The organism is Chryseobacterium phosphatilyticum (assembly GCF_002899825.2).
GTDB classification, from domain to species: Bacteria; Bacteroidota; Bacteroidia; order Flavobacteriales; family Weeksellaceae; genus Chryseobacterium; species Chryseobacterium phosphatilyticum.
The window spans coordinates 454,845-503,530 of sequence record NZ_PPED02000002.1 but is presented as its reverse complement, the minus strand read 5'-3'; the positions used below and the strand labels follow the sequence as shown (position 1 = coordinate 503,530).

Annotated in this window: 42 protein-coding genes and 1 tRNA gene; 26 read left to right on the top strand and 17 right to left on the bottom strand. The window is 35.7% G+C overall.

Annotated features, from left to right (window positions below):
• The 3 genes from C1631_RS09340 to fmt form a co-directional block, all read left to right on the top strand.
• A partial coding sequence (locus C1631_RS09340) for an OmpA family protein (RefSeq protein ID WP_133248963.1) occupies positions 1-530 on the top strand: 530 nt, incomplete at its 5' end.
• Between the two features lie 77 nt (positions 531-607).
• A complete protein-coding gene (locus C1631_RS09335; RefSeq protein WP_109711829.1) occupies positions 608-2,530 on the top strand; it encodes a RecQ family ATP-dependent DNA helicase in 1,923 nt (640 codons plus the stop codon).
• Positions 2,531-2,657: 127 nt separating this feature from the next.
• Positions 2,658-3,608: a methionyl-tRNA formyltransferase gene (gene fmt / locus C1631_RS09330; RefSeq protein WP_109711827.1), complete on the top strand. Its 951-nt coding sequence runs from the start codon at positions 2,658-2,660 to the stop codon at positions 3,606-3,608.
• Positions 3,609-3,681: 73 nt separating this feature from the next.
• Here the strand turns inward: fmt and C1631_RS09325 are convergent, their stop codons facing one another.
• The 3 genes from C1631_RS09325 to C1631_RS09315 all read right to left on the bottom strand — a co-directional run bounded on the left by C1631_RS09325 (position 3,682) and on the right by C1631_RS09315 (position 6,558).
• Positions 3,682-4,263, bottom strand: a complete 582-nt coding sequence (locus C1631_RS09325) for a Crp/Fnr family transcriptional regulator (RefSeq protein WP_103249453.1) — start codon at positions 4,261-4,263, stop codon at positions 3,682-3,684.
• A gap of 100 nt (positions 4,264-4,363) precedes the next feature.
• On the bottom strand, positions 4,364-5,485 hold the full coding sequence (ribB, locus tag C1631_RS09320; protein WP_109711825.1) for a 3,4-dihydroxy-2-butanone-4-phosphate synthase: 1,122 nt from the start codon (positions 5,483-5,485) through the stop codon (positions 4,364-4,366).
• 68 nt (positions 5,486-5,553) lie between these two features.
• On the bottom strand, positions 5,554-6,558 hold the full coding sequence (locus tag C1631_RS09315) for an LLM class flavin-dependent oxidoreductase (protein WP_109711823.1): 1,005 nt from the start codon (positions 6,556-6,558) through the stop codon (positions 5,554-5,556).
• Between the two features lie 398 nt (positions 6,559-6,956).
• Here C1631_RS09315 and C1631_RS09310 point away from each other — a divergent pair, with 398 nt between their 5' ends.
• Positions 6,957-7,802 carry a M12 family metallopeptidase gene (locus C1631_RS09310; RefSeq protein WP_109711821.1) on the top strand — a complete coding sequence of 282 codons (846 nt, stop codon included), beginning with the start codon at positions 6,957-6,959 and terminating at the stop codon, positions 7,800-7,802.
• Positions 7,803-7,857: 55 nt separating this feature from the next.
• Here the strand turns inward: C1631_RS09310 and C1631_RS09305 are convergent, their stop codons facing one another.
• Positions 7,858-9,984 carry a helix-turn-helix domain-containing protein gene (locus tag C1631_RS09305; protein ID WP_109711819.1) on the bottom strand — a complete coding sequence of 709 codons (2,127 nt, stop codon included), beginning with the start codon at positions 9,982-9,984 and terminating at the stop codon, positions 7,858-7,860.
• Positions 9,985-10,066: 82 nt separating this feature from the next.
• Between C1631_RS09305 and C1631_RS09300 the strand changes: the two genes are divergently transcribed.
• Positions 10,067-10,519 carry a hypothetical protein gene (locus C1631_RS09300; protein WP_103247674.1) on the top strand — a complete coding sequence of 151 codons (453 nt, stop codon included), beginning with the start codon at positions 10,067-10,069 and terminating at the stop codon, positions 10,517-10,519.
• Positions 10,520-10,697: 178 nt separating this feature from the next.
• Here the strand turns inward: C1631_RS09300 and C1631_RS09295 are convergent, their stop codons facing one another.
• The gene (locus C1631_RS09295; protein WP_103247673.1) at positions 10,698-11,234 is read right to left on the bottom strand and encodes a gamma carbonic anhydrase family protein; all 537 of its coding nucleotides are present in this window, start codon (positions 11,232-11,234) and stop codon (positions 10,698-10,700) included.
• 167 nt (positions 11,235-11,401) lie between these two features.
• On the opposite strand from C1631_RS09295, the gene C1631_RS09290 reads away from it, so the two are divergent.
• The 3 genes from C1631_RS09290 to hemH are packed head-to-tail and all read left to right on the top strand — an operon-like array spanning position 11,402 to position 13,865.
• Entirely contained in the window at positions 11,402-12,280 is an 879-nt protein-coding gene (locus C1631_RS09290; RefSeq protein WP_103247672.1) for a NifU family protein, read from the top strand.
• An 8-nt stretch (positions 12,281-12,288) separates the two neighbouring features.
• A complete protein-coding gene (locus C1631_RS09285) occupies positions 12,289-12,816 on the top strand; it encodes an NADPH-dependent FMN reductase (RefSeq protein WP_103247671.1) in 528 nt (175 codons plus the stop codon).
• 14 nt (positions 12,817-12,830) lie between these two features.
• Positions 12,831-13,865, top strand: coding sequence for a ferrochelatase (gene hemH, locus C1631_RS09280; RefSeq protein ID WP_103247670.1), 1,035 nt, complete (start codon positions 12,831-12,833; stop codon positions 13,863-13,865).
• 73 nt (positions 13,866-13,938) lie between these two features.
• Here hemH and C1631_RS09275 read toward each other — a convergent pair whose 3' ends face one another.
• Both C1631_RS09275 and C1631_RS09270 read right to left on the bottom strand, forming a co-directional pair.
• Positions 13,939-15,900, bottom strand: a complete 1,962-nt coding sequence (locus C1631_RS09275) for a M4 family metallopeptidase (RefSeq protein ID WP_103247669.1) — start codon at positions 15,898-15,900, stop codon at positions 13,939-13,941.
• A 390-nt stretch (positions 15,901-16,290) separates the two neighbouring features.
• Positions 16,291-17,508 carry a type IX secretion system plug protein gene (locus C1631_RS09270; RefSeq protein WP_103247668.1) on the bottom strand — a complete coding sequence of 406 codons (1,218 nt, stop codon included), beginning with the start codon at positions 17,506-17,508 and terminating at the stop codon, positions 16,291-16,293.
• 70 nt (positions 17,509-17,578) lie between these two features.
• Here C1631_RS09270 and C1631_RS09265 point away from each other — a divergent pair, with 70 nt between their 5' ends.
• Positions 17,579-18,217 carry an MBL fold metallo-hydrolase gene (locus C1631_RS09265; RefSeq protein WP_103247667.1) on the top strand — a complete coding sequence of 213 codons (639 nt, stop codon included), beginning with the start codon at positions 17,579-17,581 and terminating at the stop codon, positions 18,215-18,217.
• A 210-nt stretch (positions 18,218-18,427) separates the two neighbouring features.
• Here C1631_RS09265 and C1631_RS09260 read toward each other — a convergent pair whose 3' ends face one another.
• The 3 genes from C1631_RS09260 to C1631_RS09250 are packed head-to-tail and all read right to left on the bottom strand — an operon-like array spanning position 18,428 to position 23,587.
• Positions 18,428-20,851, bottom strand: coding sequence for a TonB-dependent receptor (locus C1631_RS09260; RefSeq protein WP_109711817.1), 2,424 nt, complete (start codon positions 20,849-20,851; stop codon positions 18,428-18,430).
• Positions 20,852-20,874: 23 nt separating this feature from the next.
• Entirely contained in the window at positions 20,875-22,356 is a 1,482-nt protein-coding gene (locus C1631_RS09255; protein WP_109711815.1) for a trehalase family glycosidase, read from the bottom strand.
• A gap of 1 nt (position 22,357) precedes the next feature.
• Positions 22,358-23,587 (bottom strand): MFS transporter, encoded by a 1,230-nt coding sequence (locus C1631_RS09250; protein ID WP_109711813.1) that lies wholly within the window; start codon positions 23,585-23,587, stop codon positions 22,358-22,360.
• Positions 23,588-23,710: 123 nt separating this feature from the next.
• Between C1631_RS09250 and C1631_RS09245 the strand changes: the two genes are divergently transcribed.
• Positions 23,711-24,616 carry an AraC family transcriptional regulator gene (locus C1631_RS09245; protein WP_109711811.1) on the top strand — a complete coding sequence of 302 codons (906 nt, stop codon included), beginning with the start codon at positions 23,711-23,713 and terminating at the stop codon, positions 24,614-24,616.
• Positions 24,617-24,720: 104 nt separating this feature from the next.
• Positions 24,721-25,011 (top strand): DUF3892 domain-containing protein, encoded by a 291-nt coding sequence (locus C1631_RS09240; RefSeq protein ID WP_103248161.1) that lies wholly within the window; start codon positions 24,721-24,723, stop codon positions 25,009-25,011.
• A gap of 117 nt (positions 25,012-25,128) precedes the next feature.
• On the opposite strand, the gene C1631_RS09235 is transcribed toward C1631_RS09240, so the two are convergent.
• The gene (locus C1631_RS09235; RefSeq protein ID WP_103248160.1) at positions 25,129-25,683 is read right to left on the bottom strand and encodes a thioredoxin family protein; all 555 of its coding nucleotides are present in this window, start codon (positions 25,681-25,683) and stop codon (positions 25,129-25,131) included.
• A 302-nt stretch (positions 25,684-25,985) separates the two neighbouring features.
• Between C1631_RS09235 and C1631_RS09230 the strand changes: the two genes are divergently transcribed.
• The 4 genes from C1631_RS09230 (at position 25,986) to C1631_RS09215 (ending at position 32,953) form a co-directional block, all read left to right on the top strand.
• The gene (locus tag C1631_RS09230; protein WP_103248159.1) at positions 25,986-26,582 is read left to right on the top strand and encodes a TetR/AcrR family transcriptional regulator; all 597 of its coding nucleotides are present in this window, start codon (positions 25,986-25,988) and stop codon (positions 26,580-26,582) included.
• A gap of 368 nt (positions 26,583-26,950) precedes the next feature.
• Entirely contained in the window at positions 26,951-28,111 is a 1,161-nt protein-coding gene (locus C1631_RS09225; RefSeq protein ID WP_103248158.1) for an efflux RND transporter periplasmic adaptor subunit, read from the top strand.
• Positions 28,112-28,151: 40 nt separating this feature from the next.
• A complete protein-coding gene (locus C1631_RS09220) occupies positions 28,152-31,334 on the top strand; it encodes an efflux RND transporter permease subunit (protein WP_103248157.1) in 3,183 nt (1,060 codons plus the stop codon).
• Positions 31,335-31,540: 206 nt separating this feature from the next.
• A complete protein-coding gene (locus C1631_RS09215) occupies positions 31,541-32,953 on the top strand; it encodes an efflux transporter outer membrane subunit (protein WP_103248156.1) in 1,413 nt (470 codons plus the stop codon).
• A 152-nt stretch (positions 32,954-33,105) separates the two neighbouring features.
• Here C1631_RS09215 and miaA read toward each other — a convergent pair whose 3' ends face one another.
• Positions 33,106-34,020 carry a tRNA (adenosine(37)-N6)-dimethylallyltransferase MiaA gene (gene miaA, locus C1631_RS09210; RefSeq protein ID WP_109711809.1) on the bottom strand — a complete coding sequence of 305 codons (915 nt, stop codon included), beginning with the start codon at positions 34,018-34,020 and terminating at the stop codon, positions 33,106-33,108.
• Positions 34,021-34,063: 43 nt separating this feature from the next.
• Here miaA and C1631_RS09205 point away from each other — a divergent pair, with 43 nt between their 5' ends.
• The 3 genes from C1631_RS09205 (at position 34,064) to nadA (ending at position 36,698) form a co-directional block, all read left to right on the top strand.
• Positions 34,064-34,921: a YicC family protein gene (locus tag C1631_RS09205; protein ID WP_103248995.1), complete on the top strand. Its 858-nt coding sequence runs from the start codon at positions 34,064-34,066 to the stop codon at positions 34,919-34,921.
• A gap of 89 nt (positions 34,922-35,010) precedes the next feature.
• Complete coding sequence (gene gmk / locus C1631_RS09200) at positions 35,011-35,574, top strand: guanylate kinase (RefSeq protein ID WP_109711807.1); 564 nt, start codon at positions 35,011-35,013, stop codon at positions 35,572-35,574.
• A gap of 104 nt (positions 35,575-35,678) precedes the next feature.
• A complete protein-coding gene (nadA, locus tag C1631_RS09195; protein ID WP_109711805.1) occupies positions 35,679-36,698 on the top strand; it encodes a quinolinate synthase NadA in 1,020 nt (339 codons plus the stop codon).
• Positions 36,699-36,729: 31 nt separating this feature from the next.
• Here the strand turns inward: nadA and C1631_RS09190 are convergent, their stop codons facing one another.
• The 4 genes from C1631_RS09190 to C1631_RS09185 form a co-directional block, all read right to left on the bottom strand.
• Positions 36,730-36,939 (bottom strand): hypothetical protein, encoded by a 210-nt coding sequence (locus C1631_RS09190; protein ID WP_109711803.1) that lies wholly within the window; start codon positions 36,937-36,939, stop codon positions 36,730-36,732.
• 56 nt (positions 36,940-36,995) lie between these two features.
• Positions 36,996-37,193, bottom strand: coding sequence for a hypothetical protein (locus C1631_RS23850; RefSeq protein ID WP_123966632.1), 198 nt, complete (start codon positions 37,191-37,193; stop codon positions 36,996-36,998).
• A 46-nt stretch (positions 37,194-37,239) separates the two neighbouring features.
• Entirely contained in the window at positions 37,240-37,410 is a 171-nt protein-coding gene (locus tag C1631_RS24005) for a bacteriocin-like protein (protein WP_165828265.1), read from the bottom strand.
• Between the two features lie 66 nt (positions 37,411-37,476).
• Positions 37,477-37,668 (bottom strand): hypothetical protein, encoded by a 192-nt coding sequence (locus C1631_RS09185; protein ID WP_103248992.1) that lies wholly within the window; start codon positions 37,666-37,668, stop codon positions 37,477-37,479.
• Positions 37,669-38,013: 345 nt separating this feature from the next.
• On the opposite strand from C1631_RS09185, the gene thrA reads away from it, so the two are divergent.
• The 8 genes from thrA (at position 38,014) to C1631_RS09140 (ending at position 47,344) form a co-directional block, all read left to right on the top strand.
• Positions 38,014-40,464 (top strand): bifunctional aspartate kinase/homoserine dehydrogenase I, encoded by a 2,451-nt coding sequence (thrA, locus tag C1631_RS09175; RefSeq protein ID WP_109711801.1) that lies wholly within the window; start codon positions 38,014-38,016, stop codon positions 40,462-40,464.
• 11 nt (positions 40,465-40,475) lie between these two features.
• Entirely contained in the window at positions 40,476-41,402 is a 927-nt protein-coding gene (locus C1631_RS09170) for a homoserine kinase (RefSeq protein WP_109711799.1), read from the top strand.
• Positions 41,403-41,426: 24 nt separating this feature from the next.
• A complete protein-coding gene (gene thrC / locus C1631_RS09165; protein WP_109711797.1) occupies positions 41,427-42,731 on the top strand; it encodes a threonine synthase in 1,305 nt (434 codons plus the stop codon).
• Between the two features lie 5 nt (positions 42,732-42,736).
• A complete protein-coding gene (gene folB, locus C1631_RS09160) occupies positions 42,737-43,105 on the top strand; it encodes a dihydroneopterin aldolase (RefSeq protein WP_103248734.1) in 369 nt (122 codons plus the stop codon).
• A 34-nt stretch (positions 43,106-43,139) separates the two neighbouring features.
• Positions 43,140-44,504, top strand: coding sequence for a DUF4403 family protein (locus C1631_RS09155; RefSeq protein WP_109712344.1), 1,365 nt, complete (start codon positions 43,140-43,142; stop codon positions 44,502-44,504).
• A gap of 22 nt (positions 44,505-44,526) precedes the next feature.
• A complete protein-coding gene (locus C1631_RS09150) occupies positions 44,527-45,036 on the top strand; it encodes an RDD family protein (protein WP_109711795.1) in 510 nt (169 codons plus the stop codon).
• Between the two features lie 58 nt (positions 45,037-45,094).
• Positions 45,095-45,165: transfer RNA gene (locus tag C1631_RS09145), tRNA-Cys, on the top strand.
• Positions 45,166-46,513: 1,348 nt separating this feature from the next.
• Entirely contained in the window at positions 46,514-47,344 is an 831-nt protein-coding gene (locus C1631_RS09140; protein WP_109711793.1) for a glycosyltransferase family 2 protein, read from the top strand.
• 568 nt (positions 47,345-47,912) lie between these two features.
• Here C1631_RS09140 and C1631_RS09135 read toward each other — a convergent pair.
• Entirely contained in the window at positions 47,913-48,356 is a 444-nt protein-coding gene (locus tag C1631_RS09135; RefSeq protein WP_109711791.1) for a hypothetical protein, read from the bottom strand.
• Positions 48,357-48,686 lie beyond the last annotated feature (330 nt).

Here is a 48,686-nt window from a genome sequence, read left to right as displayed (position 1 = left end):
GGGTATGTGACGATTGGGACAGACAACTTGATACTCCTGCAGGAGCAAGAGTAGATGGTGCCGGAGTTGCTCTTGACACTGACTTAGATGGTGTTATTGACCTTTACGATAAGTGTGTAACGGTTCCTGGCCCTGTTGAAAACAACGGATGTCCGGTAACTACAGGACCTGTAATAGAAACAGAAACTAAATTAGAAGGAATTGAATTTGATTTAAATTCTGACAGAATTTTACCATCAAACACTCCTATCTTAAATAACGCTGTAAACTATATCAATTCTTCAAATGGTGCATACAATGTAATCGGAGCTACTGATACAAGAGGTACTGATGCTTACAACCAAAAGCTATCGCAGAGAAGAGCAAACAACGTTAAGAATTATTTAATTAAAAACGGTGTTCAATCTGGTAAACTGAATGCAGTAGGTAAAGGTGAAAAAGACCTTAAATATCCTGAATGTGAGCCGGCAACTAAATGCCCTGAATGGAAAAACAGAGCAAACAGAAGAGTTTACTTCGAAGCTAAATAATCAACATATTAGTTATTATATAAAAGTCACGCGTTGCGTGACTTTTTTTGTCTTAGTACTTTTCTTATTTTTACAACATGATTTCTCCGCAGGATTTTCAAAAATTAAAATATGACACTCTTAAGTATTTTTGGGGCTACAACGGCTTCAGAGATTCTCAGGAAGAAATTATCAATTCCGTCATTAATGAAAAAGATACGCTCGTACTTCTTCCGACAGGTGCCGGAAAATCCTTATGCTATCAATTGCCCGCCTTATTAAAAGAAGGAACATGTCTTGTCATTTCCCCCCTGCTGGCCTTGATGAAAGATCAGGTGAATCAGCTTAAATTTCGGGGCATAGAGGCAGAATACTTATCTTCTGAGCTCGATGAATATGATGCTGAAGCTATTTATAATCGTTGTAAAGAAGGCCTTACCAAGCTATTATATGTATCTCCTGAGCGATTGACAAATACTCAGTTTTTACAAAATATTGAAGAAATTGAGATGTCTTTCATTGCGGTTGATGAAGCCCATTGTATTTCAGAATGGGGGCAGGATTTTCGTCCCAGCTATCAGAATATTAAGGCCTTCAGAAGTAACAACCCTGAAATCCCTTGTCTGGCTCTGACTGCTACGGCCACTACAAAGGTTTTGGAAGAGATCAAAAATAAACTGGAACTGAGAAATCCTGCTGTATTTCAGAAAAGCTTCAAAAGAGATAATATCAGAATCTTCACGGAAGAAGTTGCAGACAAGTTCCAACGTGTTCTCGATATCCTAAAATACAACAATGACTCGGGAATCGTATATGTAAGAACAAGAAAAGAAGCAGAATTACTGGACGAATTTTTGAAGAAAAATCAGCTGAAAAACGTGGATTATTTTCATGCCGGCTTAACAACGAAAGAAAAAAACATACGACAAACGACATGGAATAAAAGCGATAATCATGTACTGATTTCCACCAATGCTTTTGGAATGGGAATCGACAAGGACAATGTACGTTTTGTTCTCCACTACTCTCCTGCTGCATCATTAGAAAATTATTACCAGGAAATAGGAAGAGCGGGGAGAGATGGTAAAGACAGTTTTGCTTTTATGCTTTGGAACAAGCAGGAACTTTTGAATTTTGATGAAATTTTGAAAAATCAGACCCCTGGTAAAGCAGAATTTCTAAAAATTATCAGTTACCTCTACTCTATTTTTCAGGTTGCAGAATTTGAGCTGCCTGAGAAAACATTTCAGCTCAATATTTCCGGAATACAGAACTTTACCCGATTATCGAAAGCAAAAATTAATAATGTGCTTAATTTTCTGCATAACCAGGAAATCATTTATCACAACGACAATAAAAGTTTATCTTCCCTTGAGCTTTTCATCAAATCTGATGAGATAGACCAGCTCCCCCAGAAAGATGCTTATTTCATAGAGCTTCTTCTCCGTGCAATGTCAGGAATCACTACTCATAAGGTCATGTTTAGTGAACAACAGGTAAGCAACAAAATCGGAGTAGGCATTCCTCTGATCAAAGAACGCCTGAAAGAACTTCAACAGAAAAATTATCTTGAATACATAGACGGAGCATTGTCTAGTATCAAATTTTTAAAGCCTCGTGATGAAAGAGCTATTCAAAATGCATATTGGAAGCTCTTTGAACACATCCAGAAGAATAAGATCCAAAAGTGGGAGGAAATGAAATTTTATGTAGAAAATAATGACTACTGTAAAATGAAGCTCATCCTTGCCTATTTTGGTGAGAAAAACTCAAAAAACTGTGGCCATTGTTCAGTCTGTGAAAAAAACAAACAATCTATTTTCGGAAAAAATATTTCTCAACAGATCATTAATTTATTGACAAAAAAAGCGTCAACTATTGAAGAACTTTCCATTCAGTTAAGTTATCATTCCAAGGAAAATATTCTGGAAAACCTCATCTTTTTATTGGATTCAGGAAAAGTAAAAATGCTGAACTTCAGAACATATGCGATTAATTATGAACAATCTACACTAAGATAAGTTTATATTTCACGATAAATATCCGGCATCATACTTTGTTATCAATATGCCTTTTATCTTCTGAAAATCTATTTTTCACCTTTAGTTTTCCATTTTCAACTATTGATGAAAAGCCTATCTTTGTACTATGAAATCATTGAAAGTCGTTTTTTTAGGAACTCCTGAGTTTGCCAAAACATCTTTGGAAGCTATTCATCAATCTCATCATCATGTTGTTGGCGTTGTAACAGTTGCCGATAAAGCAAGTGGACGTGGACAAAAGATCAATCAATCACCGGTAAAAGTATACGCAGCAGAAAACAATATTCCTGTTTTTCAACCCGAAAAATTAAGAAATCCTGAGTTTTTGGAAGAACTTAAAAATCTGGATGCTGATGTGTTTGTTGTCGTCGCTTTCAGAATGATGCCTAAGGTTCTTTTTGAAATGCCAAACATGGGAACTTTCAATCTTCATGCCTCTTTACTGCCTGATTACAGAGGAGCTGCACCGATTAACTACGCAGTGATCAATGGTGAGGAAAAAACAGGAGCAACGACATTCTTTATTAATGAAAAAATCGATGAAGGAAATATTCTTTTACAGGAAGAATTGACGATTTTACATGATGAAAATGCAGGAAGCCTTCATGACAGACTCATGGAAATGGGAGCAAAATTGGTTGTTAAAACATTAAACGGACTCGCTGAAAATGCAATTGAAGAGAGACCTCAACCACAAGTTGAACATCCAAAAAACGCTTATAAAATCTTTAAAGAGGATACCCGGATCAACTGGAAAGCTTCTTCAAAAACAATCCATCAGTTTATTCTTGGAATGTCTCCTTATCCTGCTGCTTTCACTACTTTAAAAATAGGTGAAGAGGAAAAGGGACTTAAAATATTCGGAGGAGTGTTTGAAATTATAAATCACGGGAAACCAACCGGGACATTGAGTATTTCTAAAAACGAATTTAAAATCTATACTGAAGACGGAGTTTATTTTCCGCAGGAGTTACAGCTCGAAGGAAAAAAAAGAATGACTGTAAAAGACTTCCTGAATGGATTTCGTAATTTTGATGGAATCACATTAAAGGATTAAATCATACATTCAATCTCAACTAAAAAGTCACGAAATTGTTCTTAACAATTTCGTGACTTTTTAGTTGAGCACATTAATCTTTACTTACAATTTTTCTACGAACCCTGCTGAGAGACTCAGGTGTTACTCCTAGATAGGCTGCAATTTGAATATTGGTCAAACGATGTGCTGTATTGGGGTATTTCTGTAAAAATTCAAGGTAGCGTTCTTCTGAGGATTTGCTTAAATTATCAATAATCCTGCGTTGCAATGCAATGATAGACATCTGAAATTTGAGTCTCATCAACCTCTCAATTTCGGGCATTTCTAAATAAAGCTTCTCTTTATCAGTCTTTGAGATGATGAGAATCTCACTATCTTCAAGAGCCTGGATATTGAGCTTTGAAGGAATATTGTTAATAAAACTGTCAATATCCGAAATCCACCAATTTTCAATACCAAAATATAATATTTGTTCATCAGCATTACGATCAGTATGAAAAACTTTGAAGCAGCCATTCATTACAAATCCCTCATAATTACAGATACTTCCTTCTCTTAATAGAAATTCTTTCTTCTTTACTTGTCGTAAGGTAAATTCACTGCAATATTTGTCCAGCTTTTCATCTGAAATATTAATGTACTGCCGGATATGTTTTTTCAAAGACTCAGTCATAACTTAAAAATAAAAAAAGGTTTAGAAAAATCCTAAACCTTTTGCTTTTTTATCGTTAATAATCTTCTGCAATATTGCTTCTCCGTTGATCATTAATATCTTATAATTGTACCATCTCCGTTACTTCTACATCGTACCCTCCAACCTGAGGCTTGATATTTGGATTTTGAGTGATTACTTTAAATTTATTAATTCCCAGATTCTTTAAAATCTGCGTTCCAATACCATAATCTCTATAGTTGTATGCTAAGGTTGGGTGCTGCTCTTGTCCATCCTGATAATTCAGGAATTGCTGAAGCTTTCTCAAAGTATTTTCAGAATTGGAAACGTTATTAATGAAGATGATCGCTCCTTTCCCTTCTTCATTTACCATATTGGTAACTTTTTCCAATAAAGGTTTTTCACCGTTGTTTAATCTCGTTAATACATCAAAATAAGAATCTGAAGACTGTACTCTTACCAAAACCGGTTCATCTACTGTCCAAGCTCCTTTTGTCAGCACAAAGTGAATCTGATCATTAGAAGTCTCTCTGAAGGCATAAAAATCAAACTCGCCGTAATGCGTTTTTACTTTTTTCTCTTCAATCCTCTCAACAAGATTTCCTTTCTTAAGCTGATAATGAATTAAATCTTCAATAGAAACAATTTTCAAATCGTGCTTTTTAGCAAGCGTGTGAAGTTCGGGTAAACGAGACATGGTACCATCTTCATTCATGATCTCACAGATCACTCCCCCCTCTTTCAGACCGGCAAGGTGAGTAAGATCAATAGCAGCTTCTGTGTGTCCTGCTCTTTTCAACACTCCTCCTTTTCTTGCACGAAGCGGGAAAATATGTCCTGGTCTCATGAAATCTGTAGGCTTGGATTTTTCATCCATCAAAGCTAAAATAGTTTTCGCTCTGTCTCCAGCAGAAATCCCTGTGGAAGTTCCGTTCCCCAAAAGGTCAACAGACACAGTAAAAGCTGTCTCTTTAGGATCACTACTTCTGCTTACCATTACTTCCAATCCAAGTTCATCACATCTTTTTTCAGGAAGTGGCATACAAATAAGCCCTCTTCCGTAAAGTGCCATAAAGTTGATAATTTCCGGTGTTGTCAGTTCAGCAGCACAAAGAAAATCTCCTTCGTTTTCTCTGTCTTCATCATCTACTACTATGATTATTTTACCATTTCTAAGGTCTTCAATAGCCTCCGGAATAGTATTTAATTTAATATCAGACATTTTTACTTTTTATTTGTGCAAAGATACTCATAAAAATAAGCATCTGCCAATTAATTATGGATGGTTTATTACGCTTTGGATAAAGAGTTGACAGCTTCTCTTATAATTTCATAAGATCTTAATCTTTTCTGATGATCATAAATATGGGAATTGATCATTACCTCATCCACATTGAATCTTTCCTGAAACTCTTTAAGTTTTCCCTGAATTTCTGACTGATCTCCGATAAAAGTATATCTCAGCTTCTGCAGAACCATAGACTTTTCCATTGGTGACCATATTTCATCCATCTCATCTACCGGTGGAGCAAAGGGTTTTCTATCATTTCTTACAATATTGATAAAGGCTTGAAATAATGTAGTGGAAATCCTATGTGCCTCTTCTGAAGTTTCAGCAGCTACACCGTTAACACAGGCAATAATGTAAGGTTGTTCCAGATATTTTGAAGGTTCAAAATGTTCTCTGTAAATCTTAAAAGCCATTTCCATTTGCTCGGGAGCAAAATGTCCAGCAAAAGCATACGGTAAACCTAATTGTGCAGCTAGCCACGCACTATCTGTACTGGAACCTAAAATATACAACGGAATATTCAGTCCTTCTCCGGGAATGGCACGTACCATCGCATCCGAATTCTCTTTAGAAAAGTATCTTTGCAGCTCAAGAATCTGTCTGGGAAACTGCTCATTGATAATGGCCGGATTTCTTCCTAAAGCCTGAGCTGTAAGTCCATCCGTTCCCGGAGCTCTGCCAACGCCGAGATCAATTCTTCCCGGAAACAGAGACTCCAGCGTACCGAATTGTTCAGCAATAATCAAGGAACTGTGGTTAGGAAGCATAATACCTCCTGAACCTACTCTTATCGTTTTGGTTCCATTCGCAATAAAGCCGATTAAAACTGAGGTTGCCGAGCTGGCAATACTTTCCATATTATGGTGTTCGGCCAGCCAGAATCTTGTATAGTTTAAGTTCTCAGCATGATTTGCTAAAGATAAACTGTCCTGAAAGGTATCATGAATGCTTTTGTCTTGCTTTACCGGTGCAAGATCTAAAACAGAAATTTTAAAATTTTTCATATCAAGATATTCATTTTTCTAAAGGAGAGAGGAAATCTCCTTTGATTTCATAATTCTAAATTGTAGTTTATTAAAACACAAACAAATTTAAAACATATAAATTGCATTAGTTACTTTTTGTAATTGATAGGATTGATTGATAAGTTCAGGAAAAAACTATTGAAAAATAGAATCAGTTGATGAAGAAAAGCATATGGTTTTTTCGATCTCAATAACAGGGATATTAATGAGTGAATGTGAGCAAGAGAGAAAATACCCATCATGCTTTACATTTTCAATATCTTCTCATAATTCATATTTCTCCACAAATAATTCATTAATAAGAGAAATAAATTACTATATTAGTAATTGAAAATGAAACTTGATTAAATTTTCACACCACTTAAAAAAATATTAATATGAACAGAACAATCAATGACTTATTCTACCAGAAAGGCAGAGTCCAAAGAACAGTCTTACTAAGTTTTATTATGGCTGCTGCTCTTACATCCTGCAGCAAAAATAATGAAGAAATTACAGCAGATGCTCAGGCCAGCGCTGTAAATCAAGAGAACATTCAGCAAGGACAACTCAACGGACAATCTATTACCTATATCAAAAAAGACGGAAAGAATTTTTTCCAGGGTGATATCGTTCTTACTGATGAACAACTAAAGGATCAACCACAACAAAAGGGAGGAGCAAGCTTTTCACGATGGCCCGGAGGTAAAATTTATTATACTGTTGCCAGCAATATGGGCTCTATTAATGCCAACAAAATCACTACTGCGGTTAATGAGTATAATAATAAAACCAATACCCAATGGATTCCTCGGACCAATCAGCCCAATTATGTAGAATTCATTTTCGGAAGTTCATCCGGATCAGACGGATGGGCTCACATTGGCTATCGTGGTGGAAAACAAACAGTTTCTCTGGATCAGTATATTTCTGTAGGGTCAGTTATTCACGAGATGGGGCATACTGTAGGACTTTATCATGAACACACCCGTAAAGACAGAGATCAATATGTGACCATTTTATGGAATAATATTCAGGATGGACAGGCTTACAATTTCAACATTTATAATTCCGGGACAGACATAGGGCCTTTCAATATTAATTCAGTGATGATGTATTGGCCAACTTCTTATTCAAAAAATGGCCAGCCAACTATTAAGAGAGCCAACAACACCAACTTTACCTACAACAGAACAGGTTTCACGGCGGGGGATATTACTACTATTAATACAATGTATCCTTAAATAATTTTAAACAAGCTGTTAATTTACAATCTTCACCAAAAAAGAAAAGAATTCGTTACGAATTCTTTTCTTTTTTATAGTTGTAATGATTCAAAAGAATCCTGATCTCGTTAAATTCAAAATCATTAGGTAATACATTCTTCCACTCTGTAAGCGTTTCATGAGCTTTTTTATAAAACTCTTTTTCAAAAGTTTTGATTTTATCTGAAGTGATCACTCTTGAAATATCCAATAATCCTTGTTCTGCAAATTTGGCAAGATGTCCAATCACCGTTTCTTTCACTAATCCACGTTCCAAAGCTATTTCTCCAATAGTCTTCCCTTGTTCAAACAACTGGAAAGTTAATACCTGAGAAGGAACTTTGGCAATTTTAAGGTTGATCTCCTTATCATTCTTTTCATCTAAAAGTTTAGTTTCAAGAAGGTGAACCTCTTTCAGACTATTCAGATACTCCTCCACATCTTCCAACCAATCTTTGAATTCTTCGTTGTATTGTTTTAATCCTTTTGCACCCTTTATTTCAGCATAGAACTCTTTTAAAGGATTGAAAATTTTATCTCTGATTTCTGTAAAGAAAAAATTAACAGCTCCTTTCGTTTTATTTTCAATTTCAGACCATTCTTCTTTCTGATCAATAAAGTTATTAACCTTCTGGAAAATGATGCGTTCCAGTTTTCCAAATATTTTCCCCAGATTAACAGCTTCATGTTTCAACTGTAAATAAAGCTGGTTGGTTTTAACATGATCAATATTCTTAGTGGCAATCGAAAGTTTATTCCAATCTTCTACTTCTTTCAAAAACCATAAACAATCAATGGTTCTAAGAACTTTTCTGATGCTGTAATCATATTTCTCCTGGTTCAGGATAGATTCTACCTGATCATTCACCACTGTATCAGTATGGAAGTGAAGAATTCTGTTATCTTTAAATATAACTTCAGGAGTAATCTTTGATTTTAAAACAATACCTTCTAAGGTACGGCAACGTGATAATGCTACGTACACCTGTCCTGCGGTAAAACTTTTCCCGGCATCAATAATTACTTTGTCAAATGTCAATCCCTGGCTTTTATGGATCGTAACCGCCCAGGCTAGTTTGATTGGAAACTGCTCAAAGCTTCCTAACACTTCCTCCTTGATGTTTTTATCGGTATCAAGAAAATATTTTTTCTGCTCCCAGGTTTCTTTTTTCACCGTTATTTCCTGTTCACTTCCTTCCAGTACAACCCGGATCTCATCTTCATCGAGACCAATAATTTCCCCTAACTTGCCATTGAAATATTTTTTCTCTCCCGAAATATCATTTCTGATAAACATAATCTGAGCACCAATTTTCAACTCCAGAAACTGATCGTTGGGAAACTGGTTTTCTTTGAAATCTCCTACAAGTTTTGCTTCATATGTTTTTGCATCAACTTTGATCTCAGTTAATTTTTCCTGATTGATCTCATCTGCCATTTTATTATGAGAACACAGATAAACATAGGATTCTTTGCCCATATCAAAATCAGGATCATATCTTTCATTCAGATGATCAAAATCAATGCTTTCCACATCGCCATCTCTGATAGCATTCAGAATTTTAAGAAATTCCTGATCAGACTGCCTGTACACTTTCGTCAACTCAATTGTAACCAAAGGAATCTCTTTGATCGCATGACTGTCAAAAAAGAACGGTGAATTATAATACATTTTCAAAATATGCTCATCCCTTACCACCGGTGGAAGCTGAAATAAATCTCCTATAAACAACATTTGCACCCCACCAAACCGCTGATTATTCCTTCTGATAAATCGCAGGGAAAAATCCATCATGTCCAGAACATCTGCCCTCAACATGGAGACCTCATCTATAATAATGATCTCCACCTCTCTTAAAAGTTTGAGTTTATCTTTACGATATTTGAAATGGGGCATCAGATCGGCAATATTATTTGCCAAACTGGTATCTATCCTTTCTGTTGTGGGTAGAAAAGTTCTCAATGGTAATCCGAACATAGAGTGAATGGTCACTCCTCCTGCATTGATCGCAGCAATCCCGGTAGGAGCTATTACAATATGCTTTTTCTTCGTCCTCCTTACGAAGTCGTTCAGAAATGTTGTTTTTCCTGTTCCCGCTTTTCCGGTCAGAAAAACACTCCTGTTGGTATATTCTATTAAGTCAAAAAAATGATTGTTCATCGTCGTCAAAAATACGGAAATGAATTTGAATTTCTTACCTTGGCATAAGTTTTGAAAATTCTTTAAAAGAAAAAAAATTATTGTGAAAAAAATTCATATTTACATCCCCTTAATAGCATTATGTGCTACATTTACTTTAGTTTCCTGCAATACATCAAAGAATATTAACACCAATAAGCCCATTGACATTGCAGATCGGCCTGCCAACGAAGACAGTCAAAAATATGATCAGGCTCAATTAGATAAACTTAAAGCCTCTATCGAGTCTGAAGTTTCAGGAGAAACATGTACGAATGCTGTTGACTGGACATTTTCTCCAATGGGAATAAAGTCCTGTGGTGGGCCGCAACAGTATATTGCGTATCCAAAAAAATCAGAAACATCGATCCTTCCAAGAATCAATGAATATACGGATAAAGTAAGGATTTTTAATGAAAAATATAATATCATGTCCGACTGTACGGTAGTTCCCGCTCCTACATCCCTTAAGTGTGTCAACGGAAAGATACGACTTATTACACCGGATAATAATTAACAATAAAGCAAAGGTTCAATATCAAATCGAAAAAAGCTTCGTCCCTGGATGAAGCTTTTTTTATATACAGGTAAAGATGTTAAAATATCAGTGATATATTTTACATAGAAAATAAAATATTGTCTCAGACTCTTCTACATTAACCTATTCTATCCATTTCTTCCACTCTCAAAATGTATTACAACTCGTAATCTTTCACATTCTCTTTGTACCAGGATGAATATTTCACATAGTTATCCGCAATCCTGTTGACCTCTCCTTCTAATAATTGAGCGTTGATATCTTTAATTTTTCTTGCCGGTACACCTCCCCATACTTCTCCGGATTTGATATGAGTTCCCTGAGTAACTACTGAACCTGCTCCTACGATTGAATTTTCTTCTACCAGACAATCATCCATAACAATAGCTCCCATTCCAATCAATACATTATCTTTAATGGTACAACCATGAACTATTGCATTGTGTCCGATTGAAACATTATTTCCAATATTTAAAGGATGTTTCTGATAAGTACAGTGCAACATTGCATTATCCTGAACATTTACCTTATCTCCCATTTTAATATAATGTACATCTCCTCTGATCACTGCATTATACCAAACACTACAATCTCTTCCCATTGTAACATCTCCAATGATAGTAGCCGTTTCGGCTAAAAAGGTATTCTCTCCGATCTGTGGTATTTTCCCCAAAAGTTCTTTTATAAGTGCCATAGTTTTGATTTGAAAATTTAAAATTAGCCGAACTGAAAATCCTGTTTTCACCAGGGAATAATCTTTAGTATCTAACTTCTAAATTATAGTGATAGCAAAAATCTAACTCTCAGTTTTCAGCTTCTAACTTCTAATGCGTATTTTTGTATCTCAAATTTAACGAAAAAATGCGTACCGTACTTATAGAACCAACCGAAAACCCAAAAGTGATGAAATTTGTAGCAGATTACAATCTGATTCCGGGGTCTTTAGAGTTGGACAGAAATTCAGATATTTCAGAAATTCCTTTAGCTCAGGAACTTTTCAATTATCCGTTTGTAGAAAGAATTTTCATTACGGCTAATTTTGTTGCTGTTGCTAAACAGGATACTGTAGAGTGGGAACATGTAGTGGAAAGCCTGAAAAATGTAGTTGAGGACGAATTATTGGCCAATCCAAGAATTTATCTTCAGAAGAAAAAAGAAATGTATCAGATTTATGCGGAAATGACCCCTAATCCAAATGTAATGAAATTCGTTTCAAACCAATTGCTGATGGAAGGGTTTGTAGAAGTAAAATCGAAAGAAGCTGCTGAAGAAGTTCCTTTAGCTAAGGCTATTTTAAAAGATTTCGACTTTGCAACAGAAGTTTTCATTTCTGATAATTTTGTAGCGGTTACCAGAGATAATTCTGTAGAATGGCATCAGGTAATGATGGCTGTACGTGCTCTTATTGCTGAATATCTGCAAAATGGAGGTGAGATATCAAAAATTGAACCTCAGAAACATGAAAATCCTGTTGAAAAAATTATCAACAGAGATTATACGGAAGATGAGCAGAAGATTTCAGATATCCTTAACGAATATGTAGCACCGGCTGTAGAAAATGATGGAGGTAAAATTTCATTGATGGAATATGACCAGGCTAATAAAACAGCAAAAATGCTTTTACAGGGAGCTTGCTCAGGATGCCCAAGTTCTACTGCTACTTTGAAAAACGGAATTGAAAATATTTTAAAACAATTCGTTCCCGATTTAGTAGAAAAAGTAGAAGCTGTAAACGGATAAGAGGATTTATGCCTGCCCGTAAGAAAATTTTGGTCATTATTGGGAGTGCGACAAAAAACTCCAGTAATCAAAAACTTATCGAACAGGTATTGGTAGAAAATACCAATACTGATTTTCAGATGTATAGTGATCTTTCTATTCTTCCTCATTTTGATACATCCCTCACTGATGTTGATGTTCCGGAAGAAGTGGTGAAGATCAGAGAATATATCGATCGTTCGGCAGGGGTACTATTTTCTACTCCGGAATATATTTTCAGCATTCCGAGCAGATTAAAAAACTTACTGGAATGGTGTGTCTCCACCAACGTCTTTTCCGGCAAACCTGTAGCATTTATTACAGGTTCTGCCAGTGGAGAAAAGGGTCACGAAGAATTATCATTACTTTTAACTACACTGGGAGCGAGAACGGATGATAAACATCAGCTTTTAATAAAGGGGATAAAAGGTAAATTTGAGTCCAATGGCTCAGTTGAAAGCAATACCTTTGCTAAAATATCAGAATTGATAACAGATTTTGAAAAGTCTGTTTCATAATAAAACTAGAAATATTGAATAAAAAAGGAATTTTACTGGTTAATCTTGGATCTCCAAGATCTACGGCTGTAAATGATGTAAAGGAATATCTTGACGAATTTTTAATGGATGAAAGAGTGATCGACTACCGTTGGATCTTCAGAGCTCTTCTCGTTCGTGGAATTATCTTAAAAACAAGACCTGCAAAATCTGCTGAAGCCTATAAAACAGTTTGGACAGATGAAGGATCTCCTCTGGTTGTTATTACTGAAAAGATCCAGAAGAAACTTCAGAAACTGGTAGATGTTCCGGTAGAAATCGGGATGAGATATGCAGAGCCAAGCATTGAAACCGGGATTCAAAAACTGGTAGATCAAGGTATTTCTGAAATCGTTCTTTTCCCACTATATCCACAGTACGCAATGAGTACGACGGAAACAGTTATTGAAAAGGCGGAAGAAGTAAGAAAAAAGAAATTTCCAAAGATAAAAATCAATTATATTCAACCTTTCTACAACAGAGATATTTATATTAATTGCCTGGCAGAAAGTATCCAGGAAAAATTACCTGAAAACTTTGATGCACTTCAGTTTTCTTATCATGGTGTTCCTGAAAGACATATTTATAAAACAGATCCTTCAAAAACCTGCAAAATTGATGATGCCAACTGTATCAACAGTCAGTCAGATACACACAATGCCTTCTGCTATAGACATCAATGCTATAAAACAACAGAAGCCGTTATAGCTAAAATGGGACTTCCGAAAGAAAAAACCATCGTTTCTTTCCAATCAAGATTAGGAAATGATAAATGGATTGAACCTTATACGGATGAAACACTGGAAACCATTCCTGCAAAAGGAGTGAAAAACCTTGCCATTGTTTGTCCTGCTTTTGTATCGGATTGTCTTGAAACATTGGAAGAGATTTCTGTGGAAGGAAAAGAGCAATTCATGCATGGCGGTGGGGAAAGTTTCCATTATATTCCATGCCTGAATGATGAAGACCGATGGATTGAAGTAGTAAAAACACTTTGCGAAGAAAAACTGAACGACTTCTATTTGGTTTAAAGTCATTCACTCCGATATAAACAAAAGGCCGCTGAAAATTTCAACGGCCTTTTTTGAAAGATATATGTACAGATTATTTTTTAATTAAGTTTCCGGCTTTCTGACCATTCACCGTTACAACATACACTCCCGGAAGAAGATTAGATGGTAATTGTATATTGATTTTGTTGGTTCCATCCTTAAGATCAGCTTTTTCAGAAATCTCTCTTTTTCCTGTTAAGCTAACCAATTCTACGGTTCCTTTTCCAGCTTTTCCTTCAAATATCACTTCAAATCTATCTGTGGCAGGATTCGGACTGATTGTATAAGGGGAAGCATTCGATGCCGAAGCAATGAGCCCTGCGGAAGAAGTACCGCCACCAACACCAACAGCATTCCATGCATTGGTAACCTGTGTCACTTCATTGCTTCCAGCTCCGTATAGATCTGCTGCTGCCTGAAGAGAATAAGTTCTTGTATTGGCATAGTTGGATGATGAAGTCAGGTAAGTAGTCAATGTTCTGTAAGCAATAGCACCTGCTTTATCCAGTCCGATTCCGGAAACATTATAAGCAAAACCGTTATCATTTGTACCAGAACCTCCTGTTACTAATAAATAGTACCAGAAGTTAAGAACTCCCGAATTGGTATGAACTCCACAATAATCATTGGTTGTCTGTCCCGGCACGGCACATCCTGTAGTAGTAGCATCTTTCCAGTATGTACCTTTATAAGTATCCGGCTGGCGATAAGCATTAGGGTTAGACATATCTCTGATGACATAATTGAAATCTTCTCCTAATGTCCAGCTTGCCTGTGTTGGTCTTGCCCAACGTTCTATTGAATTCCCGAAGATATCAGAAAACCCTTCATTTAATGCTCCCGGCTCTCTTTGATACACAAGGTTTGCTGTTTTGGAAGTCATTCCGTGGGTAATTTCATGTCCACAAACATCAATAGCTGTTAATGGTTTTCCTCCGTTAGTTGTAGAACTTCCGTCACCATAGGTCATTCTGGAGCCATCCCAAAATGCATTAAAATAATTGGTAGAGTAATGAACATATGATTTTATTGCAAAATTATTATTGTCGATACTTTTTCTTCCAAATTTTGTATATAAATAATCTACAGTCATTTCTGCTCCCCAATGTGCATCTGTAGCATATTGATCTTTGTTGGTATTTACATTATTCCATACATTATCTGTATCTGTAAAATCTACTGCTGCAGAATAATTAGTACCTTTTTTAAGATTATAGGTTTCTACAGCTGTACCCGCATTTCTACCGGTCTCTCTTAATCTGTAGCTTCCGTTATAAGAATCCGCTACAATACTACGGCTTCCGCTATATCCTGTAGTTGCTGTTCCCGGGGTATTCACTTCATGGATAATAGCATCTGTTCCCAAAATTTTTCCATTTTTTGCATCTACAAAAACATATTGTCTGCTTAATGGTTTTTCTGAGTAAATATCAAATTTATAGGCTAAAGTTAAATCATTCAGCTTTTCATCTGTAGGATCTGAATAATACACCAATTCCCCTTTGGGAGCGAAACTTGCATTAGCATCATTGGATTCTTTTTTGATAAAGTCCTCCTCTTCTTTATTCTGCCACTTGTATGAATCCGCTCCTACAAATGACAGTGCATTTTGCAAAGCGATACTCTCGGAGATATTGGCTTTTTTCTCCATGCCTTTAGCCGGCAATTTAAGAACCCACTTCCCTGATTCACCTACAATTTTTCCGTTTTTAGTCTGAACAGCCATCATTCCATATTCTACAGGAATACCATCAACAGTTTGTTGAAATCTGTGGGTTTCAAATCCAAGTGCATCTTTTTCCAATCCCAATCTACGTGATTCTCCTGATGTCAATCTTTGAGAAGCTTCATCAAATAAAACCGGACTTCCCTGAAAAGCAGGACCGCTTTTATCAAATCTCATAAACTCTGCATGTAAGCCATTTTTTCCGGGAACTACTTTTGACGGGGTGGTTTGTCCAAAAACAAAAGAGCAGGCAGCAACGCTTGCTACTAGAATAAACTTTGTTCTCATAATAATATTTGTTAAATGTGAAAAACGAATTTATAAACTTTTAACATATAATTGATATTTTATTGAAAATAATTCAATTGATATTATAAATCACTAAACAAATCACAATAATGATTTTAAAAAAAGAAAATTTATCAATGATTTTTTTTCTACCAACAATCTTTTAGATTAAAATAATTCACATAATATTGATTTTTATGAATTATTTTTCATAGATATGTTATAAATAATATTTTCACTTCATAAATTTTTAAAAAGAGCAAAAGAAATCAATGTTCATAGGAGTTTGAACGAAAAAATAAAAGCCATCTCTACTGAGACAGCTTTTTTATATTTTAAAATTTACCTAAATTTAATCAATATAAACAGGCAATAATATGTAAAATTTTCTTATCGCTTACTACTTACAGGAGTTCTGAATTCTCCGTATCCCATCAGACCATCATAATTTCTACCAAATGGAGCATAATACAGGAATCCCTGATACAAATTTTCCGTCTGCCAGAAATTTCCGTTTACTTCACCAAAATTCAGTGGTCCATTCGCTTCTTTGGTCACCAGCACATAGTTATAGAAACCTTGCTTCAAAAACATTCTGGCTACATATTGTTTGCTGGCTGCATCATACTGCATCTGATTTTCTTTACCTGGTTTAAAGTTATTAAACCCACCTAATACATAAATTTCCTTATCTACAGGATCAGATTCAAGGTAAAAATGCACCCATGAATAATCAGCTTCTCTTCCTGCATCTCTTTCTCTTCCCAAATCATTTCTTCTGTAATACCATGCTCCGTTAACGTCAGGTTGATATTGATAATTTAACGGAAATGCCCATACCGGATATAGATACGTTTGGTTGACATCATCTTTTATTTCAGTAGCGCGAACCATATCTGCCGACATATTCATGTTTTTATTGTCGAAGTAATAAAATTCATTATCTCCGGGAAAAACCAGATTCATTTGCTGGAAAAGCAATTGATTTCCTAAAACGCTGCTCGGCTTTAAATTCGGAATAACCATATTCGGGTTATTATTCTGCATGACGTTTAAACTCATAGAGTTCACATTTGAAGAAAGATCTCCTCCAGCCGGAACGGCTTTCACCTCTATTCTTTGATTTACATTAGGATTCTTTGCATCAGCAATTCTTGAAACATTCAAAGCTAATGATGCCCCATTCTCTACCACATAAAATCTTCTTTTGAAAAGTGGCTGATCTACCGAATCTTTATATACAATCAATTCAAAATTTCCTGAAATTTTTGGTTGAATTTTATTAGGGAAAGTCAGTGTGTAATGTGTATAAGCTTGTAATGTATTGAATGAATACTGAAACTGATCAATAAGGTCATTCATACTGCCGGTGGCAAACTCTGTAAAAAACAGATTATCATCATTCCAGTTTCGGTCATAATGTTTAATGGTATACCGATAGATCTGGCTGCCATTGGTGAGATCATCAAAACTCAGAACCAACTGTTCACCGAACTTTATGACAGGAGTTTCATCGTTGGTTTGTGGGTTAAACAGCTGGACACTCTGGATATTTTGTCCATATACCAGGCTTCCTAAAGAAAGTAAAAGTATGCGCAAAGTTTTCATTATGACGAAGATAACGAAAAATCGCCATTTTCTTAATAATATCGTATTTTTGAAATAAAAAAATTCAGATATGCTTCAGATTCAAGGCTTCGTATTCAATTTTGCGAGCGAAAATACATATATCCTTTACAACGAAAACAAAAATGCCTGGCTGATAGATCCGGGAAATATGAATACTCAGGAAACCCAGGCGATAGATAACTTTATTAAAGAGAATGAGTTAAACATTCAGAAAATTCTGCTTACCCATGCTCATATTGATCATGTATTTGGTCTTCAATGGGCATTTGATACTTTCAAAGTTCCCGTAAATATGCATCAGGAAGATCAGGAAGTATTAGACATGCTACAAGCTAGTGGAGTAAGGTTCGGAATCAAGGTTGATCCTGTAAAAGTAGATATCGAATATGTAAAAGAAGGAGATGAACTGGAACTGGATGGGGAGAAATTTAAAATACATCATGTTCCGGGACATTCTCCCGGAAGTGTGGTATACCATAATAATCAACAAAAGTTCATGATCTCCGGTGATGTTCTTTTTGAAGGAAGTATTGGTCGAACAGATCTATATAAAGGAAACTATGAACAACTGATTGATGGTATTAAAACAAAACTTTTCATTTTGGATGATGATACTCAGGTGTTCTCTGGCCACGGAAATCCTACGACCATCGGTTTTGAAAAGCAGTATAATCCGTTTTTAAAATAAACAATTTGAGAGGTTGAAGATCTGAGAGTATAAAGTATAAGTTACTTTTTGATTCTAAAATAATTTGCTATCAATGATACAGATTTCTTTTAGTGCCGCTACTAAAAAAAGTACATAAATCTGCGCTATCCTCTTGATTTGCGAGAGACAATAAAAATAAAACCGTCAGAAAAATAATTCTGACGGTTTCGTGTTATAAAGAAATAGAGTTTAGAAATCCAATGTAATGGAAGCTCTTGCTGCAGCTCCCATAATAGGTCTTGCCATGATGATACCATCTCCTGTTGGTGACCCGGCTCTAGGGTCTCCTTCAGTAATACCGATCGTATTAAAGATATTGGTTCCATCCACTGCAAAACGAATCTTTCCTAATTGATATGACATTCCTGCACCAAATTCTGTAAAAGAAGGCAGTGTTTGAACATTCAGTTCATCCTGGAAACGTTTTCCATAATAATTCATGCTTACATAAGCTCGCCACGATTTTGTAATATTCACAGCAGGGGCTATATTGAAATATATTTTAGGCATTCTCCTTACGGTATTTCCTTCCAGTAAACTTCCTGCTTCAAGGTTTTTGTATTTAGGATTCTGAAAGGTTCCGTTAAAAGCTACCTCAAGTACATTATTCAATAAGCGGGCATACCCTTCTATTTCTACCCCAAAATTTCTCGTATTGGCAAATATATTTTCTGATCTTCCATCAGAGAAAACATCAGTAAATGAAAGGTTTTTCAATGAGGAATAAAACGGAATCACTGCCACATCAAAAGTACGGGAGTAATATTTATACCCCACCTCCAGCTGATTTGTCGATACCGATTTTAAAGGTTTATCAGGGTTTGGATTCGAAAAATAATTATAATACGCTTCTTCATTTGGTGATCTGAATCCATTGGAGAATCTTGCGTAGACTGCGTTTTCTCTGTTAATCTTATAATTGGCAGCTAATGTAAAAGATACTTTATCGATCTCATAGTTCCAATAGGTAAATTTATTTCCAAGAACGCTCATGTTATCATCGGCAGTCGTAGTTGCAAAGCTATGAGTACCATCCGTGGTTAATCCCGAATTATCCAAATTGGCAGTCGTCGTATTGGCAAAGCTTCCTTTATAATAATCATGGCTATAACGAATTCCTCCATTTAAGCTCAATGCATCAGTAACATTGTAATCCAGATTTACATACAGATCATTTAAACTCCCCTGAGTCTGCGTATTTCTCTGCAGGAAAGTCATATCTGTAACGCCATTATAGGTTTTAGAATATCCAACTGCCGACGGACTAAGAGAAGGATCTACCAGATTCAATAACTCAGGTCGGTCTGTAGCTGTTGTCAGGATATTGCTCCAGTTCCAGTATTGCTGAGATTTCCAGTTGGATTTATAGAAACCGGCTGTCACATTCCCTTTATCAAATTTGTAATTGAACTGTAAATCATTAACAAAATTATCCATCTTTTTATCAATAGCCCAGAATCCTAATTTCTGAACATAAGCAGGATTTACAACTGCTCCGTTACTCACCAACGAGTATTGATAATTAGTCATTCCCATATCCTTTGCAAATTCGGACGCTGTTTTTGGGCCTCCTGCAGGAAAAATTCCCGTGTAATTCATATTGATATTGGTATATCGCGTTTTATTGAGAACACTGAAATTATTCCCAAGGTCATATTTAAATTCAGCTCCCAATACATCTACTTTCGGATGAATTCCATCTTCAAGATTTCTGCTGAAAAAACCGCCTCCTGCCTGTGGAATATTCAACTGACTGATTGCTCTATAGCTGTAAGTTCCGTAATTAGGATCAAAACCATCAAAGCCTTTTAGCTTATTTCCATTTTGAACTAAAGGAATAGGCAGGAAAAATGTATTTCTGTCATCTAATTTTTTGTAATACACTTTCACATAGCCTTTATCGAAGACGTATTTCAGGTTCATCCTGATCTGTCCGCCGTTATTTGCTTTAAAGCCAGTTTTTCTGATTCCGTCATCAGATCGGTAGAAACCACCTACATTGAAAAACAATTTATCTTTAACCAAAGCTCCTCCAAGATTAAGGTCTGTACGCATCAATCCATAGGTACTGGTTTCAATTTTTGCCGTTCCTTTAAAATCGTTCGTACCTTCTTTGGTAATAAAATTAATCAGACCTCCCGGAGAATTGGTAGCATAAATAGAACCGGATCCTCCTCTTAAAGCCTCTAATCGGCTTACAGTATTATCTACCCGGAAAAAATTATCTGCATTGGCAAACTGAAGAGCTCCATCTTCAAAAACCGGAAGCCCGTCTTCCTGTACCTGTACAAACTCATAGGCTCCTGCTGAAGGAATTCCTCTTGCAAAAAGGTTATTTCCTACTTCACCTCCAGACGTTTCAACCGCAAAACCAGGTACTCTCTGTAACAAAGCAGCAGCACTGATAGGATTTTGCTTTTGAATTTCTTTTGCGGTAAAGGTAGAAATCGCGGTACTGGATTCTATTTTTTTCTTAGGATTTGAGTTTCCTGTAATGACAATCTGATCAATAGAAGAAACTTTGGCAGAGTCCTGCGGAGTCTCCTGAGCATAGGCATTATTGAAATACAATGTTGCTGTAGCGGTGACTAAAAAGATTGATATTTTTTTCATAGCCTTATTTTTTATTGTTAGTTTCAGTTTTGTTGTAATTGTAAATACACTCCATTGGTCCAACCGAATCCGTCCTGATTGGGGTATTCCCCTCCGCCTGCTATTGTTTCTGTATCTAATGCATTGTATTTTTCCATAAGTTTTCCGGTGTTTTTGTATACTCTTTCTACATTAGAACACCAGTTATTCTTTATTTTTTCCGCCAGATCATTAAACCCGTAATCTTTCATTGCCTTAAAGCCAAGCCACTGATAAGGAGCCCAGGCATTAGGTAAATCCCATTGCTGGCCAGTTTTTTTTGTTGTGGTAACCAGCCCTCCCAGATATAAAAATTTATCCTCCGTATGCTGTGCTACCGCTTTAGCCTGCTCTTCATCTGCCAACCCCAAGAATAAAGGGTAAAGAGCAGCAATATGTTCAGACGGTGTTTTTGTGTTTTTTTTAATATGATAATCTTTGTAACTCTTCGTCTTTTCATCCCAGAAGTATTTGTTGATCATCTGTCTGCGTCCTGCTGCTCTTTCAGTAAAATAATTTTCCTTATTACTCAGACTCTGAAGTGCCGAAGATGTTGCCAAAGTCTTTTCTAAATGCCATAAAAGGCAGTTCAGATCAACTTCTGCAAGATTCAGTGTTTCAATCGTCTGTATATGTTCTCCGTCTGCAAACCATCTGCTGGAAAAATCCCAACCGGATTCACAGGCACTTCTTATATTTCTGTAAAACTCTTCTCCCAAAGCGTTTTCACTGTCTTCAATGTCTATTAAATAACTTTCAGGACGGGGTTCGTTTTCTGCATCATAATACCGGTTCAGAATATCACCCTCTGATGTTCTGACTACCCTTTTCATTTCGGAACCTTTTTCAAGTTCCTCTTCTCCGTTCATCCAGAAAGCATATTCCCTTTCTAACGTGTCATAATATTTTATATAAATGCTTTCATCTTTTGTTGTTTCAAAAAGAAGATCCAGCATCAACGAAAAATAAGGAGGCTGCGATCTGCTTAAAAAGTGTGTTCTACTTGCATTGGGGACAAATCCAACGTGTTGAATCAGATAAGAACAGTTTTCCACAATATTTTCCATCATCTCAACTCTTCCCGAAACCTGCAATCCTAACATGATAAAGTAGCTGTCCCAATAAAAGAATTCATTAAAACGTCCTCCGGGAACAATATAAGGTTTTGGTAATTTCAGAAGCGTCCCCTTCTCTTCATAAGCAGTGCGCGTCAATTCATCCCAAAGCTTTTCAATATGTTCTGTGATCGGAAGATTCTCTTCTTTCTGAACAGAAACTCCCGCTCCTAAAAAATCAAAATGAGCCATCACAAAAGCTTTCAAATCAAAACCTTCTGCACTTTTTTCTTTTTCATATTCCGCATTGATTTCTGCCACCGGAAACAATGGAACTGCATCCGTCATCATTTTTTGATCTTCAAAGATTTTTGCTCTCTGAACATCATCAAAAAGAACCTGAATTTCGTTGATATAAAGCTGACTATTCATTTTATTTGTTTGGATTTATTTTTAATTTATTCATAAAAATGGCTGATGTGATCAACAATGAAAGCGGAATTAAGGAAAGATAAAAAGCCTGCTGTCCACTGAATTCCTGAAATACGAAACCGGTGATGATGGAACCGATTGTCCCTCCGATTGCCGAAAAAACGACAATCAACCCGGACATGGCACTGTGTAAATATTTGGGTATTGAAGCTAAAATCACAGAATTAATACTCGGATAGATAGGTGCCAGTAAACCTCCCATTAACGGAAATAAATACACTACAAGAGGAGCATTGAGCCAGTTTGTATGGATATCAATATGAATATTGTGAGTTAAAGGAAGTACCAGCAACAAGCTGATCGCAAAACCAATCACACAGAAAGAGACAACGTAAATCCAGCTGAATTTCTTGGAAAAGAATCCGGACAGGAATCTTCCCAATGCAAAGGCCCCAGCTAAAACTGCTCCAGCCTGAATACTCATCGAAGTTGGTACTTTTAAAATCTCTTTATAAAAAGTAGGAGTCCATGTCTGAAAACTCTGCTCTACCAAAACAAAAAGAAAGGCACATAATAAAAAACACAATACTTTTTTATAACTGAATAAGCTTGCACTATTTTTTAGATCCCCCAGTAAATCTGTTTTCTCATTTTTAGCCTCTTTTTCATTAAGCTTTGAAAAGAATAAGAATAAAAATGACAAGGCTGAAAGTATCCCTAGTACCCAATACACATTCAGCCATTGGGTCGATTTCGGATTATGATCGTCGATATATAAACTGAACAATACATTCCCGGCCAACACTCCAATCATAAAAAAACCTTCCAGGTATCCCATGAAACTTGAATGCTCTTTATCCGTTTCTGTTACCAGCCCTATCGAAGTAAAAACAGATATTTTAATCAGGGCAAAAGAAACGCCCACAATAGCAAATAGTAGTTTAAAAAACCAAAAGGCATTCGCAAAAGGCATCACAAAACACATGCAACTAACCAAAAGTAATGCAATCAACATAGATTTTTTAATCCCTATTTTTGGTAAAAATGAAGCCAGAATAAACGAACATATGGCAATCGGAAGATCCTTGAATCCTTCCAGCACACTGGCAGAAGATTTTGAAATTCCGAAATTTTGCTGTACCTGCAAAATAACTGTGCCCACAGAATTCAGAAGAATTGCGAAAACAAAATAATTTAAAAATAATACAGCTTTTATGTTGAAATTTTTCATCCAGATCATTTCTTGTCGGCTAAGATAGAAGCATTTGCGTTAACGATAATTTAACACAGTAAATCAATATTTGAACTATATTAATATAATTAGTATTTTTAGTGGATAAATATGATTAATTAAATGAAAGTTACTTTTGAAAGAGTAATTCCCAACGACAAAAGCTCGTTCCGGACTATTCACAATAATTCCCCTATTTCAGAGTTCAAATGGGAATACCATTATCATCCTGAAATTGAACTGGTGTGTGTTATTTCCGGGAGCGGAACACGACATGTTGGTTATCATAAAAGCAATTATACAAATGGTGATCTCGTATTAATCGGATCCAATATTCCTCATTCGGGATTTGGATTAAATTCTATTGATCCTCATGAAGAAATTGTTCTTCAGTTTAAAGAGGAAATCCTACAATTTCCTCAACAGGAAACAGAAGCCAGATCTATTAAAAACCTTTTGGAGCTTTCAAAATATGGCATTCATTTTCATCATAAAGTAAAAAAAGCACTTTTACCAAAACTCAAACTTATTCTTGAATCTGAAGGTTACAAAAGATATCTTCTGCTGCTCGAAATTCTATTTGAACTATCAAAATGTGAAGACTTTGATCTTTTGAATAAAGAAATCATGCCCTACACTATTATTTCCAAAAACAAGACCCGCCTTGAAAACATCTTTACCTACGTAGAACATCATTACGATAAGGAAATTAATATTGATGAAGTAGCCAGACTGGCCAACCTTACACTACCGGCTTTCTGTAATTTTTTTAAAAAAGCAACCCAGATTACTTTTACTGAATTTGTGAACCGTTATAGAATTAACAAAGCATGTCTGCTGATGGCACAGGATAGGTCTATTTCAGAATGCAGCTACCAATGTGGTTTTAATAATGTGACGTATTTTAATAGAATGTTTAAAAAATATACAGGAAAAACACCGTCAGAGTTTATAAAGAATTATTCTCACAATAAAGTTAATGTTGATTTGAAAGTTGAGAATGAAGTTAAGAGTAAAGCCAGCTTTTAATGAATCCATCTATATAAGGGATTTTATGGAAACCCGTAAGGATATAAAATTGACATAGATTATTTTCGAAAAAATAATTTATTAACAATTTAAAACTACAAATTATGGCGATTAGAATTACATGTATCAACAAAAACAATGGCTATCATGAAAATCCAGACTTAGCGATTACTCATTTAGGATGGATTGATGATAACGGAAAAACAGGAAGAAACAAGAGAGTAGAAATTTACAATTGGATTAAAAATGAAAAAGGGGAAGCTTATGTTGCCGACATCTACGGAAACAGAGCTAGAGTTATTACTGCTGAGACTAATAATGGTACTCAATATTTGAAAACTGAAGCTGATAATTCAACGAAAAACAATTTACTATCACTTCCTGAGTGCAGTTAAAAGATTAATATTAAAAAAGCTGTTCCCAGAAAAGAACAGCTTTATATTATATTCATTAAAAAATGTAAGAATATAAAAAGCTTTTTCAACTTTCAATTCCCCATTTTCAATTCAATATTATTTCCATTTAATATTACATCCCATGCTTGGTCTTTGAATTTCCTCTTGGGGCTCTCCTGCCAAAAGATTTTCAAAAGCAATAATCAAATCTTCTCCGGTCACATCTTTATTATTTCCCGGTCTTGAATCATCCATCTGACCTCTGTATACAAGATCCAACTTATCATCAAAGAAATAAAAATCAGGAGTACATGCAGCTTCATATGCTTTTGCTATTGCCTGGCTTTCATCAAATAAATAAGGAAAATCGAAGTTTCTTTCAATCTGGAATTCAATCATTTTTTCAGGTGCATCTGCCGGATATTTTTCAATATCATTAGCATTGATAGCAATGAATTCAATTCCACGCTCATTATAGTCTTCATATAATTCATTGATCTTGTCAATTACATGAAGAACAAACGGACAATGGTTGCACATAAAGATCACCAATGTTCCTTTTTCTCCTTTCAGTTCCTCTAAAGACTGAAGTTCATTCGTTTTTGACGGGTTAGGAAGCTCAAAAAACGGAGCTTTCGTTCCTAATGCCAACATATTTGAGGGAGTATTCATATCCTTTTTTCTTTAGTTCACAAAGATAAAAATTTCTTTGATTATATGGGCAATGAAGATCGATACAGGAAATGAAACTATAAAACATTTGCATTTTTTATTTGTACTCATTGACTCAGCCTATTTACCCTATTAATTTTTACAATAACCTCAATAATATACACTTAAAATACTTTCCACTCTCATTTTTTTACTTCCACGTCCTTTTCTGTACACTCCTTTTTAAGATTAAATCAAAATAAGGTTTGGAAGATATCTTAAAAAGTTTGTAGTTTTGCTAACACTGTTAGAAAAGAAATATCATGGGCCTACATGAACGTCGTCAAAGAGAAAAAGAATCCATTCGTGCAAATATTTTGCAGGCGGCTTTTACTTTGGCTAAAACTGAAGGCTGGGGATCACTTTCCATGCGTAAAATAGCTGATGCTATTGAATACAGTGCACCGGTAGTATATGATTATTTCGAAAATAAAGAAGCTATCCTGTTTGAAATTTCTCTGGACGGCTTTCACAAACTACATATAGAATTATTAAAAGCTCAGCAAAAACAGAAAACGCCTGAAGACCAGCTTGTAGCCATCGTAGATGCATACTGGAATTTTGCTTTCAAGAATAAGGAATATTATCAGCTGATGTTTGGTTTAGGAATGCAATGTTGTGGTAAAGGTCAGATGAAGAAGGAATTCTCATCATTCCAGGAACTTATTTATGAGTGTACTCTTGAGATCATTAAGAAAAACGGATCTAATCCGGATAATGCCTGTCATATGTCTCATGCTTTATTTTCAGCAGTACACGGTATGATCTCCATTATGATGATGCGTACTGCAGATATACCATCTACCATGAATAAAACATCTTTGGACGAAACTGTTTCATCTTTTATTAAGTCTTTGTAAAATTTTTTTGAACTCAATATTAACACCGTTAGGAAACTTAACACTTAATTAATTTAAGTAATTCATTTAAAATTAATTAAAAACAAAAACCATTTATGCAAAACTTTCACCCATCAGAAAATTAAAGGTAGACATTTTTTTCAATTAATTAACACCGTTAGTAAAAATAACACGAATACACCTCAACTTTTTTATATATCAAACAACATTAAACATTTATTCAATTATGGAAACTATCGACTTAATCGGGCATTAAAGAATCTGTAATTTTTTTTGAACATTTTATTAACACTGTTAGGAAAAAATACAGCATTTATTAGCAAAAACATTACTTAAATCTAACACTTCATTAAAAAAATTAAACCAAAATGAAAATACCTGGAAAAACAAGGTTTATTGTACTTATTGCAAGTATAATTCTTTTACAAAGCTGTACGAAAGCTGCTGAAGGATCCAATGCCGCGCCACCAGCTCCTGAACTTCCGGTTTATACCGTTATTACCTCTCCTGCTACGACATATCAAGAATTCCCGACAGCTTTGGAGGGAAAAAATAATGTAGAAATAAGATCGCAGGTAGATGGATATTTAGATAGAATTTATGTGGAAGAAGGGGCTTATGTAAGAGCCGGACAACCATTATTTAAAATAGATTCAAGAAGCTATGGCGAACAGATGAATATGGCTCAGGCCAACCTTCAGGCTGCCAACGCCAATATTGAAAAAGCAAGAGTGGAAGTGGACAGACTTCAGCCTCTGGTAGCTGCAAAAGTAGTATCTGATGTACAATTGAAAACAGCAAAAGCCAATTATGCAGCCGCTGTAGCAGCCGCTTCACAGGCAAGAGCCTCTGTAGGAAGCGCAAAAATCAATGTAGGATTTACGACTATTACAGCACCTGTAAGTGGATATATCGGGAGAATTCCTTATAAAAAAGGAAGTCTGATCTCCAGAACAGATCCTAATCCATTGACTTTATTATCCGATATCAGTGAAATCTATGCTTATTTCTCTTTAAGTGAACTTGATTTTATTGCTTTCCAAAATAAATATCCGGGAGGAACTTTAGAGGAAAAACTGAAAAATATGCCCATGGTAGAATTGGTGATTGCCGACAACAGTACATATCCTGAAAAAGGAAGATTAAGTATTGTAGACGGACAGTTTGACAAAACAACGGGAGCAATCAGTGTACGTGCTGTTTTCCCTAATGACAACGGGACTTTGAGAACAGGAAATACAGGAAGAGTTCGTATGCCTCAACTGATTTCCAATGCAGTGGTTATTCCTCAGGAATCTACTTTCGAAATTCAGGATAAAACCTATGTATATGTTATGGGTAAAGATCAGAAAGTAACCGGAAAACCTATTAAAATATCCGGAAAAACAGACAGCTATTACTTTATTTCTGAAGGGCTTTCTCCGGGTGAGAAAATCGTTTATACCGGAATTGGAAATTTAAAGGACGGAGCATCTATCAAGCCGAAAAATATTTCATCCGACAGCTTGTTGAGAGCAAAACCTTTATAGTCAGTTTCAGATACAGAAGACTTAAAAAAATAAACTTCTTATGTTAAAACAATTTATAGAAAGACCGGTACTTTCAACGGTCATCTCCATCATACTCTTATTATTGGGAGCTTTATCTCTCTTTAATTTACCCATTGCCCTCTTCCCCGATATTGCTCCACCAAGTGTTCAGGTAACGGCATTTTATCCGGGAGCGAATGCTGAGGTTGTAGCACGTTCGGTAGCCACTCCTATTGAGGAGGCGGTAAACGGGGTTGAAAATATGACCTATATGACCTCGAATTCCAGTAACGACGGTACTATGACCCTGAGCGTTTATTTCAAACAGGGGTCAGATCCTGATAACGCCGCCGTAAACGTGCAAAACCGTGTATCGAAAGCGATGAGTCAGCTTCCTCAGGAAGTTGTACAAGCCGGAATTTCAACACAAAAAGTTCAGAACAGTATGATCATGTTCATGGGATTAACCAGTGAGGATGAAAAACAATACGATGAACTATTTCTTCAAAATTACCTGAAGATCAATGTTATCCCACAAATACAGCGTATTCCGGGAGTAGCTCAGGCACAGGTATTTGGAACAAGAGATTACTCTATGAGAATCTGGTTGAAACCGGATCGACTGGCAGCGAATAACCTTTCTCCACAGGAAGTTCTGGGAGCTGTTAAAGATCATAATCTTGAAGCTGCCCCGGGTCGTCTTGGACAAGGAAGTAAAGAAACGTATGAGTATATTCTTAAATATAAAGGAAAACTGAATAAGAATGAAGACTATGAAAACATTGCCATTAAAGCCAATAGTGATGGTTCTTTCCTACGTTTAAAAGATGTAGCGAGAGTAGAATTCGGTTCTTATACTTATACCGCTACCAACAGAGTAGACGGGAAACCTGTAGCAGGATTTGCCATCCTACAAACGGCGGGATCCAACGCGAATGAAATCCTTACTGAAATCGAAAAGCAGGTGAAAGTAATGGAAACCACATTACCTAAAGGAGTGAAGCCTATCATTATGTATAATTCCAAAGACTTTTTGGATGCTTCTATTCATCAGGTGGTGGAAACACTTGTTATCGCTTTTATCCTTGTATTTATTGTAGTATATATTTTCCTTCAGGATTTCAGATCTACTTTAATTCCTGCGATTGCGGTACCGGTTGCCATCATTGGTACTTTCTTCTTCCTGCAGTTGTTTGGATTCAGTATCAACATGCTTACCTTGTTTGCACTGGTTCTGGCCATTGGTATTGTGGTGGATGATGCCATTGTGGTAGTAGAGGCCGTCCATTCCAAAATGGAACAAACCGGAATGCCGGTTGAGCAGGCAACCATGAATTCTATGAGTGAAATTTCCGGAGCAATTATCTCTATCACACTGGTAATGTGTGCGGTATTCATTCCGGTTGGCTTCATGCAGGGACCTGCGGGAGTTTTCTACAGACAGTTTGCTTTCACATTAGCGATTGCTATTCTTATTTCTGCAGTTAATGCATTAACGTTAAGCCCGGCATTATGTGCTATGTTCCTGAATGATCCTCAGGGAGAACATGGGGAACATGGTCATAAAACAGGTTTTGGAGCGAGATTCTTCAATGCCTTCAATGCCATCTTCAACAGCATGACCAGAAAATATATTTACAGCCTTAAATTTTTAATTAAAAATAAATGGGTGGCCATTGGAGGTCTTGCTCTTATTACGGCAACAAGTGTATTCCTTATTAAAAAAGCTCCATCAGGATTCATTCCAACAGAGGACCAGGGATTTGTATTATATGCAGTGAATACTCCTCCGGGAAGCTCACTGGAAAGAACACACAGAGCTACTGAACAGATTGATAAAATCATCAATGCTGAAAAAGCGACCAATCACCTTTGGGTAGCAGATGGAATGAACTTTATCAGTAATGCCAATGCATCTCCATATTCTGCAGGTTTTATTAAACTGAAAGATTATGATAAACGAGGTGAAATGAATGATCCCGATCAGATTGCCGCAGCATTAACAGGAAAGGTAAGTCAGGTGAAAGATGCTAACGCATTCTTCTTCAACTTCCCTACTGTACAAGGTTTCGGTAATGTTTCCGGTTTTGAATTTATGCTTCAGGATAAAACCAACAGTTCTTTTGAACAATTGGGAACAACAACTCAAAAATTTATTGGCGAATTGATGAAGCGTCCTGAAATTGCTTTCGCGTTTACCACGTATGCAGCAGGAAACCCTCAGTACATAATTGATGTAGATACTGACAAGGCAAACCAACTGGGAGTTTCTGTAACAGATTTGATGCAGACCATGCAGATTTATTTCGGAAGTAGCTTCGTATCTGATTTCAACCGATTCGGAAAATACTACCGTGTAATGGCTCAGGCAGATATTCCTTACCGTACGGATGCCAACTCTCTGGAAGGGATTTATGTGAAAAATAAAATGGGTGAAATGGTTCCGGCAAAAACACTGGTGACTTTAAAAAGAACCTTTGGACCTGAAACGGTAACCAGAAACAACTTGTTCAACGCGGTAACCATTAACGGAACTCCAAAACCAGGTTACAGTACCGGGGATGCCATTAAAGCAGTAGAGGAAGTAGCTCAACAGTCATTACCAAGAGGATACGGCTATGAGTGGACAGGAATTACACGTGAAGAAATTAAAACAGGAGGACAAACTGTATTTATCTTCTTATTAAGTATTTTGTTTGTGTACTTTTTACTGGCAGCACAATATGAAAGTTATATTCTTCCATTTGCTATTATCCTTACCATTCCCACAGGAGTATTTGGGGTATTTGCTTTCACCGGACTCGCAGGAATTGACAATAATATTTATGTTCAGGTGGGATTAATCATGCTGGTAGGGTTATTAGCCAAAAATGCCATCCTGATTGTAGAATTTGCCGTCCAGAGAAGAAAAGCAGGAAAATCATTGATTGAATCTGCACTTCAGGCTTCAAGATTACGTTTAAGACCAATTCTGATGACCTCCTTTGCGTTTATCGTGGGAATGCTTCCATTGGTTTGGACCCAGGGAGCTTCTGCTAAAGGAAATCACTCTATCGGATACAGTACCGTAGGAGGAATGCTTACAGGGGTAATCTTCGGAATCTTTATTATTCCGGTAATGTATGTGATCTTCCAGTATCTGCATGAAAAAATGCCAAGCAGAAAAAAGAAAAGACTTCAAAGACAACAACTGGAAGCAGAACTTTTATCAAGTCCTCATTAATATATAATGAACAACAAAACTTTGAGCAAATTTTAAAACAAAAAATTGATTTAAAATTCTATTAAGCAGGTAAAGCTGATCAGATGAATTCATCAAACGGTTCCCTTACTTAATGGTTTGGAAAGTGAAGTATTTTCTCCTACTAAAGACAATCTCATCGGTACGAATCTCTCAAAGTTTTGTATTCACTTAAAAGTTTAACAACTATGAAAAGATTAAAAAATATAATTCTAACATTCGCAATAGCATTAGGAGCCGTTTCGTGTGTGTCAAAAATGGCATTCAAAGAACCGGACCTGCCGCTTCCTGAAAAGTTTCAATACACTGCCACTGCCGATACCGCCAGTGTTGCTAACCTGGAATGGAAACAATTTTTCAATGATCCGACTCTGCAGGAATTAATTGAAAGAGGGATCAAAAATAATTATGACCTTCAGATTGCTTTAAAACAAGTCGCTGCTTCACAGGAAAAACTGAAACAAGCGAAATATATGCAGTATCCTGATGTAGGTTTTGGAGTAAGCGGACAGATTTCAAAGCCGTCTAAAAACAGTATGAACGGACAAAGTTTAAATCTGTTTTTAGGGCAAAGCCATGTTGAAGATTATAATGCAGCCTTCAATCTTTCCTGGGAAGCTGATATTTGGGGAAAAATTAAAAATCAGCAGGAAGTTTCAAGAATGCAGTATCTTCAGACTTATGAAGGATCAAAAGCGATTCAGACTCAGGTCGTAGCAGCTATAGCTCAGGGATATTACAATCTTCTGATGCTTGATAAGCAATTGGGTATAGCAAAATCTAACCTGGAATTGACTAATAATACGTTACTGATTACTCAGAAAATGTGGGAAAGTGGCGACACCACCTCTTTAGGAGTACAACAAGCTAGTGCACAGAAACAGGCTACGGAACTTCTGATTACCCAGTTGGAACAAAATATTGCCATTCAGGAAAATGCATTAAGTATTCTGGTTGGAGAAACACCCAACAAGGTGAACAGAACCATCGAAATGTCTGACACTTCCCTACCTCAAAATATTTCTGCCGGACTTCCTGCCGCTATGGTCAGCCGAAGACCGGACGTACGTCAACAGGAACTTGTTTTACTGGAATCCAATGCTATGGTAGGAATTGCCCAGGCCAATATGTATCCTGCCTTAAAAATTACAGCTAACGGAGGGGTTAATTCTTTCAAGTTTGACAACTGGTTCCAGATTCCGGCTTCTTTATTCGGGTCGGTATTAGGAGGAATTACTCAACCCATCTTTCAGAAGAGACAGTTGAAAACCGATCTTGAAGTAGCCAAAATACAAAGAGAGAAAAATGTGCTGGCATTTCGTCAATCAGTACTGAACGCTGTAGGCGAAGTCTCTGACGCTTTGGTTTCTAATGAAAGCTTAAAAGCTCAGGAACAAAAAGCAGCAGAGCAGGCTACAACCTTAAAGGACGGAATTAAAAGTGCCCAGCTTCTTTACAGAGGAGGTTCAGCCAATTATCTTGAAGTGATTACCGCACAGGGAAATTCTCTTCAGGCAGAGCTCAACCTGGCTTCCATTAAAAGACAGAGATTAAGCAGCATTGTAGATTTATACAGAGCGCTAGGCGGCGGTTGGAAGTAGTAAATAAATTATATTGTTTGAATGCGGTTCTCAGGAGCCGCATTTTTATTTTCTAAAAAGTAATCATAGATATCTGCAAAACCATCGTGATTAGCGTGAAACAATAAAATCTTGCAGATTGAAAAGATGAGACAGATTAAATTTATCCGCAATTATTCTTGAAACTGTCCAGAAATCCATTGAAGTAAATCTTCATAATCCTGCTGAGAATATCCAAGCTGTAAATAATGAATATCATCCGCTTTTCTGTACCATGTCAGCTGACGTTTAGCGTATCTGCGGCTATTTTTTTTAATTTCAGAAACGGCAAAATCAAGATCCCATTCTCCGTCAAAATATTTAAAAAGTTCGGAATACCCGACAGTATTTAAAGCTGTCAGCCCTTTAAATTTTTCAAGACCTTTTACCTCATCCAGCAGACCATTTTCCATCATGATATCTACCCTACGGTTAATTCTGTCGTATAATTCTTCCCTTGGCGCTTCAATTCCAATCCGGATCACATTAAAATCTCTGGAATCCTGCGAAACGGCAATCTGTTCTGAATATTTTTTGTTGGTTTGCCAGATGACATCAATTGCTCTGAGAAGTCGGCGATGATTATGAATATCTACGGTAGCAAAATATTCAGGATCTAATTCCTGTAAAATTTCCTGAAGTTTTTCAACTCCCTCCTGCTCCATGATTTTCTGAAGTCTTTCCTGATTTCCCGAATTAGCTTCAGGTAAATCATTCAACCCTTCAATAACGGCTTTTTCATACATCATACTTCCGCCCACAAGAATAACGGTATCATGAATTGCAAAAAGTTCATTGAGTTTTTGTAAGGCATCCTCTTCATATTGCCCTATAGAATAATAGTCTTCTACGGAAAGATTTCCTATAAAATGATGATGTGCTGCGGCTAATTCTTCCTCAGAAGGTGCTGCTGTACCAATTTTCATTTCCTTAAAAAACTGTCTGGAATCGCAGGAAATAATCTCCGTATTGAAATGTTGAGCCAGATCAATTGCCAATCTCGTTTTACCAATTCCGGTGGGTCCTACTACAGAAATCAAATTTTTCACATTGCTAATTTAAATGTTTATCTTTGTACAACAATAAAAAACTATGATTTTATCAATGACCGGCTTCGGTAGAGCCGAAGGTGTATTTGAAGGAAAAAAAATAACAATAGATATTAAATCACTGAATAGCAAAAGCTTTGATTTAAATATTAAAATTCCTTTACGTTATAAAGAAAAAGAATTTGAAATCAGAAAAATTCTTAACGATAGAATTATCCGTGGAAAAGTAGATTGCTACGTCAATTTAGAGAATCTCGAAGAATCTAATGATGTAAAAATCAATAAGAGCTTAATTGATTCTTATATCAATGAGCTTAAAACTATTGCATCAGACGGACCAGATTTCGAATATCTTAAAATGGCTGTAAGACTTCCTGATGCCATTACTTCAAGACCTGATGAATTGACAGAGGGTGAATGGGAGGCATTGGCAAAAATCGTTAATGCAGCTGTTGACCGCTTTGAAGAATTCAGAAAAACTGAAGGCAGTATTCTTCATGAAGAATTAAACAGAAACGTTCAGAATATTGAAAAATATCTGGGGGAAGTGATTCCTTTTGAAGAAGAGAGAATTGTCAGTGTAAGAGAACGCTACCAAAAGACTCTTAAGGAGTTCGAAAACGTTGACGAAACGCGCTTCTATCAGGAAATGGCTTATTTTACTGAAAAACTGGATATTTCAGAAGAAAAAGTAAGACTAGCACAGCACCTTAAATATTATAAGGAAGTCATGGACAACGAAGATTTCAATGGGAAAAAACTAGGTTTTATTTCTCAGGAAATCGGAAGAGAAATCAATACGTTAGGTTCTAAAGCCAATCATTCGCAAATTCAGAAACTGGTAGTCATGATGAAAGATGATTTGGAAAAAATTAAAGAACAAACACTAAACGTGTTGTAGCTACGAGGTGCGAGATTCGAGGTCATGATTAGTCTTACGATGATGAGGAAACCCGGAGCTCGAAACCCGAAAACCCGAAACGAAAAAATATGGATAAAGTAATTATATTTTCAGCACCATCAGGGAGCGGAAAAACTACATTAGTAAAGCATGCTTTGGAAACATTTTCTGAACTGAAATTTTCAATTTCCTGCACGACAAGGCAGCCAAGAGGGAATGAGGTTCATGCAGTGGATTATCATTTTTTATCACCTGATGAATTCAGACAAAAAATTTCAGAAGACGCTTTTGTAGAATATGAAGAAGTATATACTGACAAATATTACGGTACTTTAAAATCTGAAGTAGAAAAAATCTGGAATCAGCAAAAAGTTGTTATTTTTGATGTTGATGTAAAAGGAGGTATTTCTTTAAAAAAATATTTTGGGGAAAAAGCCTTGTCAATTTTCATAGAACCACCTTCCATCGAAGAATTGGAACGAAGATTGATTTCTAGAAATACTGATGATGCAGAAACCATCAAAACCCGTGTGGCAAAAGCAGAAGAAGAAATGTCATATGCCAGCGAGTTTGATAAGATCGTGATCAATACTGATCTCGATGTAGCAAAAAAAGAAATAGAAAGTTTAATAAAAAGTTTTATCAGTAACTAATGGCTGGAAGATAGGAGCCGGAAGCTGAAAGTAACAATGTACTTTCAAAATCTGACTTCTGATTTCTAACCTCTGCCTTCTGATAATAAAAAATTGAGGTTGATATGAGTACCGAAACATTAGAAAAAGCTAAATCTGCAATTCCTGTAAAAGGATTTCTGGATATAAAAGATATAGCAATTCCTCAGGGAGAAGACCTGGTAAAGGCCATTCTTAAACTCAAAGAGGAAAAAAATGCAGTAATCCTTGCCCATTATTACCAACCGGGAGAAATTCAGGATATCGCCGACTTTCTGGGTGATTCTTTACAGTTGGCAAGACAAGCAAAAGAAACGAATGCTGACATGATTGTATTCTGCGGAGTGCATTTCATGGCGGAAGCTGCTAAAATTCTTAACCCAACTAAAAAAGTAGTTCTTCCCGATACAATGGCCGGATGCTCTTTGGCAGACGGATGTTCAGGAGAAGGATTGAGAAAAATGCGTGAGCAACATCCTAATGCTTTAATTGCTACCTACATCAACTGTAATGCAGAAACGAAAGCAGAAAGTGATATCATTGTAACAAGCTCAAATGCTGAAACAGTCATTGAAGCTCTCCCAACAGACAGACCCATCATTTTTGCTCCGGATAAAAATTTAGGAAGATATTTATCCAAAAAGACTGGTCGTGATATGATCCTTTGGGACGGAAGCTGTATTGTACACGAAGCTTTCTCAATGGAAAGAATTGCAAAACAATTGGCAGACAACCCCGATGCCAAATTAATTGCCCACCCCGAAAGTGAAGAAGCTGTATTGAAACTGGCTCACTTTATCGGTTCCACTTCTGCCCTGCTGAATTTCGTAGAAAAAGACGATTGCCAGAAATTTATCATTGCTACTGAAGAAGGAATTCTTCATGAGATGAAAAAACGTGCTCCTCATAAAGAACTGATCCCTGCATTGGTTTTTGACGAGAGCTGCAACTGTTCAGAATGTTTTTACATGAAGCGTAATACTATGGAAAAATTGTATTTATGTATGAAGTATGAACTTCCTGAAATTCTTATCGACGAAGAATTAAGATTGAGGGCATTAAAGCCAATCGAGGCTATGCTTGATCTTTCAAAAAGTATAAAATAAATAAAAAGCACTGTTTTCACAGTGCTTTTTTTCACTTATAAAAGTCAGAATAATCAGGGCCGTAGCAATCTGCGCTTACATCCACACAATTTCTGCAATTAGCAGACAATGCCCAGTAACTCCAACAACTATTAGTATACTCAGGGCCATCTCCGTAATTACCAGATGTAGGACATCCCGCACAACCCGACATTTCTTTACCTTTGATATTCTTTAATTTTGTTCGCGTCAATTTTCTCATATTTTTTTGGTTTTAGCTCATAAAAAATAATCGTCTATCCTCCGGAGAAAATTCTATTACATTGCCTCAAAGCAATAAATACTAACTCCCACGCAATTTCTTGCCCTGCAATAATCAGGTAAAGCAAAGTAGTTTTCACATGTCCCGTCATATCCGGGGCCTGGTCCGTAGTGATTTTGAGTGGGACATCCGTTACAGATAGAATTATTAGCCCCACTGATAATAGCCAGCTGAGCTCTTGATAGTTTTTTCATTTTAATTGGTTTTTATGGTTACAATTCAGGCTTTCAGGTTGAATTATTACAACATCGGAGCATAACATTTACCACCTGGCTTCAGCCAGCATCCCCATTTTCCACCTCCCATAAAACATACAAACTTTTCACCGCCACATGCATCAATTTGGTCTTGGGTTATACCTCCACTGATACTTTTCTGTTCTTCTCTGGATAATTTTTTAATTGTTTTCATAACGTTTTAATTTTTAATATTAGAAATAAAGAACACGGGTTAAAAATGTTCCCGTTTTATTTTAAATCAATAGGGACCTGAACACTCAAAACTTACCATAACCATTTCTTTACAACATTTTGGTAAAGCATCGTAGTCAGCACATGATCTTGGCTGTCCAGGGCCATAGGGTCCGGCAGGACAGTATTCATAACAAGAACCAATTCCTCCGTTGATTAACTTTAAGCTGTGTCTTTGCAATTTGCTTAATTTTTTCATGATTAAATAGTTTACAGTTAATAAGTTAAATGTAAGATTTATAAGTAGTTAATCCAAACATTTTAACAAATATCTCTCTCCTTAAAGAATTAAAATATATTTTTTCAAAGATTTGGCTATTTCAAAATAATTTGTACATTTGTTCTTTAAGAATGAATATAATAAGAAACATATCTGATATTTCTGCTCTGGAATTACCTATTTCAGGCATATCTTCTGTTTCTACATTCACAACTACAACAACTACCCCATAACGGGGTAAATTTTCACATATTATTTCGGGCACCTGTACTCTTTTTTTAAAGAGTAAACATTTCCTTTTATTCAATCTCAAATAAATAATTGATGAAAATTTTAAAATTCGGCGGAACATCAGTCGCCAACTCAAAGAACATTCTCCTTGTAGAAAACATTATAAAAAAAGAAGCTTCTCAAAACAAAGTTGTTGTTATCGTATCAGCACTGCACGGTGTCACCGACCATCTGATCAAAGCGGCAGAGTATGCTGCCGTCAAAGATGATTCTTATTTACAAGTCGTTAAAATCCTCGAAGAAAAGCACCTGCAGCTGGTAAGAGAGCTCATCCCTGTTTTGGAGCAAAGCTCATGGTTAAGCTTTGTTAAAAAACATTTTAATGATCTCGAAGATATATGCAACGGAATTTTTATTCTCGGTGAGCTTACTTCCAGAACGAAAGATAAAATAGTTTCCTACGGAGAATTTTTATCCTCTAATATCATTGCTGCACGACTTTTACATAAGGGCTTTGATTGCTTATGGATGAACGCCGCAGAGCTGATCAGAACAAACAGTGACTTTACCCATGCAAAAGTAGATGTTGATATTACTGAACAAAATATTCAGAAATATCTTAATGACCATCAGAACCAAATTATCATTGGTCCCGGGTTTATCGCTCAGGACGATAATAATAATATTACTACTTTAGGAAGAGGTGGGTCAGATTATACTGCTTCCATTATTGCTGCTGCTATTCATGCTGAAGAACTTCAGATATGGACTGATGTAAGCGGGATGATGACTGCTGATCCCCGTCTTACTTCCAATGCAAAACCAATCTCAGAAATTCTCTACCATGAAGCGATGGAGCTTTCACACTTTGGTGCAAAAGTACTGTATCCTCCTTCCATACAACCGGTTATGTCAAAAAACATTGACCTTAAGATTAAAAACACATTTGATCCGGATGCCAAAGGAACCTTGATTTCTCATTCCTTAGAAAAAACAGAAAATGAAAAAAATCACATCGCTGTGGGAATTTCAAACATGAGTCATATTGCTCTTCTCACTTTAGAGGGTAGCGGAATGGTTGGCATTCCAGGTATTTCAGCAAAATTATTTCAGGGGCTCAATCATGGAAATATTAATGTTATTCTGATTACACAAGGTTCATCTGAGCATTCTATCACTATCGCTATCCATGAAAAGGATATATCAGCTGCTGAAAAAGCAATCAACACATCTTTTGCTGATGATATTAATTTAAAAAGAATTGAACCGGTAAAAATTGAATCAGGTCTTTCCATTGTAGCCCTGGTAGGCGAAAATATGAAAAGCAGAAGTGGAGTCAGTGCTAAAATGTTTGGATGTTTAGGAAATAATGCTATTAACATCAGAACGATTGCACAGGGTTCTTCAGAAAGAAATATCAGCATTGTCATCTCAGAGAAAGATACCCGAAAAGCTATTAATATTCTTCATGAAGAGTTTTTCGAATCCGAAATCAAACAGGTACACTTATATATATGTGGAACAGGAAATGTAGGATCTAAACTTATTCAACAGATTTACGATCAGAATCAATACTTGCAGGAAAATCTTTTAATCAATCTAAGGATTGCCGGACTTTCCAACAGTCGGAAAATGCTTTTTTCAGACAGAGGAATACCGGAAGAGGAATATGCTAACTGGATTGAACTGGGACAAGAAGCCTCCGTTCAGGATTTTGCAGAAGAAATCATATCACGAAACTTAAGAAACTCAATTTTCATCGACATTACAGCCAGTGCTGAAATTCCCAGGGTTTACGAAGCGCTCCTGAAAAGAAGCATCAATATCGTAGCATGTAATAAAATCGCCGCTTCATCAGATTTTGATAATTATAAAACATTAAAGAATACTGCCAGAAACCACAACTGCAAGTTTTACTTTGAAACCAATGTCGGGGCAGGACTTCCGGTTATAGGCACCATCAATGACCTGATTAAAAGCGGGGATAAAATAACTTCTCTTGAAGCGGTACTTAGTGGAACCCTAAACTTTGTCTTTAACAATTATGATGGAAGCAGGATGTTTTCTGAAGTGGTAGCCCAGGCACAAAAAGAAGGATATACAGAACCAGATCCAAGACTTGATTTATCCGGTACAGATGTAGCCCGTAAAATTTTAATTCTTGCAAGAGAAGCAGGATATCCACTTCAGTTTGATGAAATTGAAAATGTAGGTTTTCTTCCTGAAGCTTGTATGCAGGGAAGTGTAGAGGACTTTTATGAGAAACTTACAGAATATGAAGATCATTTCAAAAAATTATGTTCTGACGCCCAGAGAGAAGGTAAAATATTAAAATATGTAGCTGAATTTAAAGAGGGAAAAGCAAAAGTTGGCCTCAGACATGTTTCTCCGGAAAGCGATCTCTTCCACCTGTACGGAAAAGACAATATTGTTATTTTTAAAACATTGAGGTATTCTGAGCAACCACTAGTTGTAAAAGGTGCCGGTGCCGGTGCAGAAGTAACTGCCAGTGGTATTTTTGCAGATATTATACGTTCAATTTAAAAACAGAAAATATGAAAAAAGTAAAATTAAGGGTTCCTGCCACTGTTGCCAATCTTGTGTGTGGTTTTGATATCCTGGGAATGGCAATCCATGAACCTTATGATGAAATGGAAATTAAATTACTTGATACTCCCGAAATCATTATAAGACACATAGATTCCTTTGGACTTCCCCAAGAGCCCTCAAAAAATGTTGCGGGAGTTGTTCTTCAAAAAATTCAGGAACATTTAAAACTGACCAAAGGATTTGAAGCCGTGATCCGCAAGCATATCAAACCGGGCAGCGGGCTCGGCTCCAGTGCGGCAAGCGCCGCCGGAGCCGCCTTCGGAGCCAATATATTATTAAAAAATATTTTATCTAAGGATGAAATCATACATTTTGCAATGTTTGGAGAAGAACTGGCTTCCGGCGTACGCCACGCAGATAATATAGCACCTTGTATATATGGAGGAATCACATTGGTAAAATCTACGCAACCTATCGACATTATCCCTCTGAATGCTCCGGATTTATTTGTAACTGCAGTGCATCCGCAGGTTGAAGTAAAAACATCAGATTCGAGACAGATTTTAAAGAAAAGTATCACACTAAAAAGTGCCGTAGAGCAATGGGGAAATATTGCCGGACTGGTAGCCGGTATACAGAAAAATGACTTTCCACTGATCGGAAGAAGCCTTAATGATGTCATCATAGAACCTATCCGAAGTATTTTAATCCCAAAATTTGACGAGGTTAAATTGAAAAGCCTCGACCTTGGTGCTCTCGGAGGTGGAATTTCGGGATCCGGGCCTTCCATTTTTATGTTGGCAGAAAAAAGGGATATTGCCGAGAAGATTGCCCACCTTATGAAATCGGTGTACGACGAAATTGGAATTGAAAGCTATACCTACGTTTCAAAAATAAACCCGACAGGAATTAAAATCATTGAAGAAGCATAAAATAACAACTGTATAAAAAAGACAATGAAATATTATAACTTAAAAGACAATCAGGAAAAAGTTGATTTCAAGACGGCAACTATTAAAGGACAAGGCAAGGATAAAGGATTGTTTTTTCCGGAAAGTATTCCACAGTTCGAAGAAGAGTTTATGAGCAATCTCCATCAGTATTCAGATCATGAGATCGCATATCAATGTATGAAAGACTTTGTCGGAGAAGAAATTCCGTCAGAAATACTCCATGAGATCATTTCAGAAACAGTCAGTTTTGAAATTCCATTAAAAAAAATCACAGATAAAATTTCCATCCTAGAGCTTTTTCACGGGCCAACACTTGCATTTAAAGATATTGGAGCAAGATTTATGAGCAGATGTCTGTCGTTCTTTTTGAATAACAATGATAAAAAAGTAACCGTTTTGGTCGCTACTTCCGGTGATACAGGAGGTGCGGTTGCCCACGGATTTTATGATCTTCCGGGAATTGATGTGGTAATACTTTATCCTAAAAACAGAGTAAGCCCCGTCCAGGAAAAGCAACTTACCGCATTAGGTAACAATATATATGCTTTAGAACTCAACGGAACTTTTGATGATTGTCAAAACCTGGTGAAACAAGCATTCTCTGACGAAGAGATTAACAACAATTTATTTCTGACTTCAGCCAATTCGATCAATATTGCAAGATGGCTTCCCCAGCAAATCTACTATCTTCTGGCAATGAAGCAATGGCAGAAATATGAACATGCAGCTCCTGTAGTTTGTGTACCCAGTGGAAATTTTGGTAATATCTGTGCCGGACTCTTAGCACATTTCAGAGGACTTCCGGCGGCACACTTTATTGCTGCATGTAACGCAAACGACATCATCCCAAACTATCTGAAAACAAACAACCTTCAACCACAAAAAGCTGTACCTACCCTATCCAACGCTATGGATGTAGGAAATCCAAGCAACTTCGTAAGAATTATGGAGCTGTTTGGGCAGCAATTTAATTCTTTACAAGATAAAATATCAGGATATTCAATTGATGATAAGAAAACCAGACAAACAATTGCGGAAATTTATAAAAAGTATAACTATATACTTGACCCACATGCTGCTGTTGCTTTTGCCTCTATGGAACAATATCTGCAGGAAAACCCGGATCAGAAAGGATTTATTTTAGGAACTGCACATCCTGTAAAATTTCCTGATGCCGTAGAAAATGCAATACAAACAGAAATCAATATTCCGGAAGCAATTACTGACCTGATGAAAAAGGAGAAAAAAACTGTAGAAATAAGTTCAGATTTTGAAGAATTAAGACGATTTTTGCTTCATAAAAATTAGAAAGAATGAGCAAAATATATCTTGAAGATGTAAAAATATATGCCTATCATGGAGTTCTGCCTGAAGAAAATATTATAGGAACCTATTATATTATAAATGCAGAACTTCATACCGATCTCTGGAAGGCTTCAGAATCTGATGACCTGAATGATACGATCAGCTATGCAGACATCAATGACATCATTCATCAGGAAATGAACATAAAATCAAAATTACTGGAGCATGTAGCAGGAAGAATGATCTCAAAAATCAATGAAAGCTTTCCTCAGGTCGATTATATTAAGCTTAAAATAACCAAAACAGCTCCGCCTATGCAGGGAGAAATGAAGGGAGCCAGCATTGAACTGGAAAAAAGCTTTAAGCCTGAAAATTAAATTCTTATTTTCGTTTCATAAAAAAACATACAAATTGAAATTCATTAAAATATTATTTTTAGTTGCATTTGTCAGTGCGTTTGGCCAGAATAATGTAGATAATCAATTGGCTGCTTATAATTTTCCAAAAATTAAGTCAAGTATTACCATGCCTGTGACCATTCCGCTTTCGGAGCTTAGCAACATGGTCAACGCATCTGTAAAAGATTTAATTTATCAGGATGACTCGTATACTGATAATAACAATGATCAGTTTAAGGTAAAAGTATGGAAAACAAGACCCATTCGCCTTGTAGGAGGAACCAGCCAAAATCTTCTGATTGAAGTTCCTTTAAAAATATGGGCAGAAAAAGGAATTGGTACTTTAGGAGTTTATACCTATCAAAATACAACTTTTGAAACGGTAATGTCTTTTAACACGACTGTAACATTTAAAAATAACTGGACAATTACCACCAATACCCAGCCCAATGGTTTCAGATGGGTAACAAAACCGGTTCTTGATTATGGAAAGATCCAAATACCTATTACTCCAATTGTAGAAAAAAGCCTGAGAGAGCAACAGCTGAAATTCTGCAAAACAATTGATCAGCAAATGGCGACTCAGCTGAACTTCCAGCAATATGCCTTAATGGCCTGGAATACCTTTCTACAGCCATTTAATATTTCGGAAGAATACAATACCTGGCTCAAGATTAGCCCTGCAGTAGTCAATATTACTCCATTAAAGTTTTATGGAAACCAAATCAATACAACTCTTGGAATTGATATTTATTCAGAAACTTTTACCGGAAATAAACCTGCGGCCTCTTTACCGGTCACCGCTGTTTCCAACTTCAACTTCTCTCCTACTGTCGCAGATAAGTTTGTGTTGCAAACTACGGCCAATATCCCTTTTACAGAGGCCAGCAATATGGCCCGAAAGACTTTTTTAAACAAAGAATTTGACATCCGCGATTCTAAAGTAAAGGTAACAGACATCAGGGTATATGGTATTGACGACAGGATTGTGATTGAAGCACAAACAGACGGTTATATCAAGGGAACTTCCATCATTTCAGGAATTCCTGTTTATGATGAAACAAAAAGAAAAATTGTTCTTTCCGATAGCAAATTCAAGTTGAAGACAACCAATATTCTGCAAAAGACAGCCTCTGTTCTATTTCAGGGAAAAATTGTAAAAATGATCGAAGAAGAATATGGAATTCCCACTCAGGAACTCGAAGAAACATCAAGAAAAAGTATTGAAGATGCTTTCAATAAAGAATATTATAAAGGATTAAAGATGAGTGGTAAAGTTTTTAATCTTAAACCCAGTAAAATTCTTTTAAGCAACACCGGAATTACTGCTGTTATAGACACCAATGCAGCCCTAAAATTATTGGTGAACGGATTTTAAAACTAACTAACTAATAACTAACATGAGAAAATATTTAGTTGTTGTAGACAGGAATAAGTCTACAAAACTGATCAGACTTGCCCATTTTTTGATTGACAAAATTGTAGTATACTTTATTATATTTGCTTTCGGAGTCATGTCATCCTTACTATTCCGATTAACAGGTAATGACTTTTTCCTGGAAATTGTACAAAAAATGGCCACCGTAGGCAGGGTTACAGATATCCTTATAACTTCCTCAATTTATTTTGTATATATATTCTTCATTGAATATTTTACTAAAGGAAGATCTCTCGGGAAATACATTACAGGAAGCAAAGTCATTGGCATTGATGGCAATGAACCTACATTCAAAGATTATTTCATCCGCAATATATGCAGATTTGTTCCTCTGGATATACTTTCTTTTTTGGGAGAAAATGGATGGCATGATACATGGAGTGAAACAAGGGTTATTAATATTAAAAATTATAATGCTGAGAAACAGGCAAAAAGCGAAATTGATGATCTTGGAAAGAAAGAAATTGCCTAAAAACTTTTGTTCATAAAGATTTTTTACTATATTTGCACACCTCAAAAATGGTAAAAATGGTACTTTGGCCGAGCGGCTAGGCAGTGGTCTGCAACACCATCTACAGCGGTTCGAATCCGCTAGGTACCTCTTCAAAAGCCTCTAAATTTTATTTAGAGGTTTTTTTATTTTCCCGTTGATAATATTGGATTTAAAAGCTCGGATAATGTAAAGGAACCAACGTTCCTTTATTCTCTAAAAAGTAGCATCGCATTTTTAATCCTAACACTATTTAATCCTTAATTCATAAGAAAACAGATGAAGCTATATCACATATGCTAAGTTGAATTTCATATTTATCGTTAAAGAGGAAAAGGATACATTTTATGCGGAATTTAACCTGTCTGAAAACAATACGATCGTATTTCTCTAAAAATTTCACACCTGAATCATGATTAATTAGCTTCTTATAAGTACTGTTTTATATGAAAAAAAAATCCTCGGAAATTCCGAGGATAAAAACTAATAACCATGAAAACTCAAATTAAACATGAGTTGCATATGTACATTGAAAAATCGTGCCAGAATCGCAATTTTGAAAAAAATATTTTTAAATATATTTTCAAAGCAATAAATGACACTTTTAACTATTTATCTTCTTTTTTTTGACATTATTGTAAATTTCATATTATTATTTACAACAATTCCAAACAAATATAATCCATAAACATATTCAATACAAATATAGTAATACAAAAATAGTAAAAAAATAATTCATTATTTTCTTACAAAAAAAACATAATTAAATATTTTTACAAACAATCGGTATTTAAAAATAAAAAAAACGACACAAATTATTCTAAATTTAATAGAATCAATAAATTTTATGTCATGAAAAATTTTTTTTCCCGAAAAGTAGATTTTGTAAAAAGCAAATATCAAATCTGGCCTGAAATTAGTGAAATTGGAGATGCGCAAAGTCTTATTATTGAAAAAAGAAGAGTATGAAATGATTAAAACCTCAAGACAAAAGTTGAACAATCTAAGCTTTGTAACCTGAGATCACCCTTTTGATATTTTTTAATAATAAAAAGCCCCCAATGTTGGAGGCCTCAAAAAACACAAATGATGAAAAAAAAATTTTATATTCAGAAATAAAAATTAATCGTTTAATCTTATCTCAAAATTAGATCCACTTTTCTTTTTATTTTATGATTTCACTCATAAAATATTCCCTTAATATTCTCTTTCCTTTTAGCATTGAGTGCTTTAATAAAAAAAAATGATCTGTATTTTCTTTGAGGCAACCTCTATATTATTGCAATACAAATTATTAACTAAAATATTATATTATTTTTATCAATAAAAATATATTCAAACACAATTAGCATTAATAATCCCATAATATAAGAAAAAATTACATAAGAAGCTATGATCGAAGTTATGTTTTTACAGTAGATAATGTTATAGTTTTACAAACAACTTAATTCAAAAAAACGTGATAAAATTTTCTATACTTATAGCCAACTATAATAATGGAAAGTATTTTAAGGACTGTTATAACTCTTTGATCAGTCAGACTTATGAAAACTGGGAAGTTATTATTGTAGATGATGCCTCTACAGACAATTCGATAAAGACTATAAAATCGTTGATTAAAGATGATTCTCGATTTAGATTATACAGCAACTCGAAAAATCAAGGGTGTGGATTCACCAAAAGAGAATGCATGAAATATGCTGAAGGTGAGTTATGTGCCTACCTTGATCCGGATGATGCCCTTTATCCGGAAGCACTCGAAAAAACAATTAGAGAATTCGTGAATGATGATAAAATTGTTGCTGCCTATTCTCAAATGATGCTCTGTAATCACGACCTCACAGCAGACAAAGTATTTGCCGGAACCAAACAGATTTACAACAACCGCTACTTTTTTAATTGCCCCACTCAGTTTGCTCATTTTTTTATATTTAAAAAAGAGATTTACTTAAAAACCTCCGGAATCAACCCCAAGTTAAAAAGCGCTGTAGATCAGGACCTTTACTTGAAAATACTTGAATATGGAGAGGTAAAATACATCAGAGAGCCACTTTATCTGTATCGTCTTCATTCCAATGGAATATCACAACAAGGTTCCAAAAAAAGCGCAAAAGAATCATTTGCAAAAGTAATTCATGATACGATGAAAAGGAGAGGCATCAAAAAAATAAACAATCAAGACGTTCCGGAAACGTACACTAATTCCCGGGAAATTTACGAATTGTTGGATTATCAGACCAACAAAGTACATCGCCTCATCAATAAAATAAAAATCAGCTTAAATTTATAAAGATAAAAACTCCTCAATTCCTGAGGAGTTTTTTAGTCATCAGGTAGATAAGGTGTAGGGAATAAAAGGTTTTGATTTCAATTATAAACATCATCATTTCAGAATACGGCATTTGTCCTTTTCATTTTATAATGAGAATCATTATCTCATTAAAAATAAAAGGCCTCCATTCGGAGGCCTAAAAAACACAAATGATGAAAAAAATCTATTTAGAAAAATCCAAACAGAATATTGTAAATCGCTTATTAGTATTTTCTCCTGTTATACTTTTTCCAATAAGGAAAATCATAGGTATAACACCAAAATCCGGATTTATCATTTATTTTTCTAAGGATACAATAGCATCCGGAAATAATAAGCATTGATAGCCCAAACAAAATAATCAACTCCAAAATTAATGAATCATCAATAATTTCTATTACCATACAGTTTTCTTTAGTTTTTATAATTAAAATTCAACTCCATTCATTAAACTTAATATGAAAAACCATTGCTAACTGTACATTGATTAAAAAATCCTCATTACGAGGATTTGTAAATGTAGTCAAATATTTTGTTTTTCACAAAGTTATTCTTCCCAGATAATAGGAATATATACCGTTACATACCCATCAGCATCTACGGTTGCATCAGAAACGGTAGCTACTACCGATCCATAACCAACCCAACCTCCTTGTCCCTGCATTGCAGAAAACGTGTATGTACCTGCAGGAAGACCTTCATAATATTGAGGTACCGATTGAAAACCGCCACCATAATAAGTTTCATAGATATCTCCCGTACTTGCACTTTCAGCAATAAAACTGCCTACATCATAATTACCTGAAAGAATCTTAGTTCCATTCTGTGACAAAAGTCCATAACGAATTTTGTACGTTTGCTCCTTTGTTTCTTTATCAGATACTTCTGAACGTTCTTTTAACTCAGTTTTCATTATATCTTTAGAAGAAAATGAAGTGGTAATAGTCAGTAGCCCGATGAAAGCCGATACTGTAAAAATTGATTTTTTCATAAGTAAAGTAATTTGGTATATCAAAAGTACGGAACTTATATGAATTCAATGAAAATTATTAATTAACTAAAATTTACAAATAGTAAAATCAAAAATTCCCCGGCAAAACCGGGGAACTATGATGAATCTCGTTTAGAAGATTAATTTTCATAATATGAAAACTTCCTGAATAATGCACAAACATTATGCCTAAATCTTTGATTTATATTTTTTTTCATGAATTTGATCCCATGTTTGAGGGAAAGTTTTACCTCATCTTACAACTTTAACACTTCTTAACTAAAATTTGGCTTCATAATTGAAAATAAAAATAAAACTAAAGTCGTTTTG

Coding starts and splice junctions, on each gene's coding strand:
- C1631_RS09310 (WP_109711821.1), top strand. CDS start 6,957: ATGAACAGAACAATCAATGACTTATTCTACCAGAAAGGCAGAGTCCAA.
- C1631_RS09170 (WP_109711799.1), top strand. CDS start 40,476: ATGAAAAAAGTAAAATTAAGGGTTCCTGCCACTGTTGCCAATCTTGTG.
- C1631_RS09325 (WP_103249453.1), bottom strand. CDS start 4,263: ATGACTGAGTCTTTGAAAAAACATATCCGGCAGTACATTAATATTTCA.
- C1631_RS09190 (WP_109711803.1), bottom strand. CDS start 36,939: ATGAGAAAATTGACGCGAACAAAATTAAAGAATATCAAAGGTAAAGAA.
- C1631_RS09230 (WP_103248159.1), top strand. CDS start 25,986: ATGGGCCTACATGAACGTCGTCAAAGAGAAAAAGAATCCATTCGTGCA.
- C1631_RS09225 (WP_103248158.1), top strand. CDS start 26,951: ATGAAAATACCTGGAAAAACAAGGTTTATTGTACTTATTGCAAGTATA.
- C1631_RS24005 (WP_165828265.1), bottom strand. CDS start 37,410: ATGAAAACAATTAAAAAATTATCCAGAGAAGAACAGAAAAGTATCAGT.
- C1631_RS09305 (WP_109711819.1), bottom strand. CDS start 9,984: ATGAACAATCATTTTTTTGACTTAATAGAATATACCAACAGGAGTGTT.
- C1631_RS09250 (WP_109711813.1), bottom strand. CDS start 23,587: ATGAAAAATTTCAACATAAAAGCTGTATTATTTTTAAATTATTTTGTT.
- C1631_RS09285 (WP_103247671.1), top strand. CDS start 12,289: ATGCCTGCCCGTAAGAAAATTTTGGTCATTATTGGGAGTGCGACAAAA.
- C1631_RS09135 (WP_109711791.1), bottom strand. CDS start 48,356: ATGAAAAAATCAATTTTTACAGTATCGGCTTTCATCGGGCTACTGACT.
- C1631_RS09275 (WP_103247669.1), bottom strand. CDS start 15,900: ATGAGAACAAAGTTTATTCTAGTAGCAAGCGTTGCTGCCTGCTCTTTT.
- C1631_RS23850 (WP_123966632.1), bottom strand. CDS start 37,193: ATGAAAAAACTATCAAGAGCTCAGCTGGCTATTATCAGTGGGGCTAAT.
- C1631_RS09315 (WP_109711823.1), bottom strand. CDS start 6,558: ATGAAAAATTTTAAAATTTCTGTTTTAGATCTTGCACCGGTAAAGCAA.
- C1631_RS09295 (WP_103247673.1), bottom strand. CDS start 11,234: ATGGCACTTATAAAAGAACTTTTGGGGAAAATACCACAGATCGGAGAG.
- gmk (WP_109711807.1), top strand. CDS start 35,011: ATGGATAAAGTAATTATATTTTCAGCACCATCAGGGAGCGGAAAAACT.
- C1631_RS09245 (WP_109711811.1), top strand. CDS start 23,711: ATGAAAGTTACTTTTGAAAGAGTAATTCCCAACGACAAAAGCTCGTTC.
- C1631_RS09260 (WP_109711817.1), bottom strand. CDS start 20,851: ATGAAAAAAATATCAATCTTTTTAGTCACCGCTACAGCAACATTGTAT.
- C1631_RS09290 (WP_103247672.1), top strand. CDS start 11,402: ATGCGTACCGTACTTATAGAACCAACCGAAAACCCAAAAGTGATGAAA.
- thrA (WP_109711801.1), top strand. CDS start 38,014: ATGAAAATTTTAAAATTCGGCGGAACATCAGTCGCCAACTCAAAGAAC.
- C1631_RS09255 (WP_109711815.1), bottom strand. CDS start 22,356: ATGAATAGTCAGCTTTATATCAACGAAATTCAGGTTCTTTTTGATGAT.
- C1631_RS09205 (WP_103248995.1), top strand. CDS start 34,064: ATGATTTTATCAATGACCGGCTTCGGTAGAGCCGAAGGTGTATTTGAA.
- C1631_RS09265 (WP_103247667.1), top strand. CDS start 17,579: ATGCTTCAGATTCAAGGCTTCGTATTCAATTTTGCGAGCGAAAATACA.
- C1631_RS09335 (WP_109711829.1), top strand. CDS start 608: ATGATTTCTCCGCAGGATTTTCAAAAATTAAAATATGACACTCTTAAG.
- C1631_RS09220 (WP_103248157.1), top strand. CDS start 28,152: ATGTTAAAACAATTTATAGAAAGACCGGTACTTTCAACGGTCATCTCC.
- fmt (WP_109711827.1), top strand. CDS start 2,658: ATGAAATCATTGAAAGTCGTTTTTTTAGGAACTCCTGAGTTTGCCAAA.
- C1631_RS09235 (WP_103248160.1), bottom strand. CDS start 25,683: ATGAATACTCCCTCAAATATGTTGGCATTAGGAACGAAAGCTCCGTTT.
- folB (WP_103248734.1), top strand. CDS start 42,737: ATGAGCAAAATATATCTTGAAGATGTAAAAATATATGCCTATCATGGA.
- C1631_RS09240 (WP_103248161.1), top strand. CDS start 24,721: ATGGCGATTAGAATTACATGTATCAACAAAAACAATGGCTATCATGAA.
- C1631_RS09270 (WP_103247668.1), bottom strand. CDS start 17,508: ATGAAAACTTTGCGCATACTTTTACTTTCTTTAGGAAGCCTGGTATAT.
- C1631_RS09215 (WP_103248156.1), top strand. CDS start 31,541: ATGAAAAGATTAAAAAATATAATTCTAACATTCGCAATAGCATTAGGA.
- C1631_RS09185 (WP_103248992.1), bottom strand. CDS start 37,668: ATGAAAAAATTAAGCAAATTGCAAAGACACAGCTTAAAGTTAATCAAC.
- nadA (WP_109711805.1), top strand. CDS start 35,679: ATGAGTACCGAAACATTAGAAAAAGCTAAATCTGCAATTCCTGTAAAA.
- thrC (WP_109711797.1), top strand. CDS start 41,427: ATGAAATATTATAACTTAAAAGACAATCAGGAAAAAGTTGATTTCAAG.
- ribB (WP_109711825.1), bottom strand. CDS start 5,485: ATGTCTGATATTAAATTAAATACTATTCCGGAGGCTATTGAAGACCTT.
- C1631_RS09150 (WP_109711795.1), top strand. CDS start 44,527: ATGAGAAAATATTTAGTTGTTGTAGACAGGAATAAGTCTACAAAACTG.